The sequence below is a fragment of the Lutibaculum baratangense AMV1 genome, assembly GCF_000496075.1.
GTDB classification, from domain to species: Bacteria; Pseudomonadota; Alphaproteobacteria; order Rhizobiales; family Tepidamorphaceae; genus Lutibaculum; species Lutibaculum baratangense.
Map to the genome: position 1 here is coordinate 57,672 of NZ_AWXZ01000039.1, position 57,671 is coordinate 115,342.

General features: G+C 67.6%; 44 protein-coding genes (1 of these 44 only partly in view). 22 read left to right on the top strand and 22 right to left on the bottom strand.

Annotated features, from left to right (window positions below; genetic code table 11):
* The 4 genes in view from N177_RS14920 to N177_RS14935 are tightly spaced (at most 4 nt apart) and all read right to left on the bottom strand, a layout consistent with a single transcriptional unit that may run on beyond the window.
* A protein-coding gene (locus N177_RS14920) for an LVIVD repeat-containing protein (RefSeq protein WP_023433208.1) crosses the window boundary here: on the bottom strand, positions 1 to 1,267 show its 5' portion. The gene continues 5 nt to the left of window position 1, outside the view; 1,267 of the gene's 1,272 nt are visible here — the first part of the coding sequence; its start codon is at positions 1,265 to 1,267; its stop codon lies beyond the left edge, outside the window.
* 1 nt (position 1,268) lies between these two features.
* On the bottom strand, positions 1,269 to 2,777 hold the full coding sequence (locus N177_RS14925) for a tripartite tricarboxylate transporter permease (protein WP_023433209.1): 1,509 nt from the start codon (positions 2,775 to 2,777) through the stop codon (positions 1,269 to 1,271).
* Position 2,778: 1 nt separating this feature from the next.
* Complete coding sequence (locus N177_RS14930; protein WP_023433210.1) at positions 2,779 to 3,270, bottom strand: tripartite tricarboxylate transporter TctB family protein; 492 nt, start codon at positions 3,268 to 3,270, stop codon at positions 2,779 to 2,781.
* A 4-nt stretch (positions 3,271 to 3,274) separates the two neighbouring features.
* Entirely contained in the window at positions 3,275 to 4,099 is an 825-nt protein-coding gene (locus tag N177_RS14935; RefSeq protein WP_023433211.1) for a fumarylacetoacetate hydrolase family protein, read from the bottom strand.
* A gap of 338 nt (positions 4,100 to 4,437) precedes the next feature.
* Between N177_RS14935 and N177_RS20700 the strand changes: the two genes are divergently transcribed.
* Entirely contained in the window at positions 4,438 to 9,132 is a 4,695-nt protein-coding gene (locus N177_RS20700; RefSeq protein WP_023433213.1) for an alpha/beta fold hydrolase, read from the top strand.
* Here N177_RS20700 and N177_RS21720 read toward each other — a convergent pair.
* Positions 9,068 to 9,358: a YjiS-like domain-containing protein gene (locus N177_RS21720; RefSeq protein ID WP_040485920.1), complete on the bottom strand. Its 291-nt coding sequence runs from the start codon at positions 9,356 to 9,358 to the stop codon at positions 9,068 to 9,070. The two genes, N177_RS20700 and N177_RS21720, sit on opposite strands and share 65 nt — an antisense overlap.
* A gap of 387 nt (positions 9,359 to 9,745) precedes the next feature.
* Here N177_RS21720 and N177_RS14950 point away from each other — a divergent pair, with 387 nt between their 5' ends.
* A complete protein-coding gene (locus tag N177_RS14950; protein WP_023433215.1) occupies positions 9,746 to 9,970 on the top strand; it encodes a hypothetical protein in 225 nt (74 codons plus the stop codon).
* A 120-nt stretch (positions 9,971 to 10,090) separates the two neighbouring features.
* Here N177_RS14950 and N177_RS14955 read toward each other — a convergent pair whose 3' ends face one another.
* Positions 10,091 to 10,849: a response regulator gene (locus tag N177_RS14955; RefSeq protein ID WP_244444301.1), complete on the bottom strand. Its 759-nt coding sequence runs from the start codon at positions 10,847 to 10,849 to the stop codon at positions 10,091 to 10,093.
* A gap of 226 nt (positions 10,850 to 11,075) precedes the next feature.
* Positions 11,076 to 12,143, bottom strand: coding sequence for a class I SAM-dependent methyltransferase (locus N177_RS14960; RefSeq protein ID WP_023433217.1), 1,068 nt, complete (start codon positions 12,141 to 12,143; stop codon positions 11,076 to 11,078).
* A 281-nt stretch (positions 12,144 to 12,424) separates the two neighbouring features.
* Here N177_RS14960 and N177_RS14965 point away from each other — a divergent pair, with 281 nt between their 5' ends.
* The gene (locus tag N177_RS14965) at positions 12,425 to 12,709 is read left to right on the top strand and encodes a hypothetical protein (protein ID WP_040485922.1); all 285 of its coding nucleotides are present in this window, start codon (positions 12,425 to 12,427) and stop codon (positions 12,707 to 12,709) included.
* A 118-nt stretch (positions 12,710 to 12,827) separates the two neighbouring features.
* On the opposite strand, the gene N177_RS14970 is transcribed toward N177_RS14965, so the two are convergent.
* From N177_RS14970 to N177_RS14980, 3 genes are all read right to left on the bottom strand, one after another.
* Positions 12,828 to 13,190: a hypothetical protein gene (locus N177_RS14970; protein WP_023433218.1), complete on the bottom strand. Its 363-nt coding sequence runs from the start codon at positions 13,188 to 13,190 to the stop codon at positions 12,828 to 12,830.
* A 335-nt stretch (positions 13,191 to 13,525) separates the two neighbouring features.
* Positions 13,526 to 14,173 (bottom strand): SOS response-associated peptidase, encoded by a 648-nt coding sequence (locus N177_RS14975; RefSeq protein ID WP_040485923.1) that lies wholly within the window; start codon positions 14,171 to 14,173, stop codon positions 13,526 to 13,528.
* 177 nt (positions 14,174 to 14,350) lie between these two features.
* Positions 14,351 to 14,599 carry a hypothetical protein gene (locus N177_RS14980; protein ID WP_040485924.1) on the bottom strand — a complete coding sequence of 83 codons (249 nt, stop codon included), beginning with the start codon at positions 14,597 to 14,599 and terminating at the stop codon, positions 14,351 to 14,353.
* 262 nt (positions 14,600 to 14,861) lie between these two features.
* On the opposite strand from N177_RS14980, the gene N177_RS14985 reads away from it, so the two are divergent.
* The 6 genes from N177_RS14985 to N177_RS15010 all read left to right on the top strand — a co-directional run bounded on the left by N177_RS14985 (position 14,862) and on the right by N177_RS15010 (position 27,409).
* Entirely contained in the window at positions 14,862 to 20,681 is a 5,820-nt protein-coding gene (locus N177_RS14985; RefSeq protein ID WP_023433221.1) for a DUF4082 domain-containing protein, read from the top strand.
* A 110-nt stretch (positions 20,682 to 20,791) separates the two neighbouring features.
* Entirely contained in the window at positions 20,792 to 22,078 is a 1,287-nt protein-coding gene (locus tag N177_RS14990) for a GTP-binding protein (RefSeq protein WP_023433222.1), read from the top strand.
* Positions 22,075 to 22,398 carry a hypothetical protein gene (locus N177_RS14995; RefSeq protein WP_023433223.1) on the top strand — a complete coding sequence of 108 codons (324 nt, stop codon included), beginning with the start codon at positions 22,075 to 22,077 and terminating at the stop codon, positions 22,396 to 22,398. The genes N177_RS14990 and N177_RS14995 overlap by 4 nt, the downstream gene beginning before the upstream one ends.
* 12 nt (positions 22,399 to 22,410) lie before the next feature.
* Positions 22,411 to 24,582 carry a peptidase domain-containing ABC transporter gene (locus N177_RS15000; protein ID WP_023433224.1) on the top strand — a complete coding sequence of 724 codons (2,172 nt, stop codon included), beginning with the start codon at positions 22,411 to 22,413 and terminating at the stop codon, positions 24,580 to 24,582.
* Entirely contained in the window at positions 24,579 to 25,940 is a 1,362-nt protein-coding gene (locus N177_RS15005; RefSeq protein ID WP_040485925.1) for an HlyD family type I secretion periplasmic adaptor subunit, read from the top strand. The genes N177_RS15000 and N177_RS15005 overlap by 4 nt, the downstream gene beginning before the upstream one ends.
* Entirely contained in the window at positions 25,940 to 27,409 is a 1,470-nt protein-coding gene (locus N177_RS15010; protein ID WP_023433226.1) for an O-antigen ligase family protein, read from the top strand. The genes N177_RS15005 and N177_RS15010 overlap by 1 nt, the downstream gene beginning before the upstream one ends.
* A 61-nt stretch (positions 27,410 to 27,470) precedes the next feature.
* On the opposite strand, the gene N177_RS15015 is transcribed toward N177_RS15010, so the two are convergent.
* Together N177_RS15015 and N177_RS15020 are read right to left on the bottom strand one after the other, a co-directional pair.
* Positions 27,471 to 28,757 carry a glycosyltransferase family 4 protein gene (locus N177_RS15015; protein ID WP_023433227.1) on the bottom strand — a complete coding sequence of 429 codons (1,287 nt, stop codon included), beginning with the start codon at positions 28,755 to 28,757 and terminating at the stop codon, positions 27,471 to 27,473.
* A gap of 5 nt (positions 28,758 to 28,762) precedes the next feature.
* A complete protein-coding gene (locus N177_RS15020) occupies positions 28,763 to 29,722 on the bottom strand; it encodes a glycosyltransferase (protein ID WP_023433228.1) in 960 nt (319 codons plus the stop codon).
* A gap of 656 nt (positions 29,723 to 30,378) precedes the next feature.
* Between N177_RS15020 and N177_RS21725 the strand changes: the two genes are divergently transcribed.
* The 7 genes from N177_RS21725 (at position 30,379) to N177_RS15055 (ending at position 36,848) form a co-directional block, all read left to right on the top strand.
* Complete coding sequence (locus N177_RS21725; protein WP_023433230.1) at positions 30,379 to 31,122, top strand: helix-turn-helix transcriptional regulator; 744 nt, start codon at positions 30,379 to 30,381, stop codon at positions 31,120 to 31,122.
* A 218-nt stretch (positions 31,123 to 31,340) separates the two neighbouring features.
* The gene (locus N177_RS15030; protein ID WP_051402446.1) at positions 31,341 to 31,844 is read left to right on the top strand and encodes an acyltransferase; all 504 of its coding nucleotides are present in this window, start codon (positions 31,341 to 31,343) and stop codon (positions 31,842 to 31,844) included.
* Positions 31,841 to 32,878: a Gfo/Idh/MocA family protein gene (locus N177_RS15035; RefSeq protein ID WP_023433232.1), complete on the top strand. Its 1,038-nt coding sequence runs from the start codon at positions 31,841 to 31,843 to the stop codon at positions 32,876 to 32,878. The genes N177_RS15030 and N177_RS15035 overlap by 4 nt, the downstream gene beginning before the upstream one ends.
* Positions 32,875 to 33,978 (top strand): DegT/DnrJ/EryC1/StrS family aminotransferase, encoded by a 1,104-nt coding sequence (locus N177_RS15040; RefSeq protein WP_023433233.1) that lies wholly within the window; start codon positions 32,875 to 32,877, stop codon positions 33,976 to 33,978. Before N177_RS15035 ends, N177_RS15040 begins: the two co-directional genes overlap by 4 nt.
* A complete protein-coding gene (locus N177_RS15045) occupies positions 33,971 to 34,693 on the top strand; it encodes an acyltransferase (RefSeq protein ID WP_040485926.1) in 723 nt (240 codons plus the stop codon). The genes N177_RS15040 and N177_RS15045 overlap by 8 nt, the downstream gene beginning before the upstream one ends.
* Positions 34,693 to 35,667, top strand: coding sequence for an SDR family NAD(P)-dependent oxidoreductase (locus N177_RS15050; RefSeq protein WP_023433235.1), 975 nt, complete (start codon positions 34,693 to 34,695; stop codon positions 35,665 to 35,667). Before N177_RS15045 ends, N177_RS15050 begins: the two co-directional genes overlap by 1 nt.
* On the top strand, positions 35,664 to 36,848 hold the full coding sequence (locus N177_RS15055; protein ID WP_023433236.1) for a DegT/DnrJ/EryC1/StrS family aminotransferase: 1,185 nt from the start codon (positions 35,664 to 35,666) through the stop codon (positions 36,846 to 36,848). Before N177_RS15050 ends, N177_RS15055 begins: the two co-directional genes overlap by 4 nt.
* A 159-nt stretch (positions 36,849 to 37,007) precedes the next feature.
* On the opposite strand, the gene N177_RS15060 is transcribed toward N177_RS15055, so the two are convergent.
* Positions 37,008 to 38,585 carry an O-antigen translocase gene (locus N177_RS15060; RefSeq protein ID WP_023433237.1) on the bottom strand — a complete coding sequence of 526 codons (1,578 nt, stop codon included), beginning with the start codon at positions 38,583 to 38,585 and terminating at the stop codon, positions 37,008 to 37,010.
* Positions 38,586 to 38,801: 216 nt separating this feature from the next.
* Here N177_RS15060 and N177_RS15065 point away from each other — a divergent pair, with 216 nt between their 5' ends.
* Complete coding sequence (locus N177_RS15065) at positions 38,802 to 39,482, top strand: sugar transferase (RefSeq protein ID WP_023433238.1); 681 nt, start codon at positions 38,802 to 38,804, stop codon at positions 39,480 to 39,482.
* A gap of 682 nt (positions 39,483 to 40,164) precedes the next feature.
* Here the strand turns inward: N177_RS15065 and N177_RS15070 are convergent.
* Entirely contained in the window at positions 40,165 to 41,463 is a 1,299-nt protein-coding gene (locus N177_RS15070; protein ID WP_023433241.1) for a polysaccharide biosynthesis/export family protein, read from the bottom strand.
* Between the two features lie 296 nt (positions 41,464 to 41,759).
* Here N177_RS15070 and N177_RS15075 point away from each other — a divergent pair, with 296 nt between their 5' ends.
* The 4 genes from N177_RS15075 to N177_RS15090 are packed head-to-tail and all read left to right on the top strand — an operon-like array spanning position 41,760 to position 47,052.
* On the top strand, positions 41,760 to 43,373 hold the full coding sequence (locus tag N177_RS15075) for a GumC family protein (protein WP_210163436.1): 1,614 nt from the start codon (positions 41,760 to 41,762) through the stop codon (positions 43,371 to 43,373).
* A gap of 5 nt (positions 43,374 to 43,378) precedes the next feature.
* Positions 43,379 to 44,179: a CpsD/CapB family tyrosine-protein kinase gene (locus N177_RS15080; protein ID WP_023433243.1), complete on the top strand. Its 801-nt coding sequence runs from the start codon at positions 43,379 to 43,381 to the stop codon at positions 44,177 to 44,179.
* Positions 44,180 to 44,218: 39 nt separating this feature from the next.
* Positions 44,219 to 45,835, top strand: coding sequence for a mannose-1-phosphate guanylyltransferase/mannose-6-phosphate isomerase (locus N177_RS15085; protein ID WP_023433244.1), 1,617 nt, complete (start codon positions 44,219 to 44,221; stop codon positions 45,833 to 45,835).
* Positions 45,832 to 47,052 carry a hypothetical protein gene (locus N177_RS15090; RefSeq protein ID WP_040485928.1) on the top strand — a complete coding sequence of 407 codons (1,221 nt, stop codon included), beginning with the start codon at positions 45,832 to 45,834 and terminating at the stop codon, positions 47,050 to 47,052. The genes N177_RS15085 and N177_RS15090 overlap by 4 nt, the downstream gene beginning before the upstream one ends.
* Here the strand turns inward: N177_RS15090 and N177_RS15095 are convergent.
* From N177_RS15095 to N177_RS15105, 3 genes are all read right to left on the bottom strand, one after another.
* Positions 47,038 to 47,475 (bottom strand): hypothetical protein, encoded by a 438-nt coding sequence (locus N177_RS15095; RefSeq protein WP_152527940.1) that lies wholly within the window; start codon positions 47,473 to 47,475, stop codon positions 47,038 to 47,040. The genes N177_RS15090 and N177_RS15095 overlap by 15 nt on opposite strands.
* A complete protein-coding gene (locus N177_RS15100) occupies positions 47,387 to 48,136 on the bottom strand; it encodes a hypothetical protein (RefSeq protein WP_152527941.1) in 750 nt (249 codons plus the stop codon). The genes N177_RS15095 and N177_RS15100 overlap by 89 nt, the downstream gene beginning before the upstream one ends.
* Positions 48,137 to 48,401: 265 nt before the next feature.
* The gene (locus N177_RS15105) at positions 48,402 to 48,701 is read right to left on the bottom strand and encodes a hypothetical protein (protein WP_023433248.1); all 300 of its coding nucleotides are present in this window, start codon (positions 48,699 to 48,701) and stop codon (positions 48,402 to 48,404) included.
* A gap of 984 nt (positions 48,702 to 49,685) precedes the next feature.
* Between N177_RS15105 and N177_RS15110 the strand changes: the two genes are divergently transcribed.
* Positions 49,686 to 49,895 (top strand): helix-turn-helix domain-containing protein, encoded by a 210-nt coding sequence (locus N177_RS15110; protein ID WP_023433249.1) that lies wholly within the window; start codon positions 49,686 to 49,688, stop codon positions 49,893 to 49,895.
* Positions 49,896 to 50,052: 157 nt separating this feature from the next.
* Here the strand turns inward: N177_RS15110 and N177_RS15115 are convergent, their stop codons facing one another.
* From N177_RS15115 to asnB, 5 genes are all read right to left on the bottom strand, one after another.
* Positions 50,053 to 51,264 carry a glycosyltransferase family 4 protein gene (locus N177_RS15115; RefSeq protein WP_023433250.1) on the bottom strand — a complete coding sequence of 404 codons (1,212 nt, stop codon included), beginning with the start codon at positions 51,262 to 51,264 and terminating at the stop codon, positions 50,053 to 50,055.
* A gap of 89 nt (positions 51,265 to 51,353) precedes the next feature.
* Entirely contained in the window at positions 51,354 to 52,616 is a 1,263-nt protein-coding gene (locus tag N177_RS15120) for a nucleotide sugar dehydrogenase (RefSeq protein ID WP_023433251.1), read from the bottom strand.
* A gap of 212 nt (positions 52,617 to 52,828) precedes the next feature.
* On the bottom strand, positions 52,829 to 53,791 hold the full coding sequence (locus N177_RS20705) for a glycosyltransferase family 2 protein (protein WP_023433252.1): 963 nt from the start codon (positions 53,789 to 53,791) through the stop codon (positions 52,829 to 52,831).
* Positions 53,792 to 53,869: 78 nt separating this feature from the next.
* On the bottom strand, positions 53,870 to 54,769 hold the full coding sequence (locus N177_RS15130) for a glycosyltransferase family 2 protein (protein ID WP_023433253.1): 900 nt from the start codon (positions 54,767 to 54,769) through the stop codon (positions 53,870 to 53,872).
* Complete coding sequence (gene asnB, locus N177_RS15135; protein ID WP_081718578.1) at positions 54,763 to 56,688, bottom strand: asparagine synthase (glutamine-hydrolyzing); 1,926 nt, start codon at positions 56,686 to 56,688, stop codon at positions 54,763 to 54,765. The genes N177_RS15130 and asnB overlap by 7 nt, the downstream gene beginning before the upstream one ends.
* Positions 56,689 to 57,671 lie beyond the last annotated feature (983 nt).

Consider the following 57,671-nt stretch of genomic DNA (forward strand, 5'->3'; position numbering starts at 1 on the left):
CCGGACGGAACTCCAGAATGTCGAGACCTTCGAGGCGGTCGAGGAGGTAGACGATCCCGCGGTCGTCCACCTCCACGTCGTTGCTCTGCGGGGCGGGGTGGCCTCCGGTCGGGTGCGGGATGAAGTAACCCGTCTCAGTGGGGTCGTGCGGGTCGGAGAGGTCGATCGCCCGCAGCCCGCCCGAGAACCAGGCGCAGAAGACGGTCGTGCCGCGGAGCTTCTCGACATATTGGTGAGCGCCGAAGCGGGCGCCCGACGCCGCATAGGGCGTGTCGAGCGCGCTGACGTGGAAGCTCGAGGCGTAGCGGACGTCTGAAAGGTCGGTCACGTCGAAGACCCACAGATGCGCGGGCAACTGCCCCGTCTTGTGCGCGTGCTCCTCGTCGACCGAGACCGCGTAGCGGCGCCCGCCGATCAGCTCGGGCAGGGGCTTGACCGTGTGGGTCGGGTGCTTGCTCGGCGGGTGATAGTCGAAGCTGCCTATCGTCTTCATCGCGCCGATGTCGGTGGCGTCGATCACCCGGAAGCCCGCGTGCCAGCAGGAGGCCCAGAGCTCGTCCCCGACCCGCTGGGTGTGGTGCAGCCGGTTCTGGTAGCCCTTCCATGTCGGCCGCGCGCCGTCGAAGTTCTCCTGCTCGGGCATCCACCAGCGCCCGGCCTCGGTGGGGTGCGTGGGGTCGGCGTAGTCGTAGGCGACGAGGATGTTGCCGACGAAGCCCGGCATCTCGGTCGACATGTAGAGGTAGCGCTCGTCGGTGTCGAAGCGGTGGACACCGAAGCCGTGGGTCCGCTGGTGGCAGAGGAGCCGCGGGTTCGACCGGTCGGCGATGTCGTAGATCCGGAAGCCGCCGTCGTGATAGCCGCGCCGCGCGCTCTCGCGCAGCGTCGGGATGTCGGCGGGTGTCACGCCGAGGAACTGCGCGAGCTCCGCGTCGGTCGGATCGCGGCCTTCGCGCTTCCGGACCGTCTCGACGTGCTCGAGCAGACCCTCGCCCTTGCGGTGGAAGTGCCGCTTGTTCTGCTCGTGGTTGACGATCATCAGATCGCCCTCCACCCGAACCTTGTGGCTGTGCGACCAGGGGTCTTCCATCGCGACGCGGCCGACGATGCGGGGCGCGCGCGGGTCCGAGACGTCGATGATCGTCGTCCCGTGCGGCGCGTCCATGTGGCCGACGTAGCAGAAGCCGCCCTCGACCCGGACCTGGCCGCCGCCTGGAATGTCGAGACGGGCGAGCCGGGTGAAGTTCCTCGCGTGCGTGTCTGCCATGTCAGGCCGCCTCGACTTTCTGTTTCGCCATGTGGCTGCGGACGTAAGGCAGCACGAGAGTGATCACGAGAAACACCCACAGTATGTTGCCCAGGGTGGAGCTGAAGAGGATGTCGACCTCGCCGCGGGATATGCGGAGCGCGCGCATCAGGTACTGCTCCATGAGCGGCCCCAGGATGATGCCGATCAGCAGTGCCGTGACGTGGTAGCCGGTCTTGCGGGCGAGGTAGCCCAGGACACCGAAGGCGACGGCGAGCCCCATGTCGAACATGTAGGTCCGGGGCACGAAGGCGCCGAGAAGGGTGAAGGTCAGGATCGTCGGCACGAGGAAGAAGGCCGGGAAGGTCGTGACCCGCGACATGTACTGCGCCATCGGGAACATCAGCGGGATCATCATCAGGTAGGTGATGAAGGAGGCCGTGAAGATGCCGTAGGCGAGCTCGGGCCGGTCGATGAAGAGCCGGGGCCCGAGCGTCACGCCGTGATATTGGAGGACCACCATCATGATCGCCGCGGTGCTGCCGCCGGGAACGCCGATCGCCATCAGCGGCACCAGAGTACCTGAAGTCACGCCGTTGTTGGCGGCCTCGGGCGCGGCCACGCCTTCGGGCACGCCGGTACCGAAGAGCTCCGGCGTCTTGGAGAAGGTTCGCGCCTGCTGGTAGGCGACGAAGGCGGCGATCGACGCGCCCGCGCCGGGGATGATGCCGATGATCACGCCGATCAGCGCGGTCCACGCCATCAGGAACCAGCTGCGGAGCGACTCCTTCACGAGCAGCCAGACGTCGTAGAATTTCGAGCTCACGACGACGTCCATGAACTCGTCCTTCACGACCCGCCCGCGCTCGATGAGCATGAAGACCTCGGAGATGGCGAAGAGGCCGATCAGCGCCGGCACGAGCGGCACCCCGTCGTAGAGCTCGATCATCCCGAAGGTCGCGCGCGGCTCGGAGTAGATGAAGTCCGTGCCGATCGCGCCGATCAGGAGGCCCAGCATCCCCGCCAGGAGGCCCTTCACGAGGTCCTGCGCGGCGATCACCGCGATCAGCGTGAGGCCGAACAGGATGATCACCACCATCTCGACCGAGTGGAGGTAGTTCCCGACCTGTGACAGGACCGGCAGCATGACGAGCACGAACATGGTGCCGATCAGCCCGCCGAAGATCGACGCGACGAAGCAGTAGACGAGCGCGCGCTGCGCCTGGCCCTTCTGGGCCATCGGATAGCCGTCGAGCGTCGTCGCCGCCGCGCCGCCGGTGCCCGGGATGTTCACGAGGATCGCCGGGATGCCGTTGCCGAGCTGCGAGGCGCTGTAGAGCGCCATCATGAAGATCAGCGCCGCCTCCACGTCGACCGACAGGGTGAGCGGAAGCAGGATGATGATGGTGTTGGCCGCGCTGAAGCCCGGGATAGCGCCGACGATGTTGCCGAGCAGGACTGCCGGAATCATCACCCACCAGTAGGACAGCGAGTGGGCGAAGAGGCCGCCGATCATCGCGAACTGATCCATGTCAGAGCACCCAGTTTCGAATGGTGGTGTCGACGATCGACAGCGGGAAGCGGACCTTCACGAGCAGGATGAAGATGGCGAAGGCGATCACGGTCGTGGCGCTCGCGATGATCAGGGCGTGCTTCAGCCGCTCCATGCCGGCGATCATCAGGACGGTGCCGAGAACGAACAGGAACAGGGAGACCGTGAAGCCGAGGAGCGGCATGAGAGCGATGAAGAGGACGGTCATCACCAACACGCCCCAGCGCCGCACCTCCGCCGTCGGATCGGTGAAGAAGCCCCGGAAGCCGAGGCTCTTCCTGCCCGACGCGAATTCGCGCGCCAGCCGCACGAAGATGATGAGGCTCAGGATGGCGATGGCGCCGGAGACGTAGATGCCGACGACCCTCGCCTGGAAGGGCAGCGACCAGACGGTCGACAGGTAGTAGATCCCGAAGGCGATGGCGCCGATCGGGATGATGAGCTCGGGGATCAGCCCGGGGCGCTTCTCCATGGCGTCACCCGATCACCGACGAGATGCGCCCGACGCGGTCGACCTCGACGACGATCTCGTCGCCGGGCTTCATCCAGACCGGGGGCGTGCGGGCATAGCCCACGCCCGACGGGGTGCCGGTGGCGATGAGGTCGCCCGGCCGCAGCGTCATGAACTCGCTGACGATCGCGATCGAGCGCGCCACGGTGAAGATCATGTCGTCCGTGTTGGCGTCCTGCATGGTCTTGCCGTTCAGGATCGCGCGGACGCCGAGACCCGTCGCGCCGGACGGCACCTCGTCGGGCGTGACGATCTCGTCGCCGACGATGCCGGTGCCGTCGAAGTTCTTGCCGGGCGTCCACTGGCCGCCCTTCCGCTGATAGTCGCGCAGCGAGATGTCGTTGAAGACGCCGTAGCCGAACACGTGCTCGAGCGCCTTGTCCTCCGGGATCATGCGGCCGCCGCGTCCGATCACGATCAGGAGCTCGGCCTCGTAGTCGAGCTTGTCGCTGACCTCCGGAACCGGGACGCGCGCGCCGTTCGGCGCAAGCGAGGTGTCGATGCGGAAGAAGAAGGCCGGGTAGTCGGGCGGTTCGCGACCGCCCTCGCGGGCGTGCTCGGCATAGTTCAGCCCGATGCAGATGATGCGCGCGTCGGGTGCCGCCGGGATCGCGGGCTCGCGGACGCCGTCCACGGCGGCACCGGGGCGCAGCGTGCCGGCGGCGACCTCGTCCGCCAGCCGGCCGAACTCGACGGAGTCGCGGGGAAAGGCGCCGAGATCCCTCAGGCTTCCGTTCTCGACGACCCCGATGCGGGATTGCCCGTTCTTCCGATAGGCCGCCAGCCGCATCGGAGTCCTCCCCAGTTATTGTCGTTATAATCGGAAATTATCGACAGAATGGAGGGGGCGCAAGCCGTTTTGTGGCGAATACAAGTATTGCGCTGCAGCAAGTCCGGTGTTGCGTTCGCACATCCTCCATATATGTCTGTGGTATACCAGAAGATGGCCGAGACGGATCAAAGGTGTGGAGAGCATCGTCAGCCTCGCAGCTGCGGAAGGGGGGCACCATCGGATCGGGCGTGAGGTCCGGGACTCGCCGTCGCGGCATCCCTGGGCGAACGCGCAGCCGCTGACATGACGCAGCGGCATGTGCTACAGGAGGCTGTCGGGGGAACGTCGCGAGGACGATGGTGCCGCCCCAGATCCACATTCGCGTGCTCGGGGACTTCACGGTCGCGCGGTCGGGCGAGCCGCTCGCCCTGCCGCCGTCGAAGAAGACCCGCGCGCTCCTCGCCTATCTCGTCCTGCAGGACCGGCCTCAGCGGCGCGAGAGGCTGTGCGAGATCTTCTGGGACATTCCCGACGACCCGCGCGGGGCGCTCCGCTGGAGCCTCACGAAGCTGAGGCAACTCCTGGGGCCCGATCACGAGCAGATCATCGCGGCCGACCGCAACGCGGTCAGACTGCGGCGCGAGGAGCTGGACCTCGACGTCGCGCCGCTGCTCGGCCTGGCGCCGAAGGAGATCGATCTCTTCGACCCGGACGGGCTCGAGGATCTCGCCGGGCGGTTCCACGGCCCGTTCCTCGCCGACCTGTCGCTGCCCCGCTGTCCCGATTTCGAGGCATGGCGCACGGCGATGGCCGACGAGATGCAGATGCTTCACCTCCGCGTCCTGCGGCGCCTGCTCGAGCGGCTCGAGGGCGATCCGGTGCGGGCCCTTGCTCACGCGCACGCGCTGGCGGCGCTTTCGCCGGACGACGCGGAGGTGGCGGCGCAGGTCAGGCAACTGGCGGAGGCGGCACGGCTGGCGTCGCGGACGCTCGCGTCTTGGCTGCCGGCGCCCACCGAGGAGGCGGCGATCGCGCCGGGCCCGGGCGGCGCGGGCAGGGCGAGGCTCCGGCAGGAGATCCGCCGCTGCACCACCCGCGACGGCGTCGGCCTCGCCTATGCGCTCAGCGGCGAGGGGCCGCCCCTGGTCAAGGCCGCGAACTGGCTGTCCCATCTGGAGCACGAATGGGACAGCCCGGTCTGGCGCCACTGGATCGAGGGCCTCTCCGCCCGGCACACGCTCATCCGCTACGACGAGCGCGGCAACGGGCTGTCGGACTGGGACGTCGAGGATCTGGGGTTCGACGCGATGGTCGCCGACCTCGAGAGCATCGTCGATGCCGCGGGCCTCGGGCGCTTCTGGCTGCTCGGTGTCTCGCAGGGCTGCGCCATCTCGGTGGCCTACGCCGCGCGTCATCCCGAGCGCGTCGCCGGGCTCATCCTCTACGGCGGCTACGTCCGGGGCTGGCGCGCCCGCGGCGATTGCGAAGAGGTCGCCAAGCGCGAGGCGATGGCCACGCTGATGCGCCACGGCTGGGGCAGCGACGATCCGACCTTCCGCCAGATGTTCACGTCGCTCTTCGTGCCGGGCGCGACGCAGGAGCAGATGGACTGGTTCAACGAGTTGCAGCGGGCGACGGCCTCGACCGAGAATGCGCTCCGCCTGACCGACGCGTTCGGCGACATCGACGTCTCCCGGCAGCTCGCGCAGGTCGCCGCGCCGACGCTCGTCGTCCACGCCCGCGACGACCGCGTGGTGCCGGTCGGCTCGGGGCGCGCGCTCGCCGACGGCATTCCCGGCGCCCTCTTCGTCGAGCTCGAAAGCGCGAACCACATTCTCCTCGAGCACGAGCCGGCCTTCGCCAGGTTCCTCGACGAGGTGCAGCGATTTGTCGGCGAGGCACCGGTCGCCGCCGGGGAGGAGCCGCGCGGACCGCCGGCGCCGGTCCAGACGCGCCGCCAGGTGAGCGTCGTCGCGGCGGAGCTCGTCCAGACGGCGGCGGAGCTCGACGCCTCCGATCCGGAGCGCCTGATCGTGGAGGTGGAGCCGCTCCTGCACCGCGTGGCGACGGCCTTCGAGGCGCATCGCGGCAGCGTCTCGATCGGTTCGGACGGCGTCGTGACCGCCACGTTCGGCCTGAGGCCCGTCGTCGAGGAGCATGCGCACCTCGCCTGCCGGGCGGCGCTCGCCGCCGCGGCGGCCGTCGAGGCCGCGGCCGACGCCCCGCGCCTGCGGGCGGCGATCGCGACCGGCGACGTCGTCGTGCGGCGGGAGCCCGCGCGGGAGGGCGAGCCGGAGATGGTCGGTGCCCTGCCGCGCATCGCCGCGCGGCTGATGCGGGACACGGAGGATTCCGCGATCGTGCTGACCGCGCAGTGCCGCGCATCGGCGGGCGGTTACGTGCAGGCCGTGCCGATCCAGCCGTCGGGCGGGCCGCAGGGCTCCGGTCCCGCCCGCAGGCTCTACCAGCTCGTCGGGCTGAACCGCGCCCTGTCGCGATGGTATCTCAGGGCACATCAGGGACTGACGGATCTCGTGGGACGCGAGGGCGAGATGGCCCTCCTGCACACGGCCTGGCGGCGCGCCCGGGAGGGCCACGGCCAGGCGGTGGGCGTGATCGCCGATCCGGGCCTCGGAAAGTCGCGTCTCGTCCACGAGTTCATCGCGCGGCCGGAGGTCGCGCGCTTCTCCGTGATCGAGGGAGGCGCTCTGGAGTTCGAGGCGGATGTCGGCCTGAGTGTCGCGCGGAAGCTCGTGCGCTCCGCCATCGGGGTCGGCGACGAGGCGGACGAGGTGGCGGCGGAGCGCTTGCGGCGCCGGCAGCGCGAGCTCGATCTGCCGGAGACGCTGATGCCGCCCCTGCGCTATCTGCTCGGCCTGCCGGTCGCCGACCGCGGCTGGGACCGCCTGGACGCGGCCGACCGCGCCGCGCGCCTCGGCGAAGCCGTCCGCGTGCTGGTGTGCGAGATGAGCCGTCGCTCACCGCTCGTGCTCCTGATCGAGGACCTGCACTGGGTGGATGCCGGCAGCGCGGCCGTGCTCGACGCCCTCGCGCCGTCGGTCGCGCCGCACAGGATCCTCCTGCTCGCCACCTACCGGCCCGACCATCAGCCGGGGTGGAGCCGCCTCGGGCTCTTCCAGCAGCTTCGCCTCGAGCCGTTCGACACCGACGAGACGGCGGCCTTCCTCGACGTGCTGCTCGGCCGCGACGAGAGCCTCGCCCCGTTGAGGCAGCTCCTGGCCGCCCGGTCAGACCGGACGCCGCTCTTCCTCGAGGAGACGGTGCGGGCGCTAGCCGAGAGCGGGGCGATCGCGGGCACGCCGGGGCGGTACCGCGCGACGCGGGAGATCGTCGACGTCGCCGTCCCGGCGACGGTGCAGGCGATGATCGCCGCGCGCATCGCCCGCCTGCCGCGGCAGGATCAGGATCTGCTGCAGCTCGCCGCCGTCATCGGCAAGAACGTGCCCCTCGATCTGCTGCGGGCCCTGTCGCAGCTACCGGAGAGTGGCTTGCAGGACTGCATCGGACGGTTGAAGTCGCAGGAGTTCCTGTTCGAGCTGCAGAGCATCCCGACCGTCCACTACACCTTCAAGCACGCCTTCACGCACCGCGTCGCCTACGAAACGCTTCTCGCCCAGGACCGGAAGTCGCTGCATCTCGCCGTCCTGCGGGCGGTCGAACGACGCCATCGCGATGCGCCGGACGAACAGGTCGAGCGGCTCGCCGATCATGCGTTCCGTGGCGAGGCGTGGGCGGCGGCGGCGCGCTACCTTCTGGCCGCTGCCGACAGGGCGGTGGAGCGCTCGACCTACGACATCGCCGCCCGGCACCTCGACCGCGCGCAGGCGGCGCTCGAGGCGCTGCCCGAGAGCGCGGAGCGCCTGACGCTGGCGATCGACGCGAGCACGCGGCTGCGGCCGGTCTACGGGGTGATCGGCGCGCATGCCCACATTCAGGAGCCGCTGGAGAAGGCCCGCCGCTTCGCCGAGGAGCTCGGCGACCGGGAGAGGCTGTGCCAGATCCTGACGCACCAGAGTTACTTCCACTCCACCCACGGCCGCATGGAGGAGGCGATCGCGGCGGCCGCGCTGCTCCGCAGCGCCGCGCAGGCCGGCGGGCTCGACCCCCGGCACCTCTGCGAGGCCGACCTCGCCACGGCCCAGGCCCACCTGATGCGGGCGGATGCCGAGGCGGCCCTGCCGTTCCTCGAGCCGCACCGGGAGGACTTCCTGGGCGAGCGCCGGCACGAGCGCTTCGGCCAGCTCGGGACGCGCTCGGTCTGGTATTTCGGTCATCTCGCGCAGGCCCTCGCGACGCTCGGGCGGCTGAAGGAAGCCGACGTCGCCGCGGCCGAGGCCGTCGGCATCGCCGAGGAGCTTGCCCGCCCCATCGACATCCATGCCGCACACTATTTCAAGGGCCTGGTCGGAAACCTCAAAGGACCGGACGCGGAGGAGGTCGCGATCCTCCAGAGGCTCGCGAACGAGGATGCGGGCTCGGCCCGGTCCCTGCGTCCGTGGCTGCTCGCGACGCTCGGGCACGCGGAGTATGCGCTGGGCGACGACGACGCGGCCTGCCTCGCGCTCGAGGCCGCCATCGCCGCGGCCGGCCGTTTCGGCCTGCCGCAGTTCGACTGCTACGCCCGTTCCGTCCTCGGCTGTGCGCGGGCACGGAGCGGCCTGCCCGGCGCGCAGGCCGATCTGGCCCTCGCGCTCGAGCAGGCACGCGCGCTCGGCGACCGCTGGTCGGAAGTGCTGGCCCTGCGCGGTCTCGCAGATCTCGCGGACGGCGAGGCGAAGGTCGAGCTCCTGCGTGCGGCGCTGGCGATCTGCGAGCGCAGCGGCAACCTGCCCGAGACGGTCCGCACGCTGCGCGCGCTGGGCAGGGTCGAGGGCGATCTCGGGCACGAGGGCGCGGCCGACACGGCCGGCCGCGCCGAGATCCTGGGGCAACGCACCGGCATGCCGCTCGATCCGTTCCCCGCCTTCACGCCGCCTCCCGCCGCGGCACCTCGGGAAGAGCCTGCGCCTCACCCGGATCGACCGGGATGAAGCGCGGCCGCGCCCGTCCGCGCAGGACGGTGTCGGCAATCTCCTCCCGCCTGAGGCCGATGTCCCGGAGGAGGTACTCCGGCATCGATTCCAGGGCGCGCCGGTCTCGGGCGACGGCCATGCGCCAGCGCAGCCACGCGACGGCGCCGAGAAGCCCCCGGGCGTTCGTGGGGCGCCGCCTTGCCGCGACGTGCGGGGCGCGCAGCGGGTGAATCGTCGTGGTCATCTCGATGTCTCCATGTTCCGACGCGACCTGCGTCTGTCGGCCGGGAAACTGATGGGTCGACGTTGGCGCGAGCGTTTGATCCGACGAAGGAACAGTGTCAAAAAGCGGCATAACAATCCTCAAGTTGTTTAATATAGATATTTTCTGACAGGTACATTTATTTTTATATGGATTGAAATGTGAAGTAGAAATGCATGCGAAACTGGCACGAAACATTATTTCTGTTCTTGTGTGCCCATGAAACGTGTCATCCGTAACGAACAATGATTTTTCCCGTAACGGTCGTGTAGCGGGGCGAGACTAGCTTCTGCCAGCGAGGCGGTCGACTGGATGCCGCGATGAAAGGCAAGACCGCTTCGTTTCAACACGCACCACGGAGTGACCAAGATGAAGTACGTTCTCACCCTGGCGGCCGCGGTCGCCACCCTGGCCACCGCCGCTTCGGCGGAGACCGCCAGCAGCCGCTACGACGTGACGGATGCCCACCGCCTCAACTCGGTCGTGGCCATGGCGGGGGCGCCGATCCGCTCGACGACCGGCAGCGGCGACGGGATCGAGATCCTCGGTCCCGACGGCACGCCAGTCTCGGCTCCGGTCATTGACCGGTCCTGAGCCGACATCGCCCGGCACGGCCGGGCGATCCCTCGAAGCCGCGAGCCCCGGCAAGCGCCGAGGCTCGCGGCCTTGTGCGTATGGGACGCGGGCGGCGGGAGATGCGCCCGATATGTCCGCTCAGTACGGGTCGACCGACGGCGCGAAGACGTAGCCCACACCGCGCTCCGTGAGGATCACGCGCGGCTGGGCCGGATCGTCCCTGAGCTTGCGCCGGAGGCGCAGCACCTGGACGTCGATGCTGCGGTCGGCGATGTCCTCGTGGACCCGTGTCGCCTGAAGCAACTGCTCGCGCATCAACGGCCTCTGCGGCGACTGCAGGAAGGCCAGAAGCAGCGCGTATTCCCCCTTCGTGAGACCGACCGGCACCCCATCAGGATCCGTCAGGCGGCGCGTCCGCCGGTCGAGCTGCCAGCCCGAGAACCGGTAGCCGCCCCGCTCCCCCTCGCGGCGGCGCCCGGACCGCCCGAGCTCCTGCCGACGCAGGACCGCACGTCCCCTCGCCACGAGCTCGTGCAGGTTGAACGGTTTCGTCAGGTAGTCGTCGGCGCCGAGCTCGAGCCCCAGGACGCGGTCGAGATCGCCGCGGCGGTGTCCCGTCATGATGATGACGGGCACGTCCGACTGGCTGCGGATCTCCTTCAGGAGGTCGAGTCCGTTGTCGTCGCCGAGGTTGAGGTCGAGAAAGATCAGCGCGGGCTCGGGCCCCTTCAGCCGCTTGCGCAGCTCTCTCCGGCTCGACGCCACCACGGCCGGCAGGCCCTGGGTGTGCAGGAACTCCGTGAGCATCTCCCGCATGGCCTCGTCGTCTTCCACGACGAGATAGGGCGCGGTCGCTTCGACCGCGCGATCCGCCTGACCGGCGTGAGGCACGGGCATCTCCCGCATCCATCTCTCGTTCACGAGCTGGACCGATTGCATGACTGGCACTCCTCCGAATGTCCGGCGGCCGGCGCCTTCACGCTACGTGCACGCTGCCCGCCGGAACGCGGCCAGGCCGTCTCCGGACCGGGGACGGCCGTCTTCCGCGCCTCGCCCTAGAAGGGTGGCGTGGGGCTCTTCGTTGGATCGATCGTGGAAACGGCGCCGCCGGCTCTCGGCGCCGTTACGGCCTTGCCTCGAGGACCATGTTGAAGGGCGTCGCGATCGCCGTGCGCACGCGCGAGAAGCCGCCGTCCCGGAGGAGCGCGCCGAGCCGCGCGGGGCCGGCCTGTGCGCCGAGCGCGGCCCTGCCGTCCTGCCCCAGCGAGGCCGGCACGCAGACATTCGTCGACGCGGCGTAGAAGACCCGGCCGACCGGGTTCAGGTTGTCGGCCAGCCGGTCGCCGGCCTTCGGCTCGACCACCATGAGCGTTCCGTCCTCCGAGAGCGCCGCCCGGATATGGGATACGGCGCCGAGCGGGTCGCCCATGTCGTGAAGCGCATCGAAGATCGCGACGAGGTCGAAGCCCGTGCCGGGGAAGTCCTGCGCCCTGGCGACCTCGAAGCGGAGGTTCGGTGCCCGGTACTTCGCCCCGGCCTCCAGGATGGACGGCTCGTGGAAGTCGTATCCGACGAACTCGGAGTTCGGGAAGGCCTCCGCCATGATCGCCGTCGAGGCGCCGTGACCGCACCCGATATCGGCGACGCGGATGCCGCGCTCGAGCTTCTCCGTGACGCCGTCGAGCGCGGGAAGCCATTCGGCCACGAGGTGGCCCTTGTAGCCCGGGCGGAAGAAGCGCTCGGTGCCGCAGAAGAGGCAGTTGCAGTGCTCGCCCCAGCCGACGCCTTCGCCCGTCGTGAAGGCCGCCGCCAGCCGCGGCTCGCCGGCATAGACGGCGGACAGGGCCTGGAAGCCTCCCGCCAGGTAGGTGGAGCTCTCCTCGTCCGCGAAGACGGCGACCTGCTCGGGCGTCATGAAGAAGCGGTCGGTCGTCTCGTCGTAGCCGACGAAGCCCGAGGCCGCCTGGGCGCAGGCCCACTCGCGCACATAGCGCTCGTACGCGCCGGTTCGCGCCGCGAGCCCGGCCGCGCTCAGCGGCTCCCGGCTCTCCGCGAGCGCGCGGTAGAGCCCGACCTTCTCGCCGATGATCACGAGCGTGGCGTTGTGCGCCGCGCCGATCTCGTTGAGCACCGTGCCCATGAGGGCGTTCAGCCGTCCTTCGTCGAGGGAAGCCGTCGTGTGGATGTTCATGCTCGTCTCCCGTGAGAGCGATGCGCGGGAGCCCCGCGTCCCGCGCCGCTCCTTCATGTTGCTTCCGGCAGCTGCCACCATCGGCGTGCGCCCCGGAGGGGAGATCGGCCCCGGGCGTTGGCCCGAGCGTTGGTGCCTGCAGGGTAATCGCCCGCATGGATATGTGCGCCGCCCGTTCCGCTCGGCTATCATGACCACCCCCGCCTTGGGGGACCCGGCGCAGCGGCCGCGTTCGAACGGCCTGACGAAGCGGGCGACCGGCGGGCGCGAGACCCCGGGGGATGGCCATGAAGCCGGTCGCCTTCGCACTGTCGGCGTGGCTCGCCGCCATCGGGGCAGCGATGGCGGATGCGGACGATGTCGTCGGCGAACTGCTCCTGAAGATGCGGCTGTGCCGCTCCGTCGAGCGCCCCGATCAGCGGCTTGCATGTTTCGAGAAGCTCGCGGGGAGCGTTCGCGCTGGCCGGCACGCGGAGCGTCCCGTGCCCGGCGGAGACTCGGCGTCCCGAGGCGACGGCGGGACCGCCGGCGAGCGGGCGGCCGTGCCCCCCGGCGACCGCCCGTGACGGGCGTGCTTTCTCCACGCCCGCTCCGGGATGGCCGGTGGTGACCCGGATGTCGAAAGCGGGCCGAGGGCGCCGGCAGGGTGGGCCGCCCGGCGCGAGGGAACCCGTGGCAGTTCCCTCAGGGCCGGGTGGCGGACAGGCGCCGCAAGCGCGAGGCGGAGAGGTGGATGAGCTCCAGGTCCTCCGAGATCGACCGCATGAACCCGTCGTCGAGCTTTCCAGCCCCTGCCGCGACGAGGGTCGCCTCGACCTCCTCGCGCAGCCGCGGATCGGGAACGCCCGCCCGGGCGATCCGGGAGAGAAGGTCGAGGAGGGGCTCGTAGGCGTTGCACGCGGCGACGGCGAAGGCCATGTCGGCATGGCTCGTCTCGTCCTCCCCGAACCGGCCGGGATGCGCATCGATGATGCGGACGCCGGCGCCGTCGCGGATCGAGTTGCTGATCGGGGACAGATGCCACGGGGTGGGGGAGTGCAACATCATCAGCCTCGCAGAGGCCACCACGGCCTGAACAGTCGAACCTGCATCCCGCCCGGGCCCCAGACGTGCCGGCGATCGGTCTGCCGGACCCGCACCCGGTGGCGAAGGCATCATGTTCGACGGACGGTGCTCATCTCAGGGCTGCCGACGGTTCTCCGCCGCCCGCTCCCGCACAGAGCGCTTGCGGGAGCATCCGCCACTATACATCCCCCTGCCGGAAGGCGGGCCATACCTCAAAACGGTCTACCCCCTGAGGCCTGAAGACGGTCGCCGCGGCCGCCGGAGAAGGCTTCGCCGCCGGCGTCCGCAGACGGCTCTCCTGCGCGGAGGGAAGGTCGTCAGGCGGCCTTCGGGGGGTCCTGGCGGGTCCCGTGAGCCACGATGGTCAGGGCGTCCTCGGGGACCGGCCGTTGCAGCTCTCGCGCCTCCTCCCACTCGGCCCGCATCCAGACGTCCAACTCTTCGGACGTCGTGAGAATGACAGGCATCGACTCCGGATGGATGGTGGCGACGACGCCGTTCGCGCGGGTGCTGAGCACCGCGTAGAGCCGCTCGCCGCCGGGGTCGGTCCGTCCCCGGCCCAGCGGGCCGTGCCAGGTCGTCCAGATCCCGGCGAACGCGAAAATCGGCCTGCTCTCGTTCAGGGCGAACCAGTAAGATGTCCTGCGGGGCCTCGTGTTCCTGTATTCGCAGAAGGAGGTGGCGGGCACGAGGCAGCGACAGGAGGGCCCCAGCCACCGTTGCCAGTGCGGATGACGCGTATCGCGCACGTCGGTCATGGCTCTTCCGCCAAAGGCCTTCGGCCCGGGCATCCCCCACCGCATCAGCACGACCTTCCTGTCATGATCCGCATTGTGGACGACCGGTGCCTGCGACAGCCTCGATATGGACGTCAGGGGCAGGGGGATGAGCGCCACCTCGGGAACAGCCTCCGTGAAGGATAGGACTGCTCGGTAGTCCTTCGCCAGGCTATAGAGGTTTGTCATGGTTCCAGCCGTGGAACTGCGCCCGGCAGATAGTATGTATCCGTATGGGGACAGGTATCGCTCTTCCGGTCGATACAGGCGGGGTGACCAGCGCCCGGCGACGAGCCACCGGCAAAGGCAAGATGCCGTGGCGCCCAAGTGAGACGGGTAGGGGCGAACGCCCCACCCGGAGATCGGCTAGTGGTGCTCGGACAGGTCCTGCATGATCTCGCCGAATATCTTGTCGGCGAACAGGATCGCCGCGCGGGTCGTCTCGCCGGACAGTCCTGCCGTCTCGAGGCGCACCAACTCCCGCATCTGCTCCATGAGGGCGCGCGCGACCGAGCGGTCCTCATCGTCCCGCAGGCTTGCAAGATAGAGACTCAGCGAAGTCGCGGATATGACCTCGAGAGCCAGAATCCGTCCTTCGATCTCATCTGTTGTCACGTTCGTGCTCTGCCGCCTGTCTGTTCGCGCGCCCGCTGCGACGGGACTGCATGTAAACCCAGATATCATTTCAGACGACGATTTCTATATGGAATTAAGTAATAAAAGTAACACAAGATATATAGCTAACAAACACCAAGAAAAAGTATCCTTGAAATAAACATTGGTAAAATAAGTTTCAGGTTTCAGCAATAGGTCAATCGAGCGAGGGGGCGATGTAGCGCCTTCGATCTATCGGCCATCTCCTCCGGCGCAAGGTACGATGGCGACGATCGATGCCTTCCCCTTCAACGCCGAGGCCACCATGCGCCGGACACCGGAGAGTCGCGAAACCAATCTTGCCGTCAGTATCGCGCCAGGATGGGTATGGGCGGCGAACTTCATCGAGGCGGCACGTGTTTCCCATCCTGCGGAGGATGCGGCGGCATCGCCGGCGGAAGGCGATCTCGCGACATCGAAGCGAGCTTCGTCCGGGCTGCCGGACGTGCCACCGCAATCGCATCAGGCGGCAGGTCCCCTCCGTTTCGGCCCGGACGCGGCGGGGGCTCTGCTCAACGACCTGCAATCGGTCCCGGTCGCGGTGCAGTCGCCGACGAGCATCGTGCCGGGCAGGCGGGACTTGCACGAGGTTCTGCCGCAGTCGTCTTCCGCCGTCGTCGGTCCGGCCGCTGATCCGGTCACAAGCGTGACGCCGGCTGCGATGTTCACCATTCCCATGCCGGCCATCGGGGACGAGGCTATGGCGCGCGATGCCGTGGCGCCGCAGACGGAAGGCGCGGAGAGCGGCGCCGGGCCGGTGGCGGCCGCCGGACCGAACAAGATCGTGCTCGAGAACCAGAAGCAGGGAAACCCGGAAAGCGAATGGGGTCTCGTCGACGGTATCGGAAACAACAATATACAGGGCTTCGCGACGGAAGTCAGCGTCAATATCGGAGAGTCTATAGACTTCAAGATCGCGACGAATTCGACGGATTACCGCATCGACATCTACCGTCTCGGCTATTACGGCGGCGACGGCGCGCGGAAGATCGACACGATACAGCGCAATCTGTCGTCGCCGCAGGTGCAGCCTCATCCCATCGTCGACTACGACATCGGGCTGATCGACGCCGGCAACTGGGATGTGTCGGCCAGCTGGGAAGTGCCGGAGGATGCGGTGTCCGGCATCTACCTGGCGAAGCTCGTTCGTCAGGACGGGACCGAGGGCGCCAACTGGATCCCGTTCGTCGTGCGCGACGACGCCGCAGCGAGCGACATCGTCTTCCAGACCTCGGACACGACATGGCAGGCGTACAACGCATGGGGCGGGGCCAGCCTCTACTACGGCGAGGTCCCGACGAACCCCGAGGACATGATGAGCTACCTGCCGCCGAACTGCAGTTGCGGCTTGACGGCGATCGGCAGGGCGTATGCCGTCAGCTTCAACCGCCCCTACATCACGACGAGCAGTCCTTCCGGCGGCGCGTGGGACTTCATCTTCGGTGCCGAGTATCCCGCCCTCTACTGGCTCGAGCAGAACGGCTACGATATTTCCTACATCTCAGGCGTCGACACGTCCCGGTCGGGCGAGATGCTGCTCAATCACAAGGCGTTCTTGTCGGTCGGCCATGACGAGTACTGGTCTGGAGAGCAGCGGGCGAATGTCGAGGCGGCTCGCGACGCGGGGGTCAACCTGGCGTTCTGGAGCGGGAACGAGGTCTACTGGAAAGTCCGCTGGGAGACGAGCATCGACGGCAACGGGACGCCGTACCGCACCATGGTCTGCTACAAGGAGACCTGGGCTCACACGGACATCGATCCGAGCGACATCAACACGGGAACCTGGCGCGATCCGCGTTTCGCCGACCCGGGGCAGGAGCCGGAGAACTCCCTCACCGGGACGATGTTCACCGTGGACAGCTACCGGCTCGACACGATCAGCATTCCCTACGAGATGTCGCAGTTCCGGTTCTGGCGGAACACCGACGTCGCCAATCTCGCGCCGGGGCAGACCGCGACGCTCGTTCCCAACCTGCTGGGCTACGAGTGGGATTCGGACGTCGACAACGGCTTCCGCCCGGCCGGCCTGATCAACCTGTCGCTCTCGACGGTTTCGGTCGACACGTATCTTCGCGACTACGGCACGTCGATCGGGCCGAACGTCGTCGATCACAGCCTGACGATGTACCGCGCCGAGAGCGGCGCCCTCGTGTTCGGCGCGGGCACCGTCTACTGGTCGTGGGGGCTGTCGGACCGGCACGACGCCGAGCCGACGCCGACGGATCCGAACGTTCAGCAGGCCATGGTCAACATGTTCGCCGACATGGGGATCCAGCCCGAAACACTGATGGCGAGCCTGGTCCTCGCCACCGGGACCACCGACAATTCGGCCCCGACCTCGACGATCACGTCTCCCCTGGGAGGGACCAGCCTCGTCGAAGGCCAGAAGATCACGATCACCGGCACGGCTGCCGACGTCGGCGGCCTCGTGGCGGGCGTGGAGGTGTCGACGAATGGCGGCCAAACCTGGCACAAGGCGTCGGGTCGCGAGACGTGGAGCTACACCTGGGTGGCGCAGGCCGCCGGTACCTACACGATATTGTCCCGTGCCGCCGACGACAGCCTCAATCTCGAAAGTCCAACGAGCTCGGCCCAGGTGACCGTCAACCTGCCGGACACCGCGAGCCTGTGGACGCTTGCGGCACAGCCGGCCCAGTCGACCGTCCTGGATCGCGACCCGGTCTCTCTCGGCGTGCGCTTCCAGGCATCGACCTCCGGGCAGATAACGGGAATCCGGTTCTACAAGGAATTCTACAATATCGGGGCGCACGAGGTCAGCCTGTGGACCGCTGACGGCCAGCTCCTCGGAACGGCCAATTCGGTGGACGAGACCTTGCAGGGATGGCAGGTCGTCGAGTTCAGCGACCCGATAAACATCGCCTCGGGCGTCCAGTATGTCGCCGCGTATCACACGAACGGGTTCTACTCCAGCACGTCGAATTACTTCTCGACGTCGTACAGCAGCGGGCTTCTGAGCACCCCGGTGGCGGCGGGCGTCTACGGCTACGGGCCGGCGGGGACGTTCCCGACCGGCGTGTACAACAACGAGAACTACTGGGTCGACGTCGTCTTCTCCCCCGACGAGGTGCCCTCGAACACGCCGCCGGTCGCCGTCAACGACGGACCTTTCGTGGGCCAGCAGAACCAGCCGCTGACGATCCAGGGGACCGCGCTCACCGCGAACGACAGCGATCCGAACGGAGACCCCTTCTCGATCACGTCGGTCAGTGGCGCCGTGAACGGCATCGTGTCGCTGAACGTCCAGACGAACACGATCACCTTCACGCCGGCGACGGGTCACCTCGGGCCCGCCTCGTTCAACTACACGATCACCGACGCTTTCGGCGGCACGGCTACAGCTACGGTCAACCTCACCATCAACGCACCGGCTCCGAACCTCGACCCCGTTGCCGGGGACGACGATGGCTTCACCATCGCCTCGGGCAAGACCCTCGCGGTCACTTTGCCGACCCTTCTGATGAACGATGTCGACGGTGACGGCGACACGCTGTCGGTCGCCTCCGTGGGTGGCGCGGTCAACGGCACGGTGGCCATGGATGTCGCGTCGGGCACGGTGCGGTTCACGCCCACCGCAGGGTATAGCGGCGCTGCGAGCTTCACGTACAGCATCAGCGACGGCCGGGGCGGCACCGACACCGGGGCAGTCAGCCTCGTGGTCAACGAGGAGGGCGTCGGCCTCACACTGTTCGATGACGTGCAGGGGCCTTCGGGAGGCCCCAGTTCGGACGGCGTGGCGCTCGAACTCGGCGTGAAGTTCGTCGCCTCGGAGGCCGGCGCGGTGACCGGCATCCGCTACTACAAGACCGAGGGCGACACGGGACCGCATTCGGCGACGCTATGGACGTCTGCGGGCGTCGCGCTGGCCACGACCACGACGCTCGCCAACCCGGTCGCGAGTGGCTGGCAGACCTTCTCGTTCGCAGCACCGATCAGTCTGGTGCCAGGCGAAACCTACGTCGCGAGCTACCATACGCAAGGGATCTATTCAGGCTCGGCCAACTACTTCACGTCCGCGGTGACGAACGGCCCTCTCACCGCCCCCTCGAGTGGGGCATCGGGCGGCAACGGCGTCTATGCCGTGGGGGCCTCGCAGTTTCCCACGAGCACCTACCAGGCCGGCAACTACTGGGTGGATGTCGTCTTCGACCGTGCGGTGAACGGAGCGCCCGTTGCCGTGGCGGACGGGCCTTTCTCGGGTTCTCAGGACCAGCCGCTGGTCATCGCCGTCTCGACACTGATGGCGAACGACAGCGATCCGGACGGTCACGCCTTCTCGGTCACGGCCGTCGGCAACGCCCAGAACGGAACGGTCTCGCTCAACACCGCCACGGGCCAGGTCACGTTCACACCGACCGCGGGCTACGCCGGGGCGGCCGGATTCTCCTACACGATCACCGACAGCCTCGGAGCGACGGCGGTGGCCGACGTCGCGCTCACGATCAACCCCCCGGCGCCCAACGTCCCGCCGAGCGCCGTGGATGATGGCGGGTTCACGGGCCAGCAGGACCAGCCGATCGTGATCTCGGCGACGACCCTGCTGGCCAACGACACCGATGCGGACGGCGATCCCCTCGTGATCCAGAGCGTCGGCGGCGGCGTCAACGGCGTCGCGTCCTTCGATCTCCTCTCGGGCCTCGTTACCTTCACGCCCGATGCGGGACACGCGGGTCCCGCCTCCTTCTCGTACACGATCTCCGACGGGTGGGGAGGGACGGACACGGCCACCGTCAACCTCACCTTCCAGGCTTCGGACGGTGTGATCGGGCTCTTCGCTCCCGGCGCCGCGCCAGGCTCCTCGGCGTCCTCGGACCCGGGCTCGGTCGAGCTCGGCATGCGGTTCGTGTCCTCGCAGAGCGGGCAGATCACGGGGATCCGATATTACAAGAGCGTACAGGATGTCGGGACCCACACCGGTGCGCTCTGGACCAGCACCGGCACCCTTCTGGCGACCGGAACCTTCACGAACGAGACGGCCTCCGGGTGGCAGACGCTGACCTTCTCCGACCCGGTGAGCGTCACCGCCGGCACGACCTACGTGGCAAGCTACCATTCCAACGGCCGCTACTACGCCGATGCGGGATACTTCTCGACGAGCCGCTCGAACGGCCCGCTCACCGCACCGGCCGGTGCCAACGGTGTCTATCGGTATGGGACGGGCACGGTTTTCCCGAACGCCTCCTACAATTCCTCCAACTACTGGGTCGACGTCCTCTTTGCACCCAGCGTGGGCAACCTGGCTCCGGTTGCGGCCGACGACAGCGGCTTCACCACCGCGCCGGGCACCGCGCTCGTGCTGCCGGCCTCCGCCCTCCTGATCAACGACACGGATCCCGATGGGGACACTCTGACGATCATCTCCGCCGGTGGGGCCGTGAACGGCAACGTCGCGTTCGATGCGCTGTCGAATACCGTGACCTTCACGCCGACGTCGGGCTACCAGGGGCCGGCGAGCTTCACATACACGATCTCGGACGGGAACGGCGGGAGCGACACTGCCAGCGTCTCGCTTTCGGTCCAGCCGGCTGCGGAGGCACAGAGCGTCTTCGCCGCCAGCGCCACTCCGGCTGTCGTCACGGTCAACGATGCGAGCCCGGTGGAACTCGGGATGAGGTTCCAGGCCGACGTCGCGGGTTCGATCACGGGGATCAGGTTCTACAAGGGGCCGAACAACACCGGCACCCACGAGGGCCATCTCTGGACGGCGACCGGCGGCCTGCTCGGTGCCGTGACCTTCACGAACGAGACCGCCAGTGGCTGGCAGACCGCGCTCTTCGACACGCCGATCGCCATCCAGGCCGACACGACCTACGTCGTCTCGTACCACTCGAACGGCTACTATTCCGCGACGGGCAACTTCTTCCAGTCGGACGTGGAACGTGGCGATCTGCGAGGCCTCGCATCCACCGCGCAGAACGGCAACGGGGTCTACGCCTACGGAGCGAGCGGCACGTTCCCGGAGAGCAGCTTCAACAGGACCAACTACTACGTCGACGTCCTCTTCGTTCCCACATTGGCCGCCTGAGCGGGGCGGGGACCATGGGGGAACACCGGGACGGCGGGTCGGGCGTGGCGGCGCAGGGGCGGGTGGTGCCGTGGCGCGGACTGCCCGGCCGGGCGGCGAGGCCAGCGTGGATGGCGGCCGGAGCGGGCCCAGCGCGCCGCGCGCGTGAACGGCTGCTTCCCGTGACGGTGCTGACGGGCTTTCTCGGCGCCGGCAAGACCACCCTCCTCAACCACGTGCTCGGCAACCGGCAGGGCAGGCGGGTGGCGGTGATCGTCAACGACATGAGCGAGGTCAACATCGACGCCGACCTCGTGCGAAGCGGCGAGGGCCACCTGTCGCACACGGACGAAGCGCTCGTGGAACTGTCCAACGGGTGCATCTGCTGCACGCTCCGCGAGGATCTTCTCAAGGAAGTGCGACGCCTCGCGGCGGAGGGCCGGTTCGACGCGCTCCTCATCGAGGGCACGGGGATCGCCGAGCCGCTGCCGATCGCCGCGACCTTTTCCTTCAGAGACGAGGTGGGCGCGTCACTGTCCGATCTGGTCCGGCTCGACACGATGGTCACGGTGGTCGATGCCACGAGCCTCCTTTCGGACTACGCGAGCGGAGACCTGCTGGCGTCGCGGGGTGAGGTGCGGGACGACGACGACACGCGCGGGATAGCGGATCTCCTGGTGGAGCAGATCGAGTTCGCCGACGTGATCGTCGTCAACAAGGTGTCGGACGTGACGCCGGATGCTCTCGTGCGACTTCGGCAGGTCATCGCCGCGCTCAATGCGGATGCCAGGGTGGTGGAGACCGACCACGGTCGCCTGCCGCTCGAAGCCGTTCTCGAGACCGGGCTCTACGACGAGGCGAAGTCCAAGACGCACCCGCTCTGGCACAAGGAGCTCCACGGGTGGCGAGACCACGTTCCCGAAACCGAGGAATACGGGATCTCGAGCTTCGTCTATCGCAACCGGCGCCCGTTTCACCCGGCCAGGCTCGGGGAGTTCCTCGCGCGGCAATGGCCCGGGCTGATCCGGGCGAAAGGACATTTCTGGATCGCCTCCAGCCCGGACACGGCGGGGATCATGTCCGTGGCCGGCGCCCAGAGCCGGGTCGAGAAGAAGGGCTACTGGTGGGCCGCCGTTCCTCGCGAGCGCTGGCCACGCTATCCGGCCTTCCGTCAGCTCATCGACCGGCACTGGCTCGCGCCGTGGGGAGATCGCCGCCAGGAGCTCGTCTTCATCGGCGTGAACCTGCCGGAAGCAGAGATCCGCCAGGCGCTCGACCGTTGCATCCTGTCTCCGGGCGAGGAGGCACCGGCGCGCCTGTTCGAGGGACCCTTCGCCGACTGGGGCCCCGACGGGGCGCCCATCCACCGCCACGCGCATCACGATGTTCATGAACACCCACGGGAGACCACGCCATGAGAGAAGAGCTTTTCGCCGACGGCATCGGAGAGATCACCGTGACCGGAGGCATCGTGCGCCTCGACCTCGTCAGCCTTTCGCCGGACGAGCGGGACGCCAACAACAACCCGAAGGCCGTGCTTCGGCAGAGGGTGATCATGCCCGTGGACGGCTTCGCGAACGCCGTCGACCTGATGCAGAAGGCCCTGGCGGGCCTCGTCGAGGCGGGGGCGGTGAGGCGATTGGCGGATGCCCGCCAGGACGAAGGGCGGGGGCATCGGCCCGTCGCGTCCGTGCAAGCCGTGCCGAGACCGGCGAACTCCTCCCCGAACTTCAGCTGAGCCGCGCATCCGATGAACGAGCAGGGGGCAGCCCCGCGGGTTCCCACGAACCTGCAGTGCCTGGTGATGGTGGCGCGTCATCATGGCGTGGACCTGTCGGCCGAGCGCCTGATGCACGAGCACGCGGTGGACGATCGGCCCGTGCCGACGGCCCTGCTCCACACGATGGCCCGCAACGCGGGGCTGAAGTCGCGCTGCACGTTCATCTCCCCCCGCCAACTCCTGCGGCTGGGCGGCGCGCTGCCCGTCCTGGCCGAACTCGACAACGGCAACTGGATCGTCGTCGTGAGGGTGGACCCCGGTGCCGAACGAGGCGCCGGTCCCGAGACGGTGCACGTTCTCGATCCCCTGGCATCCGCGCCGGTGCCGCTCGCCCTGCCGATCGACACGTTCAGCAGCCGCTGGCGGGGCAAGGTACTGCTGGTCAAGCGCAGCTATGCGCTGTCGGACGAGAACCAGCCGTTCGGCCTGCGCTGGTTCCTTCCGGAGATCCTCCGTCAGAGGAGGCTCTTCCGTGACGTGGCCCTCGCCGCCGTGGTTCTCTACGCGCTCGGCCTCGTCACGCCCATCTTCTTCCAGCTCGTCATCGACAAGGTGCTCGTCCACCACAGCTACGCCACACTCGGCGTTCTCGCCGTCGGCATCACCGTCGCCCTCGTCTTCGACGCGATCTTCACCTTCCTCCGGCGCTATCTCCTGCTCTACGCGACGAACCGGATAGACATCCGCATCGCCACGCGCACCTTCCGCCATCTTCTCGACCTGCCCATCGCGCTGTTCGAGCACGTCCCGGCCGGGGTCCTCGTCAAGCACATGCAGCAGACGGGGCGGATCCGCGAGTTTCTGACCGGACGCCTCTTCCTGACCCTGCTGGACAGCCTCTCGCTGCTCGTCTTCCTGCCGGTCCTCCTGCTCTACAGCGTGAAGCTGACCCTGGTCGTCGTGGGATTCACCGCCTTCGTCGGCCTGACCGTCATCGCGCTGATCGGGCCGTTCCGCCGGCGGCTCCGCGAGCTCTACGAGGCCGAGAGCGCGAGGCAGGGACTTCTCGTCGAGACGGTTCACGGCATGCGGACCGTCAAGAGCCTCGCGCTCGAGCCCCGGCAGAGGAAGGCGTGGGACGGCCAGTCGGCCCTCTCGATCTCCACCCGCTTCCGGGTCGAGCAGATCTCGACGACGGCGCAGTCCCTGACGGGGCTGTTCGAGAAGCTGATGACGGTCGCCATCGTCAGCCTCGGCGCGCTCGAGGTCTTCTCCGGGGCGATGACGGTGGGGGCACTCATCGCCTTCAACATGCTCGCAGGGCGGGTCTCGGGACCGCTCGTGCAGATCGTGACGATGGTGCACGAGTACCAGGAGGTGGCGCTCTCGGTGCGGATGCTCGGGGAGGTGATGAACCAGGCCGCCGAGCAGCGGGGGCGCTCGCGGGGGCTGCAGCCCCGCATCGAGGGAGGCATCGAGTTCGAGAACGTTTCGTTCCGCTACGCGGAAGGTGGTCCGCCCGCGCTCGACGACGTCTCGTTCGGGATATCCCCGGGGACCGTGTTCGGCATCGTCGGCAAGAGCGGCTCCGGCAAGACGACGATCACGCGGCTCGTCCAGGGGCTCTACGGGGTGCAGCAGGGCATCGTCCGGATCGACGGCTTCGACAGTCGCGAGATCGACCTCGTGCACCTGAGACGAAGCATCGGCGTCGTCCTCCAGGACAATTTCCTGTTCCGCGGCACCGTCCGTGAGAACATCGCCGCGACGAAGCCGGACGCAGCGCTCGAGGAGATCGCCGAGGCCGCGCGTCTGGCGGGGGCCGACGAGTTCATCCAGCGCCTGCCGCGGGGCCTCGAAACGATGCTCGAGGAAAACGGAGCCAACCTCTCCGGCGGCCAGAAGCAGCGACTGGCGATCGCGCGGGCTCTCCTGGCCGATCCGCGTCTCCTCATACTGGACGAGGCGACGAGCGCGCTCGACCCCGACAGCGAGGCGATCGTCAGGCAGAACCTTCGGAGGATTTCGCAGGGGCGGACGGTCGTCATCGTCTCCCACCGTCTCTCCACGCTCGCGGATGCCGACGCCATCCTCGTGGTCGAGGATGGCCGGGTGGGGGATCTCGGGCGTCACGACCAGCTCCTGTCGCGCTGCGCAACCTATCGCCAGCTGTGGGGGCAGCAGATGAGGCACGTGGCATGAGTGGCCCCACCTCATCCTTGCACCGCCATCGCGAGAAGACCGCTCCCGCACCTACGGACCTTGCCGCATTCCAGCCCGATGCGGTCGTGCTGGAGGAGCAGAAGCCGCCGGCCGTCGCCCGCATCACGTTGTTCCTGATCACGCTGTTGCTGTGCAGCGCCGTGATATGGGCGTCCGTCTCGTCGACGGACCGCATCGTGGTCGCTCAGGGCAAGCTGGTGACGGTCGTTCCCACGATCGTCGTCCAGCCGCTCGAGACGTCGATCATCCGCTCGATCGACGCCGCCGTCGGTGACGTGGTCCGCGCCGGCCAGCCGCTGGTGACGCTCGACCCGACCTTCAGCAAGGCCGATGTGGACCAGCAACGCACGCGGCTCCACGCTCTCGAGGCGCAGGTGCGCCGGCTCGAGGCCGAACTCGAGGGCGGCCCCTACGACACGGCCTGGGTTTCCTCCGACAACGAGGGCCTGCAGCGACAGCTCTACCTTCAGAGGCGCGCGCTCTACGGGGCGAGCATGGAGAACTTCGACCAGCAGATCGCGAGCCGCACGGCCGCCCTGGAACGTGGGCGGATCCAGGAGGGGATCCTGCTCGACAGGCTGGACACGATGGCGCAGATCGAAACGGCCCGTTCGAAGCTCTACGAGCGAGAGACCGGCTCCCTGTTCAATCTCCTCGTGTCGCGGGACGCACGGCTGAGCGTGGACCAGGATCTGGCCGAGGCACGCGGCCTGATCATCGAGAACGGACACGAGCTGAAACGCCTGGCCGCCGAGAAGGAGGCGTTCGCCCAGGACTTTCGTCGGACGACCCTCGAGCAACTCCTCGACGCCCGCGGAGAACGGGACACCGCGCTCGACCAGCTGAAGAAGATGGACCTTCGACTCCAGATGGTCATGCTCTCGGCTCCGGCCGACAGCGTGGTCCTTCAGCTGGCGCCGCGCTCGGTCGGGTCCGTCGTCCGGGAGGCCGAGGCTCTGGTCACGCTGGTTCCCCTCGATGCGCCCCTGGAGGCCGACGTGCTCGTGGAGGCTCGCGACGTCGGGCATCTGAGCGAGGGCCAGGCGGCGCGACTGAAGTTCGATGCCTATCCGTTCCAGACCTTCGGCACGGCCGACGGAACGCTGAGGGTCGTGTCGCGCGACGCGATCTCGGCCGATGGAGGAGAGAACGAGCCGCCGGCCTTCCGCGCCCGCATCGCCCTCACGACGGGTTTGTCTCGCGAGGGGCCGGACCCGTTGAGGCTCCTGCCCGGCATGTCGGTGACGGCGGAGATCAAGGTCGGGCAGAGGAGGGTGATCTCCTACTTCCTGCACCCGCTCGTGCGGGGCCTCGATTCCAGCCTCAAGGAACCCTGATGACGTTCGCGAGACCGGCCGGAGGGGGAGGGCGGCGGCTCCGGCTCGGCGAGGGGGATGTCTGGCCGGAGGGTGCGGCGGCGGCACCGGCAACCCGTGCGCCCCGGGCGCCTGCGGCTGGCCGGCGCTGGCCTCCGCTGCCGCTCACAATCTTCGTCGTCTCGCTCCTGTTGCCGTGGCAGATCTCTCTCGGCCCCCTCTCCCTTTCGCCGACGCGGATCGTTCTCTTGATCCTCGTCGTGCCCTGCGTCGGCATCTGGCTGAGCGGCCGGGCAGGCCGTCTCCGTCTGACGGACGTCCTCCTGGTGCTGTTCTGGCTCTGGTGTTCGATCAGCCTCGTCGCGGTCCACGGGCTCGGTTTCGCGATCCAGCCCAGCGGCATCCTGTTCATCGAGACGATGGGCGCCTATCTGGTCGCGCGCTGCTTCATCCGGGATCTCGACGGTTTCCGCGCGGCGCTACGCCTTCTCTTCCTCGCCATCGCGGCGCTGTTGCCCTTTGCCGTCCTCGAGGCGGTGACGGGGCGCAACATTCTCCTCGAGGCGCTCGGCATGCTCTTGCCCACCTACGCCGACGCAGGCGAGGAGGCGCGCTTCGGGCTACGACGGGCACAGACCGTTTTCGAGCACCCGATCCTTTACGGAGCGTTCCCCGGCTCGATCCTCGCGCTCGTCCATCTCGTGCTGGGCCACCGGCGCCCGGTGGTCGTGCGGTGGAGCCGGTCGCTCGTCGTCGGAGCCGCTGCGGTCGTCTCGCTCTCCTCCGGCCCGCTGCTTGCGGTCGTGATCCAGGTCGCCCTGATGAGCTGGGAGCGCATCCTCAGAGCGATCGCGCTCAGGTGGAAGCTCCTGATCGCGCTTCTCGTGCTCACCTATGTGCCGCTCGAGCTGGTGTCGAACCGGTCGGTTCCGGAGCTCTACATCTCTTACTTCACGTTCAGCCAGCACACGTCGTGGTACCGGATCCTGATCTGGCAGTACGGCATCGCCTCGGTTCTTGCCCACCCGCTGTTCGGCATCGGTTTCCATGAATGGGCGCGTGCGAGCTTCATGACGAGCAGCATCGACGCATTCTGGCTCGTCCCAGCCGTGCGTCATGGGGCGCCGGCGGCGCTGCTTCTTCTGGGAGCCCTCGCCTCGACGTTCCTGCTGTGCCGGCGGCCCATGGAGAGCGACGCCCTGCGGGCTGCACGGCTCGGGTTCGTCATCGTGATGACCTCCTTCTTCGTCGTCGGCTGCACGGTGCATTTCTGGGCGACGTCATACATGTTCTTCACCTTCCTCCTGGGAAGCGGGATCTGGCTGTTTGACGCGCGGGACGGGCAGGGGACGAGCATCGTCGACGAGCCGCGGCGCGAGAGAGGAGGCGTTGCGGCTCCGCGTCCGGTCACTGGAAGACGAAGAGGTGGCGTGGCGGCTGCCGCTCGGGAGAGCAGGCGGGATCCGCGCCTCTCCTCCGGTCGGACGTGAGTGTCGGCCAGCGGCGTGGCAGCCGCTCGCACGGAGGATCCGGCCGCGCTGCCCGCGACCCCTATGGAGTGCGAAGGAGGGAGCGCCCGCCGAGGACGAGGCCCGTTCGGACCGCGTCCATGAGGAGCGGCGCGAAGGTCCGCCTCGCGCTCGCAGCACCGGCGAGCATCTCGCCCAGCGTGCCCCCGACGACATCGAGCGCGAAATGCCGGACGACGAAGGACCGGCCGAGCCGCGAAAGCTCGTCTCTTCGCTCCGCGGGCTGAGCGAGCATGAAGCGCAGATGGCTCGCCATCAGGCCGCTGCCGTCGTGGTTGTCCCCGACGCCGTACATCCCGACCCGGTAGAACAGGTCGGCCGTTTCGTGCGTGAAGGGCATCGAGAAGCCCTTTTCGCCGGAGACGACGAGCGGCTTGCCGAAAGCGAGCGCCCGCAGCGCGGAGCCGCCCATGCCGACCACGGTATCCGCAGCGGCATAGGCCGGTCGCGGGTCGACCATCGCGCCCGTCAGGAACACCGCCTCACGGCCGAGCCCACGGTTGACCGACGCGGCGAGAGCGTCCAGCTCACGCCGGGAGGTGCCGTCGCCGACGATGGCGAAGCGGATCTTCTGGCCTTCCGCGGCCAGGGCGGCGACGGCCGAGACCGTGTCCCGCAGGCTCTCCGCCTTCATCCAGCTGACGAGGCGACTGACGGTCACCACGAGGAACTCGTCATCCCGCACACGCCACTCGCGTCTGAACGAGCGGCCGCAGACGGGATCCGGCGCGTTCTGGTCGATGTCGACCGGCGGCAGGAGCAGCCTCGCCTGCTGCCGCCCCCCGCGCTGCGCGATCTCCACGAGTTCGGGCGTGCCGAAGGTGAGGGGCAGGTGCCGGGGGAGCAGGCGCTCCACCACCATCGACATCGAGGTGACGACGGTCGGAACCTGGATCGCCAGACAGGCTATGGGACAAGCGTCGAGCCATTGCGGGGCGTCCCAGACATGCAGAACGTCGGGCTCTTCAGCCAGAAGAGCCCGCCTGAGTGCGGCGGCTCTCGCGGGTGAGGGATGAAAGTCGGCATCCGGCGCCGGGTGATATCGAAGGCCGTGCTCGTCGAGATACTCCGTCATCGGTCCCGGCGTGGCGAGGACGGCCACGTCGTAGCCTTGCCGGTCCCGGAGATGGGCTGCGAGTTCGATCGCGTTGACCTGCGTTCCCCCGATCTCGAGCCGATGCGCGAAGACAAGAACCCGCGCGGGCGGGGAGCTCCTCGTCGCTCTCGCATCTCCCGTCATGCTGCGTGGCGCGCTCCGGCCGGGAGCGGCGCGCTGCGAGCCGGTGTCTCCCAGGCGGTTCGGGAACATGGGCATCACGACCCGTTTCGGCCGTCGGTCCGCAGCACATGCACCGTCGCTGTCTCAGGCCGGAGGAGAAACGCTGCGCATGGCGATCGAAGACCGAGGAGCGTTCGGAGTGCCCGCCGATGCGTGCGGCCAGTGCCGGCGCGGATCGTCTCCTGAAGTATCAGCACGGCACGGAGCGCAGCCGCCGCGGCACTGCCGTGCCAGCGCCGGAAGTATCGGACGCGGTTCGAGACCATCAACGCGTAAAGATCGGGGTTGACGTTGGAATCTCCTCCCCGATGGCGCACCGTCGCTTCGGGCACGAAGCGGATTTGGAGGCCGCTCTCCCGGATGCGCCGCATGTAGTCCGTCTCCTCGCTGTAGAGGAAGTACCCCTCGTCCCACTCGCCCGCCCGACGGCGCGCCTCAGCCGAGATGAGCAGGGCGGCCCCAGTGGCCCAGTCCACCGAACGGCTCGCCTGGTAGGCCTCGGCGGCGGTGATCATCTCGCCCCACCCGAAGCTGCCGGCGAGCGTGCCGCCGAGGAGAGCGTCGCCGAGGGCGGTCACCAGGGAGGGTTCACGACGCAGCGAGCAGGAGAGTTCTCCACTGTCGCCGATCAACGCCGGAACCACCGCTCCGACACCAGATGCGCGGAGGACGCGCATCATCCGGAGCACGGCACCGGCCTCGATCGTGACGTCCGGGTTCAGAACGAGAAGGTCCGCCTCCGGAGGCAGCACTCTCGCCGCTGCATTTATCGCCGCCGAGTATCCCGCGTTCCGCCCCATGCGAAGCACGTTGGGCGCCAGGACGTGGCGTTCGGCGAGTGCCGGAGAACCGTCCGCGGACTGATTGTCGACGACGATCACCTTCGCATGGGGAACCGGCTCGAGAGCATCGCGAAGGCTGTCCAGAAGGGTCGGCAGCACGTCCGCACTGTTGTAGGTGACGATCGCGACACCGAGGATCTGCGGATGGATCATGAGACGTCCCTAGTGATGGGTGTGCGGGCGAGCGGTGCCACCTCCGTCGCCAGTCGAAGATCCGCGTCGGTCGTCGCGGCGGCCGGAGCACCGCTGCGTCGAGGGCAGGTGCTTCCGCCGAACCGCCGGGTCGTCGCGAGGCACGCGGAACGTTCCGCGGCGAGGAGCGAAGTCGCAGCCATGGGCAACTCCAGGCTGATATCCGCCCGTTCCGGACTGCTGCGCCGCCAGATGGCGTGATGCCTAGGGCTCGAAGCGCGGTGTGCGGCCCCTCCTCGACGGTCGAGCCGGCACCTCTTGCGAGAGTATTGCCCTACTGTGATCACGATATGAGGTTCCGATATGATCCTCGATCGGACGGATCTCCAGCTGATCCGCGCCCTCTGAGCGGAGTCTCCGGCCGCTCGCGTCGAGATCGTGCAAGTTTTCGTTGCCTTCTCGGGCAAAGGGGCAGCGGAAACACTGCGCCGCGAATTTATTTTTGGTTCGCGTGCCAAGTTCATCCCGATGCCGTGCGGGAAAGGTGCTTTGTGTCTCCCGGAATACTGTCGCAACGAATCGCAACTGGACATAGACCGAGCGGTCTATTCCCCTCGCAATACGCGTGGGGTTGTTATGATATTGTTAGTCATTCAGGGCATGGGGGGGAGAGACCCATGAAGCCGAACCGCGATTATCATGCGCCGCGTGGACTGTCGCAGCGTCAGGGCACCCGAACGATCCTCATCATCAGCGGAACCATCAGCCTGGCGGCCGAGCTCGGTCCATGCATCGAGCGCAAGTTCGAGTGGACGCGCGTTGTCGAGGTCACGAGCTTCGAGGCCGCCTTCGCGATCTTTCCGGATCCCGTCGCGCTCATCCTGATCGACGCCGAGCTTCTGGCGGACGTCACGAAGTACGGGGCGCAGCTGGCCAGAATGCATCCCCTCAGCAGGATCGCGGTTCTCGGTGGGCGCGTCGGAGAGCCGGGTGTGGATCTCGTTCAGATCGCCGACGAGGGGGTTCTGGCGGGCTGGATTCCCGACCATGCCCGCATCGATCTGACCCTTTCCATCATCCAGCTCATACTTCAGGGCGGGGAGTACTACCCGCGGGAGTTCTTCGCACGGCTCCGGCAGGCGCCGCCCCCGAAGCAGGCTGCTTCCAGCCCGTCTTCGGAGGGGCGCGTCGATGCCGGCGTCGAATGCTACAACCTCTCCAAGCGCGAGCGCGAGATTATCGCCCTGGCATCCGAGGGCCTGCAGAACAAGATTATAGCGTGTAGACTGAGTATCTCCGAGAACACGGTTAAAATTCATATGCACAACATCATAACAAAGCTCGGCGTATACAACAGGACAGGCGCTGCGGCGCGCTACCGGGAGGCGGCCTCTGCCCTAAGGGAAAGAGGTCACATATAATTCGCTTTTTCCTCCTTCAGTTTGAATTGCGAAATCTGCCAGATCTAAATTGTAACGGCCGGAAATATCCATATCCGAAGCATGACATTCGCGAATTATTCTCTCGTGGGTTGAGGGAATCGCGGCATCCTGAGATCCGTGTAAACATACTAGTCTATTTTTATTTCAATACGGACTGGTAGTTTTCCCCGACTGCACTTGTCATTGCCAGGGTGGGGATTGTGATAAAAGACACTCATATTGGTCTGGGCGCCAAAATATGGCAGCCCGATCTCGTGAACATCTACGGGTGCTCGATCGGTAGAGAGACCAGGATCGGGACCTTCGTGGAGATCCAGAAGGGCGTCGAGATCGGCGAGCGCTGCAAGATCTCCAGTCACTCATTCCTTTGCGAAGGTGTCACCGTCGAGGACGAAGTCTTCATCGGGCATGGCGTGATGTTCATAAACGATCGCGAGCCGCGGGCTGTCACCGCCGACGGACGCCTGATGACGGAGGAGGACTGGTCGGTCGAGCCGACGATCGTGAGGCGCGGCGCCTCGATCGGCAGCAACGCGACCATCATGGGAGGCGTCACGATCGGGGAGGGGGCCCTCGTCGGGGCCGGAGCGGTGGTGACGCGCGACGTGCCCGCGGGCGCCGCGGTCGCCGGGGTTCCTGCCCGGATCATGCGGGGACATCGCAGGCACTGCGGTGCCGAAATGGCGGGAGCAGGTCGATGATCGGCTTTGCGGTGATCGGATACGGGTACTGGGGCCCCAACCTCGTGCGCAACCTGTGGTCGAACCCCGAGGTGGACCTGCGCTGGGTGTGCGATGCCCGCCCCGACCGCCTGAGCGGCGTTCCGGGCCGGTTTCCGACGGTGAGGACCACCGTCGCGCTCGCGGATGTCCTGGGGGATCCGAAGGTGGACGCCGTCGCCATCGCCACGCCGGTGTCGACCCACTTCCCGCTGGCCATGGCCGCCCTGCGCGCCGGCAAGCACGTCTTCGTCGAGAAGCCCATCGCGGCCAGCAGCGACGAGGCCGCGCGGCTGGTCGAGGAGGCCCGCCGCAGGAACCTCATCCTCGCCGTCGATCACACCTTCATTCACACGGGCGCCGTCCGCAAGATGCACGCGCTGGTCAACGAGGTGCTCGGCGACGTGTATTACTACGACTCCGTCAGGGTGAACCTCGGACTGTTCCAGAAGGACGTGAGCGTCATCTGGGATCTCGCCGTGCATGATCTCTCGATCATGGACTACGTCCTGCCCGAACAGCCTGTTGCGGTCGCTGCGACCGGCATGAGCCACGTACCGGGCCAGCCGGCGAACATCGCCTATCTCACGCTCTTCTTCGACAGTCCCCTCATCGCCCACATTCACGTGAACTGGCTCGCTCCGGTCAAGGTCAGGCGGACCCTGGTCGGAGGCAGCCGCAAGATGATCGTCTATGACGACCTGGAGCCGAGCGAGAAGATCAAGGTCTACGACAAGGGGATAACCCTCAACGACGACGCCTCGTCCGACGGCGACCGTGTGCGCCAGATGCTGGTCGGCTACCGCGCGGGCGACATGATGGCTCCCCATATCGACCTGACCGAGGCGCTCGATCTCGAGCTGCGTGAATTCATCGAGTGCGTGGTGAACATGGCCACCCCGACGGCGGACGGGGAGGCGGGGCTGCGTGTGGTCCGGATTCTGGAAGCGGCGACGCAGTCGCTCGGCCAGCGCGGCCAGGTTGTTGAACTCTCATCAGGGATGGTGCCGGCATGATCCCCCTCCTAGACCTCAAGGCGCACTACGCGGCCCTCCGGCCGGAGATCGAGCCTGCCGTTCTGTCGGTGCTGGCCTCCGGCAACTACGTGCTCGGCGAGCAGGTCCAGCAGTTCGAGCGGGATTTCGCCGCCTACTGCGGCACGCGCCACGCGATCGCCGTCAACAGCGGCACGAGCGCGCTCCACCTCGCCCTCCTCGCCGCCGGTGTTGGCCCGGGAGACGAAGTCATAACGAGCCCCCTGACCTTCGTCGCGACCGCCTCCGCGATCGTCTATGCCGGCGCGCAGCCGGTCTTCGTGGACGTCGATCCGGAGACCCTGACGCTCGATCCGAAGCGTCTGGAGGAAGCGGTCACGCGGCGAACGAAGGCGATCATTCCCGTGCACCTGCACGGGCAGATGGCGGACATGGGACCGATACTCGACCGTGCGTCGCACAGCCACCTGCACGTGATCGAAGACGCCTGCCAGGCGCATGGGGCCGAGTACGGTGGGCAAAGGGCGGGCAGCATGGGCGTATCCGGCTGCTTCAGCTTCTATCCCGGCAAGAACCTCGGGGCCTGCGGGGAAGGCGGCCTCGTCGTCACGAATGACGACCGTCAGATGGAGATCATGCGCATGCTCCGCGATTGGGGGCAGGAGCAGCGCTATCACCACGCGTTGAAAGGCTTCAACTACCGGATGGACGCCGTTCAAGGCGCGATCCTGCGCGTGAAGCTGGCACATCTGGAGGAGTGGATCGCAGCCCGTCGCGCGCGTGCCGCCGACTACGATCGCCTGCTGTCCGGCATCCCGCATCTTCGCCTTCCCGTCGAGGCGCCGGGGCGCCGACACGTCTACCACGTCTACGCCGTCCGCACGCCGGAGCGTGACGATCTGCGGCGTCATCTGGAGCGGGAGGGCATCCAGACGGGCCTGCACTATCCGATCCCCGTGCACCTGCAGAAGGCCTTCCGCGACCTCGGCTACGCCGAAGGGGATTTCCCCGTCGCCGAGGCGGCGTGTCGCGAAGTTCTGTCGCTGCCGATCTACCCGGAGCTCGCGGCCGACCAGGTGGAGAACGTGGCCGAAGCGATCATGCGAGATGTCTATGCCTGACAGATTGCTCACCCCGGGCCGTGTGACCCCCGCGGTGCACGGGAAGAGGAAGCTGGCTTCCGATCCGGTGCATATGAGGGAACTCGCGGCGCAGATCCGCGAGTCCTACGGCAGGGAAGGCCTCGTCGATCTCTATGGCCGCTTCGCGGTCGGGGAAGGCCTGGTCGACCGCCTCATGCGTCAGGTGATCTTCATGGCGGGTGCCGCGAGCTGCGGCTCGGGGCTGCAGGTCGCGAGTGGCGTCGCGTTCCGGCACCTCGAGACGTTCCGCATCTCCGACGGCGTCTTCATCGGGGGCGGGGCCTTCATCCAGGGACGCCACGACGGCACCTGCGTCATCGGGCGGAACGTGTGGATCGGCCCGCAGGCCTATTTCGACGCGCGCGACCTGGTCCTCGGGGATCATGTGGGATGGGGCCCCGGAGCGAAGGTGCTCGGGTCCGAGCACATCGCCACGTCGATCGACGTGCCCGTGATCGAAAGCGACCTGATGATCCGGCCGGTGAGGATCGAGGCCTGGGCCGACGTCGGCACGAATGCGGTCATCCTCCCCGGCGTGACCGTCGGCAAGGGGGCGGTGGTGGGTGCCGGGGCCGTCGTGACGGCCAATGTCCCGCCTTTCGCCGTCGTCGCCGGCGTGCCCGCACGCGTCATCAGGTGGCGCGGCGAGGAGGAGGTCGGTACGGCGCGAACACAGTTGGAAAGGGCAGGCTGATGAAGGGAAAGCGCGTCCTCATCACGGGAGGAGCGGGGCTGATCGGCTCGCATATCGCCGATCTCTGTGCTGCCGAGGGAGCGGCCGAGATCGTCATTCTCGACAATTTCGACCGCGGTCGTCCCGAAAACCTGATCCAGGCGGCCGCTCTCCGGCCGCTGAACGTGGTCGACGGCGATATCCGGAACCGGGAGCTCCTCGGCAGCCTGATGAGAGGCATCGACGTCGTGTTTCATCAGGCGGCGATCCGCATCACGCAGTGCGCGGAGCAGCCGAGGCTGGCGGTGGACGTCCTCGTCAACGGCACGTTCAACGTCCTCGAGGCGGCCGTGGAAGCCGGCGTCGGCAAGGTCGTGGCGGCGTCGTCCGCCTCGGTGCTCGGCCTGGCCGAGCGGTTTCCCACGGCGGAAGACCATCATCCCTACAACAACCGCACGATCTACGGTGCGGCCAAGACCTTCAATGAAGGGCTTCTGCGAAGCTTCGCCGAAATGTACGGCCTGAAATACGTCGCGTTGCGCTACTTCAACGTCTACGGGCCGCGCATGGACGTGTTCGGCGTATACACCGAGGTTCTGATCCGCTGGATGGAGCGGATCGAAGCCGGAGAGGCGCCGATCATCTACGGCGACGGCAAGCAGACGATGGATTTCGTGCATGTCCAGGACATCGCGAGGGCCAACATGCTGGCGGCCAAGTCCGATGTGACGGACGAGGTGTTCAACGTGGCGTCGGGCGAGGAAATCGACCTGACCCAGCTCGCGGCGATGCTGTGTCGCGTGATGGGGCGGCCGATGAGCCCCGTTCACGTCGAGGCGCGCAAGGTGAATGCGGTGAGCCGCCGGCTCGCGGACACCCGGAAGGCGCGGGAGATGCTGAACTTCACCACGACCATCACCATGGAAGAGGGTTTGCGGGGCCTCGTCGACTGGTGGCGGCGCGAGCGCCTCGCAGCAGCGGAGTGTGCGGCATGAGCCATTCGGATGTTATCCCGCTCACCAAGCCGGTGCTCGATGAGCGGGAGGTGGACGCCGTCAGCCGCGTCGTGCTGTCGGGATGGGTCACGCAGGGCCCGGAGGTTGCCGCCTTCGAACGCGAATTCGCGGCCACGGTCGGCGCGGCGCATGCTTGCGCCGTCTCCAACTGCACGACCGCGCTCCATCTCGCCCTCCGGGGCGTGGGGGTGAAGGAGGGGCACGAGGTCATCACCGTCAGCCACAGCTTCATCGCCACGGCGAACGCGGTCCGCTACCTCGGCGCCACGCCCGTCTTCGTCGACATCGGGAGCTGCGGCTTCAACATCGATCCCGATCTCGTCGAGCAGGCGATCACGCCGCGCACGCGGGCAATACTCTGCGTGCACCAGCTCGGCATGCCCTGCGACATGTCGAGGATCCTCGAGATCGCGCAGCGCCGGGGCCTCGCGGTCGTGGAGGATGCGGCATGCGCGATCGGCAGCGAGATCAGGTGGCACGGGCGGTGGGAGCGCATCGGCAAGCCCCACGGACACGTCGCCTGCTTCTCGTTCCATCCGAGAAAGGTGATCACCACCGGCGACGGCGGCATGTTGACCACGGCGGACCCGGAGCTCGACGCCAAGTTCAGGCTGTGGCGACAGCATGGGATGAGCGTCCCCGACACGGTGCGGCACGGGTCGCGTTCCGTGATCTGCGAGACCTATGGCGAGTTCGGCTACAACTATCGGATGACCGACCTCCAGGCGGCGATCGGCCGGGTGCAGCTGGGCCGCTTGAAGGAGATCGTCGCGGAGAGGCGGCGCCTGGCACGGCTCTACGCTGCGCGGCTGTCCGCCCTCGGCCGCCTTCTTCCGCCAGCGGAGCCCGACTGGGCGCGCAGCAACTGGCAGAGCTACTGCGTGATGCTTCCATCAGGCGCCGACCAGCTCTGGCTCATGCAACTGATGTTGGACAGGGGCATCTCGACCCGGCGGGGCGTGATGAACACTCACCTCGAGCCTGCCTACGCGCCCCCGGGCTGTTGCCGCATCGCGACCCGTCTGGACCGCTCCGAAGCGGCCCAGGCGCGCGGCCTCATATTGCCGATGTTCCCGGGCATGACGGAGGACGACGTGACGCGCGTGACGGATCTGCTGGCGGATCTCCTCCTCGACAGTCCGATGCTGGTCGCCAGCTGACGCCGACCGCCGCACCGGCACAGAGAAAGGGGCGCCCTCGAGGGCGCCCCTTTCTCTGTGCCCACACCGCCGGCCTGCCTGGTGCGGGGGCGGACGAGACATGTCGGCAAGATCCGCGACGCGAAGATGTGGCCCGCTCCGCCGGAGGCCTCGGCGCCATCAGGAGGGCTGTGACCAGCCGATCAGGCGTGGCAGCCAGGGCAGGGCCCAGCCGGGGAGCGGGGGCGGCGAGAAGAGCTGGCCGAGCGACCTCAGCGAGAAGATGCCGCTGGCCGCCGCCAGGGGCAGGACGAGCCCCACGGTCGGCCACGGGGGAAGAACCTGGCTGATCGCGAAGGCCAGGAGGGCGGCCCCCACGGAGGCGACGGCCAGCGTGCGGTTTCTCGTGCTCCACCGGAAGTTCGACAGGCGCCGCACCACGACGTAGATCAGCGCGCCGTGCCAGGCGTAGAGAATGAAGAAGGCTGCGCCGGCGCCGTCCGGCCCCATCACCGGCACCAGAAGCGCCGCCATGCCGACATGCACCGCCGTAGCGGCCACCTCCGTCCAGAAGAAGGCGCGTTGTGCGCCCTTGGCGAGAACGATGAAGCCCATCGGCCAGGCGACGACCCTGAGGATCATTCCGAGGCATAGCCAGCGGAGCAGCGTCACCGCGCCGACGAATTCCGTCGAGTAGAAGATGGTTATGACGAGGGGAGCCAATGCGATCGTGGCAAGCACGCCCGGGGTGGCGAGCAAGATGCTGATCTCGGCCTGCTCGTTCACGAGGCGGTTGCACGCGGCGTTGTCCCCGGCGACCGTGGTCAGGCGCGGGTAGAAGTCGGCGCTCATCGCCTGCAGCACGAACGTGGTGTAGAGCGAGGCGACCGCCCATGCCGCCTGGTAGAGGCCGGCGGCTTGGACACCCGAAGCATGCAGGACGATGATGCGGATCACGTAGGCCGCCCCCATGGTCAGTGCACCGCTGATCATGAAGACGGCGCCCAGCCGCAAGAGCGCTGCGGCAGCTCGTCGGGCCTCCGGCGACAGGGGGGAGGGCGCAGGGGTCGGCGCTGGAGCCACTCTCTGCCGGTAGTGCATCGACACGAGGAAGGCCGACAGCGCCATCGCAACGAGGGCCGGGGCGAGCCCTTCCATACCGAAGATCCAGACGAGAACGACGGCCGCCAGCGAGCCGATTGCGGCGCCGAGGACGTTGACGTGCGCAAGGATGCGGATCTGACGGAGACCCTGAATGAGGGCGAGCTCGGCGCCGAGCATGATCCTGACCAGCACGGCCGCTCCGAGAACCGCGACGGCCGCGGCCCGCTCGGCGTCGCCGAACGTGACGAACGCAAGCGGTGCGGCCGCCACGAGCAGAACGAGGCCGCCGAGAACGCCGAGAGCGACCGAACCCCATCGCAGGGCGGTCACGATGGCGGCCATGCGCCCGGGCTCATCGTTGCCCGTGGCGTGGGCGACCTCCCGCACGCCGCTTGACTGGACACCCATGCCCGCGATCGCGACGCACATATCCACGAGCGCGTTGTAGAGGCCGAAGAGGCCGACCCCGCTCGGCCCGACCAGCACGGCCAGCGCCTTCATCCGGAAGAGGGAGAGGGCGAGCACGAGCATGGAGGAGCCGCCGATCCAGGCGGTCGAGTGGAGGATCTGCCTGAACGTCGCGGAAGACGAAGGGTGGCCGCGACCGGAGGCTCCGTCGCCTCTCCCGGAGGTCGGTACGTTCAGCGAGGACATGCCTGCTCGCTCGCATTCTCGTGGGCGCGCAGGGGAAAGCAGCGCGACTGGTGTAGATCTTACTATCTAACCTTCACGAGCAATATAAAGAACGCCGTTCCGGGCGAGAATAGTTATTAAATATTAATGAACAACGTGGCCGCCGGCGGATAATTTCTCCTCTCACTTACGGCAGCGGGTGCGTAGCCGCCGTCTTAGACGAGCAGGAGAATGTCCATGAACGACATCAAGGAAGCAGTTCTCGCGCAGGATGGCGGCGGAAGTCCGGTTCTGGCCGCGGCTGCGGGCTTCAATCCCGGCTACCTCTCCGTGAAGCGGAGCATCGATCTGGCGGGGGCGCTGCTCATCGGCCTGGCCCTGTTGCCGCTGATGCTGGTTCTGGCCGTCCTGGTGGCGATGGACGGCGGGAGCCCGTTCTACACCCAGGAGAGGCTCGGGCAGCATGGCCGGACCTTCAGGATCTGGAAGTTCCGGACGATGGTCCTGGACGCGGAGACCCGCCTGGCCGACCTGCTCGCCAGGGATCCCGAGGCGCGGAGGGAATGGACGCACACGCAGAAGCTGAAGAAGGATCCGCGCATCACGCCGGTTGGAGGTTTCCTCCGCCGCTACTCCCTCGACGAGCTGCCGCAGCTCTGGAACGTGCTGATCGGCGACATGAGCCTGGTCGGACCCCGGCCGATGTTCGAGGAGCAGCGCGTCCTCTACCCCGGCACCGCCTATTTCGCGCTTCGCCCCGGAATGACCGGCATGTGGCAGGTCAGCAAGCGCAACGCCTCGGCCTTCGCCGAGCGCAGCCGGTTCGACAACGAGTATGCGCAACTCCTCTCGTTCCGCACCGACTTCACCATCCTGATGAAGACGGTGGGGGTCGTGTTCCGGGGAACCGGCTACTAGCGGGAGCTCCCGTTCAGATCGGCCGACCCGGCCGAAAGGGACCTGCTCCCGGAGCCCTCAACGCCATCTCGTCGTCGCTCGAATGCATCCCCGGCGCGTCGGTGCCGGGGATGTCGGCGTCTCGGATCCCGGGTGCGGCTTCTCCGGTCGCGAGGAGGTCCTGCCGGAGGTTCCCGGAACGTGGCTCACCCTGGGCCCGCCGGTGTGGCGGGGCCTGAGGTCTCGCTGATCACACAGGCGTTCCGGCGGCGAAGCGGCCGACGTGGCGCGCTTCGCGCGAGCCACAGGGACAACGAGGAACCGGCTCGCGATGCGGAGCAGGAGACGCAGGGCTCTCCACGCGGAGCGAAGGAAGAACCGGCTCCGGGCTCGTCACCGGGAGCGCCCCGGGGGACGCCGGCTCCGATCGCGGAAAGCGCAAGAAGAGGATGAGAGGACCGGGGGAGAAGGTCGCGAGCGGATCACCGGATCCTGCGCGAGGCACCTCACCGGTCCGACAGGATCAGGCGAAGGCGATCTGAGGCACATCTCGCCCCGCTCCGGCTGTCTTTAGCGTGATATGGGCCTCTCACGCGCGAGTATCGTGCGGGGCTGCCCGGCATCGACGCCGGTGGCCGCGGAGCCCGATGTTGCGGACGATCGGCGTGCAGGCGCCCACGCCGTCAGAAGGATGATGCGCCCCTCACTCGACCGAGCTGGGGGTGCGATCTTCACGCGCAGCGGCGTCCTGCCGCCAGCTCACGGGCCCGACCGGCCCGGCGTCCGATGCGGCTGCCGATGGACCGGCCGTGACGAGCCGGGCCCGCACGACGTCGCCGGGGCGCAAGCGCGTGGTCTCGTCGGCGATCAGTTCGCGGGGGCCGGCGGCATCCTCCCGGACGATCGTGAAGGTCAGCGTCGGTCGTTCGGCCGGACCAGCGCCGAGGGCCGACATGCGGCGACCCAACTGGGCCAGCAACTCGAGCTTCAGTTTCTCGTCCAGCCGCAGGTCGACCAGGCGGGCCTGCTCCTCCTGCAGCTGCTCGGCGGCCTTGGTGCGTTGCTCGTCCACGAGCGCCACCTTGTTGCGCTCGGCCTCGCTGATGCCCTGGCGGGCGCGCATGATCGCGGTCTGCTGATCGAGGCGGTTGGCGCGAAGGTCGGAGACGAGCCGCTCGAGGTCCGATCGTCGGGAGGTCGTGGCCAGGCCCTTCTCCACCAGGGCCCGAATGTCTTCGAGCTCCTTCGATCTGAACGCGAGGGCGCTGTCGAGGTCGGAAATCTTCGATTCGAGGACCGATATCTCGCCCTTGAAGAGCGCGATCAGCTCTTCCAGTGCCTCGTACTGCCTCTCCTGCGCCTTGTTCCTTGCAGCGAAGATGATCCGTTCCTGCTCGAGGACAGCGTCGATCCCGTCCTGCGCGCCCCCGTCGGCGATCTCCGGTGGGAAGGTGATCTGCGCGTCGCCCTCGAGTTCGGCCTTGAGGCGCGCCGCCCGGCTCATCGTGCGGGCGATGTCCTCCCGAAGCGCGCGCAGCTGAGACAGAAGCTGGGAACGGTCGCGCTCGTCTTCGGCGTCCTTGCCGCGGGGCACGCCGCCGCTCAAGGCGACCGCCTGTAGGATGGTCATCGTGGGGCGGTAGGGGAACGAGCCGGGCCTGTCCACGTCGCCGGTCACGTAGATCGGCGGGTAGCCGATGACCTCGACGATCACGTCCGGGGGGGCGAGCAGTCCCATCGAGGTCTTGAGCCGCTCGACCATGTGGTCCGCCAGCTCCGCAGGCGTGTGGTTCGCCGCGTCGACGGAGCCGAGAACGGGGAAGCTGACCCTGCCCTCGGGCCCCACGACGAAGTCGCCACTCAGCGCTTCGAGCCGCCGATACTGCCCGTCGCCGGGGAGCCACTGGGACACCGTCACGCGCAGCTGCGTGTCGGGCTGCAGGCTCCACTCGTCCGCGAGGGCGGCCGTGCCCGCGGCAACGAAGGCCGCCGCACACACCATCGACGCCAGCCATCGTGCGCCCGCGACGGGAAGCGGAGGGACCCTGCGGGAGGCCGCTACGAGATCATCCTGTCGGACGAAAGGGCCGACCACCCGGCGATACAGGAGTTTCACTTCGGGGACCCACCGACGGTCTCGAGAACACTGCGGAATATTAGAGTGGGACGCTCGGATCCTCCTATAGATAGCACTGTCTATTGTGACCTGATGCGGTGTCTGCGTTCGTGGTCGAAGCCGGGGCCGCCCGCCGTGTGGCGGCATTCCGATGGGTCCGGGGCGGAGACTCCATGCAGGGCATGATCGACTTGAGGTTCTACGTCTGGCTGTTCCTGCGTCGGCTGCCGGTGATCATCGTCATCACTTCGACTTTCGCCGCGGTGGGTGTCATGACCGCCCTGTCGCTGCCCGAGGTCTACCGCGCCGGCGGTCAGATCCTGCTCGAGCCGGCGTTGGTGTCGACCGAGCCCGGCACCGCAACCGCGCCGGCGAACAGCGTGGCGCAACTGCAGGTCATCCTCCAGGCCGTCACCGGACGCGAAGCGCTTCTCGATCTGGCCGACCGGTTCGACATCTACGCGGAGGAGGACGACCTGGAGGATGTCGACAAGGTCGACGACATGCGGGGGCGGGTCGGGATCGACCAGATCCGCTTCGACACGGGCGATTCCGGCGCCGGTGCCATCGCCTTCGGGATCTCCTTCGACGCCGAGGACCCGGAACTCGCGGCGAGTGTCGCCAACGAGATCATCAGTGACATCCTCGACGAGGATCTCGCGCGCCGCCGCGCGCGGGTGCAGGAGGCATTGGCCTTCTTCCGCGAGGATGTGGATCGGCTCGCGGGGCGGATGCAGCAGAACTCGTCCCAGATACGGGCGTTCAAGGACGCGAATGTCGAGGCCCTGCCCGAGAATCTGAAGACGTATCTGGAGCAGCGTCAAAGCCAGCGGACGCGCCTTGCCGCGGTGCAGCGCGAGGAGGCGGCGCTGCGCGGTCAGCGGGCCGGGCTGCAGGAGCTGCTCAGGACGCGAGGCTTCGTCGCGAGCGAGACGGCTCCCTCGCCGCAGGAGCGGCTGCTCGCTCAGCTCCAGTCGGATCTCGTGAAGCAGCGCCTCGTCTTCGCGGACGACAGTCCCACGATCGTGGCCATCAGGAAGCAGATAGAACATCTGCAGGCTGTTCTGGCGGGAGACCCGTCGGGCGCCGCGGACGATGCTGTTCCCGCGCGGCCCCTGGCGCCGGCGGATCTGCAGCTCGTGGAGCTCGATGCCGAGCTCACGAAAGTCTCGCAGGAGAAGGAGGGGCTGGCCGACTCCTTGCGCGCCATCGAAGCGCAGATCGAGGCCATGCCGGCGAACGAGGTCTTGCTGGGGGACCTCGAGCGGGAGGCCCGGACCCTCGAAGCCGAATACGCGGCCGCGGTGTCCAGGCTGGCCCAGGCGTCGACCGCCGAGCAGATGGAACTTCAGCTGAAGGGTGAGAGGCTTTCCCTTCTCGAAGCGGCGATACCTCCGGAGAAGCGCCTGAGCCCGAAGCGGACGTTGATCGTCCTGGGAGCTGCCGCGGTCGGCGGTCTTCTCGCGGTGATGATGGTCGCGGCTGCGGAACTCGCCAACAGCCGCATCCGCACGCCGAGCGAGTTGCGCCGGATGCTCGACATCGAGCCGATCGTCGCCATCCCCCGGCTGAGAACGTCCGCCGAGCTCGGGCGCACGCGCCTTCTCTGGCTGGGCCTCGTGGCGGTGACGGTGGCGCTGCCGATCTTCGCCGAGCCTCAGCGCCGAGAGGCCGCGCAGGCCGTGGGCGGCCTCCTGGAGGCGATGTTCGCCGGACGTGTCCCCATCTCCGGGACGGACAGCGGCGGGTCCGGCGATCCGGAAGCCGACGTCATCGGCGAGAACCGGGAGGGATGAGACAGGTGGATCAGCTCAGCTCGCTCCTCAACCCCTCGACGCCACAGCTCGAGACCTCGGCCAGCGCCGCGCTCCCGCTGCCCAACGCAGCGCGCGCCGCGATGGAGAACGCGCATCAGGCATGGTCCGAGCTTCCCGAGATGGCGATCGTGAAGCGTCGCCTGCACCGAGAGCGGGTCTTTGCCGCTTCCGACGACCAGGACACCCGCCAGCCGCTTGATCTGATGCGGACGAAGGTCGGCCGCGTCATGAAGGAACGGAGCTGGGTCACCATCGGCGTGACGGCTCCCACCGCCAAGTGCGGCACCACGACGATAGCGCTCAACCTTGCCATGGGCCTCGCGCGGCTGAGCGCGCAGCGGGTCATCATGCTGGACCTGAACTTCCGCAATCCCCGGATCGGGTCCATCCTGGGCGCCGAGCCGAAATATCCTCTTCAGGAGCTGCTTGCGGGTCGCCGGCCCTTGTCGCAATGCCTCCTGCGCCACGGCACGAACCTCGCTGTCGGCATCACGACCGGGGCGGTCTGCAACGGCGCGGATCTGCTCATGGAAGGCTCGACCCGGGAGGCCATGAGCCTGCTGAAGCGCAGGCTCATGGCGGACGTGATCGTCTGCGACCTCGGGCCGATGCTGGCGGGTGACGACGTCCTGGCGTTCCTGCCACTCAGCGACTGCACGCTGCTGGTCGTGTCCGCGGGACGGAGCCGGAAGAGCGAGGTCGATGTCTGCGAGCGCGACCTCGACGCCTATGGAAACCTGCTGGGGGTGGTCATGAACCGGGTCCCGCACCGGTTCCTGCGCTGAAGCCCGGGACACCCACTGATCGCACATCCGGAGAGAGAGATGGTAAGGCAGGCTGATCAGACCCTCTTCAACGCCGGCTTCGGAGGCGCAAGTCGCGCGGCTTCGGCAGCCGCCCCCGCTCCGGCCGGCATCGCGGAAGATCCCGGCCTCGGAGGAGGCCCGTGGAGCCCCGGCGAGGTCGTGCCGGTGATTCTCTCCGGTGGCTGCGGCAGCCGCCTCTGGCCTCTGTCCAGGACACTGTTTCCCAAGCAGTTCCTGTCCCTGCACGGCGAGCATCCGATGTTCGCCGCGACCGTGAACCGCTGCCGGGATGCGATCTTCGCCCCGCCCCTCGTGATCTGCCACGAGGAGCACCGCTTCATCGTGGCGGAACAGCTTGCAGAGAAGGACATCGCCGCCACCGACGTCATGCTCGAGCCGACCAGTCGAGGCACGGCCTTCGCGATAGCCGCGGCGGCATGGCGGCTCGTGTCGGACGAGGGCGATCCACTCATGCTCGTCCTTCCCTCAGATCACGTGATCGCGAACGGCGACGCCTTCGCAACGGCTCTCCAGGCGGCCGTGCCGGCAGCCAGGGACGGGAGGCTCGTGCTGTTCGGCATCGAGCCCGACCATGCCGACACCGGGTTCGGATACATCACCTTCGGGGCCCCCGTATCCGGGTGTCCGGGAGCGTGCGACGTGGACGGTTTCACCGAGAAGCCTTCGAGGTCACGCGTCGACGAGCTCCTCGCGGCCGGCCACTGCTTGTGGAACAGCGGCATGTTCCTGTTCCGTGCCGGCGCCGTGCTGGAGGAACTCGGGCGCATCCAGCCGGACATCTCGCGGGCAGCGGAGCACGCCGTCGGCACGGGGCGCCGTGACGGCAAGTTCCTGCGCCTCGACAGGTCCCACGTCGCAGAGTGCCCCACGATTTCGATCGACCATGCCCTGATGGAGCACTCGCGGCGCTCGGTCGTCGTGCCGATTTCCGCAGGCTGGAACGACGTCGGCACCTGGTCGGGCCTTTGGGCACTGGCTGCGAAGGACGAAGGCGGGAACGCGGCGGTCGGAGATGTGATTCTGGAGGAATCCCGCAACTGCTACATACGCTCGGAGGATCCGTTGGTGGCGGTGGCCGGTGTCGAGGACGTGGTGGTCGTCGCCACGGACGACGCAGTGCTCGTGGCCGACCGGACGAAGCCCGAACTCGTGAAGTCCGTCGTGCAGCGCCTGAAGCGGGCCAGGCGAGGCGAGGCGGAGGCCCATTCCACCGTCTTTCGTCCCTGGGGCAACTATCGATGCATCGACCGGGGCGAGCGGTTCCAGGTCAAGCGCATCGTGGTGCAGCCGGGCGAACGGCTCTCCCTGCAAATGCACCATCATCGGGCCGAGCACTGGGTGGTCGTGACGGGAACCGCGACCGTGACCTGTGGCGATAGGCAGTTTCTCCTGTACGAGAACGAATCCACCTACATCTCTCCCGGCCAGGTGCACAGGCTGGAAAATCAGGGCAAGATCCCGCTCCATCTGATCGAGGTCCAGACGGGGTCCTATCTCGACGAGGACGACATCGTCCGCTTCGAGGACCGATATGGCCGCGTGGCTTCGGACCTGGAAGGGGAAGTGGCGGGCGGCAGCGCGACAGTGCCGAGGGCGCAGGGCGTTCCCGCATGACCCCGACCTGCCGCGGCAGGCCCCTCTTGCTGGCGTGGCTCGTGGCACTGCAGCTCGCGACGCCGCCGGCGGCTCACGCCGACGGATCGCAGGCGGTGGTAGCGCGAGCTCCCGACGCGCCGCGCGTGCTCGCCACGATGCGCGGGCCGACCTTCTTCGTTCTGGGTGTCTGGGTCGCCCCTCCGCAGGAAATGGAGAAATGGCGGGCGAGGGGCGTCAACACGATCGTCGGCGTGGGGGAGGGCGTCGACGACGCCGTGCATCACGAGCGGGCAAAGGAACTCGGCCTGGCGCAGATCCGCGCCCCAAGACCCTCACACCTTCTGGAGGATCTGGCGGATCCCACGGTGATCGCGTTCGCAACGGGGGACGAACCCACGAACTTCGTGGACGGCGCGCCTCGGGAGAGCCCGGACGACGTGCTGGCGGAACAGGCGCCCTGGCGGGACGCGGCGGCGTCTCTCCAGATGCAGAAGCCTATCTTCACCAATCATGTCGGCAATCACATCTGGCACGAGAATTCGAGGATCGGACTGAAGCTCGGGGACTACCACGCCAGGGCGGACTGGCTTGGCGCAGACACCTACCAGATCGCCGACGGGCGTCCGAACGTTCTCGTGCAGGATGGCTTCGCTTCGACGTATCAGGGGCACATACTCAACCACCAGAGGCTGATGGCCCCCGGCGCGCCACTGATGAGCTTCGTACAGAGCGTCGCCTTCGAGCCGGGGCGCCCGGTGCCGACGCCGGGCGAACTGAAGACCCAGATCTGGTCGTCGGTCGTCAACGGCGCGAGCATGCTGTGCGTGTTCTCCGTCCGGTTGCCGCCGGACTTTGCCTGGGACGGCACGCCTGAGCCCCTGGCCCAGACGATCACCGAAGCGTTCCACGAGATCTCGAGGCTCGAGGACATACTGATCGATCCCGCGATCGGGGGAGCGCGCGATGGGGAGATCTGGCGTGCCGCACCGCCGGGCTCGGCCGCGGGCGCACGACAACTGCCCTGGCCGTTCGAGGCGCGGCGTATTCCGTACCGGGGCAGGGTCTTCCGGATCGTGGTCAATCTGTCGGAGGATCCCGCGTATCTCGCGCATGCAGAGTGGGACGCGGCGGCCACCCTCTTCGCGGGCCATGAGGTCCGCTACGGCTTCGAGAGGGCAGGCGAAGAACTGCCCCGCGTCGCGGACGAGCCGGAGCCTCCTTCAGGGGGATCTTAGGAGCTGCGCCAGGTGCCGGACCTTCGACGCGTCGATCCGGCACTCCGGCGGCCAGAGAAGCACCCACACTCTCGGCAGAGGCGATCCGGTGAAGTAGCCGGTAGCGCGGTAGAGCACGTAATCCCGACGTGTCTGCGGGGTCGGCTGCTCGGGGAAGACGCTCCCCTCGTAGAGGTAAACCAGCCCGCCACCGGCCGACTGCAGCTTGACGGCATCCTGGTGCCATCCGAGGAGCGAGACGTCGATCAACTCGACGGTGCAGTCCGAGGGGGCGGGCCGAGCGTGACCGTCGCCCGCGATACCGACCGGCAGCTCGGCGAGGTAGGCTGCTGCGTCAGCGGGAGGTGGTCGGCCAACCATCTCCAGCGGCGGGGGTGGAGCGGACGCCTTGAGCCAGAGCGAGGCCAGCAGCAAGCCCGCCATTGCGCTCCACAGAACGGGTGCGCGCATCGAGATGAACTCCCATCAGGCACATCGCCAGCACGAACATCGTCGTCGCCCACGCGGCGATCGTCGCCCCCACCTCGCCGTGGATGAGGTCGAACTGGTCGGGAAGGAACCCGATCATGCTGATCCGGGCGACATTGATCGCGACGACACCCACCGATGTCGCAAGGCCCAGGGCGAGAAGGGGCCACGACCAGCCACGCCCCAGCCCCTTCACGAGGAGGACAGTGCTGAGAAAGGCGAGTGAGAGGTTCGTGAAGGAGGAGCAGCCGGGCGCGATGAACATCGATCCGCTTCCGTCCGCGAACGCCACCAGATTGCCCTCACGCGCGGTGCCGAGAACGGATGAGACGAGCGTTGCGTCGATCCGCAGGATCGGATCGGTGAAGATGCTCATGGCAAGGCGCGCCCAGAACATAGGGATCGTGAGGGCGAGGGTGATCGCGGCTGCGCGGGCCAGCCTGCTCTGCCTTCCCGAGGTGAGCAGCAGGTGCAGCGAGACGACGAAAACGGCGACCCAACTCATCGGGCTCGCCGGGAGCAGGAACAAGGCCGAAGCCGCGGCGGCCACGACACTGTCGCGAAGAGTGATGGCGCCGCTGCGCTCCTGCAGAATGAGCCCGACGCTCGCCGCCATGGCTATCCACACGACAGCGCTGACATCGAAGGTGCCGAAGACGGCTCCGACGGCGCCGCTGGAGGAGATCGAAGTGCCGATCCGTTCCGCCAGGCCATTGGCGAAGCCGATGACGAGGAGGATCGCGAACAGGTGGTTTCGATCGAGGCCCTGCGGCCTCGCGCAAACAACCACCTCCTCGCTGTCTGCCTCACGCGGCTGAACTCGCTTGGGCACCTGCCTTCTCCTGCCGGCCCCCGATGCTCTCGGCGCGATGCCGACGGCTTCAGCCGCGTCTGTGGCGACGGATATAGACATAGCCGCCGAGCGCCGCGATCAGCAGCGGCAGGCCGACGCCGGCGACGGGTCCAGGCGCACCCACCGGCTTCTTGCCCGGCTTCTTGAGCTTGACCTTCTTTTCGACCTTCACGGCCACGACGAGCCCGCCGGTCCCCGCCGTCCCGGCCGCGGTGGGGGTGAATGTGCTGGCCGTCACCATCGGAATGGCGACGGCGGTCGTGGCGATGCCTCCGGCGACCAGTCCGACGACCACCAGTGCGGCCAGTGACGAGGTGTGGCTGAACATCTCGGGTGCCTCATGAGGTACTCTCCTGAGGGCAATCTGGCGCTTCCCGCGCGACCCCGACAGTCGCCCTTCCGGGCTAGCGGGCCCCCCTATCGCAGGGTTGTGAGGGCAAAGAAGTCCGTCATCCTCTGGCGAAAGGATCCACGAGTCCGTGCCCGCTCTCGTGAGGCGACATTGGTATCGAAGCCCCTGGGGAGGTTGGTGTCGACACAATACCTGCAGTTAATATTCATGTTTTGAGGCGGCTTCACCGACCGTTGTTTTGCGGGAGTGTGGAACGAGCGCTAGGTTTCTGTGGTGACGCGACTCGGGGCGGCGAGGGACTGATCTGAGTCAAAGCGTCGTTCGGGAGAGATGGTCTATAGGGGGGGGGAGCTTACTTTACGTCAGAATTAGAAGTATACTGTTATCAGTGGTGACGGCGAAGTCAGATGAGTGGCCGAGGTGACGGCACACGCGCGCGCGGTTGCGCGCGCGATGCCACGGAGGCGGGGCGGGCGGTTCTTCTTGTCGACCCGTCCCCCGAGCACGCGACGCGATTGAAGGAGATGCTGGAGCAGCGATTTGGATGGCTGATCGTCTACGACGTGGCTTCGGTCACGGAAGCGTGCCGCTCCTTTCCCGAGGGCGTGGCGCTCATTCTGATCGAGGCGCGCCACGTGCCGGAGCTGGCGAGTGCCGAGGAGGTCCTCGGCCGGCTCCATCCGCTCGCTGCCGTGGCGGTGATGACGGACCGTTACAGCCCCCCTCTCGATCTGCAGCCGCTTCTCAACTCGCGCATGATACATGCGGTGGTGTCGCTGGACGAGCGGATCGAGATGATCGTCCCCATACTGGATCTGGTGATGCGGGGCGGGGACTATTTCCCTCGCGCGCTACTGACCGCTCTCCCCGAGCCGGGCCGACGCGCGAGCACCCGTTCACGATCCCGGCGAGACGCCGCAGGCACCCGCCGAGCCGCGGCGCCCGTGGCGGAACCTGACGATGAGGGAAACCGAGATACTCGCCCTTGCGGCTTCCGGCTTGCCGAACAAGGCCATCGCTCTCAAGCTCAAGATCGCGGAGAACACGGTCAAGATCCATATGCACAACATCATCTCCAAGCTCGGCGTCTTCAACCGGACCGGTGCTGCGGCAAAGTACCGGGGCGAGGCCGACGATCGGAGCGACGACCGGGAGACGTTCGAGCGCTGAGCGGCGGCGGGTGGACCGGGCTGTCTGTGACCCTGCCCGATGCCGCTCGACCGCTTCGCGCCCCCCGGCGATGACCTATCGCCCGAGACGAATGAACGTGCGGCTGGCAGCGGTCTCGAGAGGAGACGGGCCCGTGCGCGGCGCGCGGGAAGGCGGATCAGGCCTTCATCTTCAGGCCGGCTTGCGCTGCGGAGAGTTCCTGGTCGAGAGCCATCGATCGCGCATAAGCCTCCAGGAGCGAGGGGATCTGATGTTCCCAGCTCAGAGCCGTCTCCACCCGCTGCCGGCCCAGGGCGCCCATCACGGCTCTCTGCTCCGGATCGTCGATCAGGACCAACAGCTTCTCCGCCATGTCGATCGGGTCGTTCGGCCTGGCGTAGAGCGAGGCGTCCTCCGCCGAGACGCGCCCCTCGGTGACGTCGAACTGCACGATGGGCTTCCCTGCGGCCATGTATTCGATGATCTTGTTCATGGTCGACTTGTCGTTCATCGCGTTCACCCGGTCCGGGTTGACGCATACGTCGGCTGTCGCGAGCACCTCGAAGAGTTCGTCGTCGGAAAGACGGCCCGCGAAGGTGACGAAGGGCGACACGCCCTTCGACCGCGCCAGCTCCTGCAGGTCGTCGACCACCGGCCCGGTGCCCACGAGGCAGAACTGGACATCGGTCCGCCCGCGGGCAAACACCAGGTGGCGAACCGCCTCGACGAGCAGGTCTAGCCCCTCCTGCTGCCCCATGACGCCGACATACGCCACGAGATGGCGCCGCCCGTTCCGCCACACGGCGTTGGGCGCGCAAGGCCGTATGCGGGAAATGTCGGGCCCCGAGCGCACCACGAAGACCCGGCTCGGGTTCATGCCGCCGCGTTCGATCGCGATGCGTCGATAGCTCGCGTTCGTCGCGATCGAAACGTCGGCGACCCGGAACGTGATCCTCTCCAGCATGGTGAGAATCCTGAAGAACATGTCACGTCGCCCGAACTTCGCTTCATAAAGCTCGGGGTTGAGGTCGTGATGATCGAAAATGTAGCGGACGCCGAAGATCCTGAAGGGGAGGGCGACGAGAAATATCAGGTCTGGCGGGTTGCATCCCTGAATGACGTCGAACCCGCGCGTGAGGAAGATTCTCCACGCGAGCATCGTCTCGAAGAACAGGGCGACCAGATACTCCCACGCAAACGAGAGCGGCGTCGTGCCGTCCCGGGGCAGGATGTGGCGATGAACGTGGATTCCCTCGAGGATCTCGTAGCTCTCGTCGCATCCCCGCCCCTTGGGGCAGATGATCTCCACGTGGGCGCCGGCCGCCCGCAGGGTCCGTGCCTCCTGCCACACCCGGCGGTCGAACGGGACCGGCAGGTTTTCCACGATCATGAGGACGCGTCGCCCCGCGAGGGGCCGACCCTCGATGCAGTCGGCGATGGACCTCGGAGCGGATCCGGCGGAGCGACCCTGACTGTCCATCAGATGACCCCCGCATGCACGATCGGCGTGCCGTTCGTGTTGAGGTGCGGCATCTTGCGGTTCGCGGCGACGATCAAGTCGTAGTGCTGCTCTTCCGCCGCCGCCTTGTCGACCAGAAGACCCTCGAGGGCCGGAAGCTGCGTGTACGCGTAGCCGAGATTGTGCCCGATCAGCTTTTCCGGCGTCACCCAGGGATCGTAGATGTTCAGCTGATACCCGTTGTTGAGGAGCTTCCTCGCGAGATCGACGGACGGGCTCTCGCGCAGATCGTCGGTGCCGTCCTTGAAGGCCAGCCCCACCAGCAGGATCTTCGAACCCTTCGGCAGGCCGTTGGCGATGCGCGTGTATTGGAAGTTCTTGTGGGCGTCGTTGCTGCGCATCACGGCGTCGATGAGCGGCGTGTTGGCGTCGATGTCGCTCGCGATGTACTGGAGCGCGCGGACATCCTTGGGCAGGCAGGAGCCGCCAAAAGCGTCGCCCGGACGGAGGTAATACGGGGAGATGTTGAGTTTGGTGTCCGACACGAAGATCTGGTACATGCTGCCCGCCGAGACGCCGAGCCGCTGGCAGAGGCGGCCGATCTCGTTGGCGAAGGTCACCTTCACCGCATGCCAGGTGTTGTCTACGAACTTGGTGAGCTCCGCCTCCGCGATCGGCACGTTGAACAGGGGCGCCTGGATGCCGCTGTGCAGGGCCGTCATCACGGGGGACGGCTCGCCGTCCATCGTGCCGATCACGATCTTCGGCGGATGGAAGTAGTCTTCGACGGCCGTCGTCTCGCGAAGAAACTCCGGATTGTAGATCAACTCCACCCGATCCTCGAACCCGGCGCCAAGGCGCGTCCGGAGAATCGGGGCGATCAGCGTCTGGGTGGTGCCCGGCCGCATGGTGGAGCGGTAGGCGATGGTGATCGGCCGCTCGTGCCCGGCCGACAGAGCGGTCGCGATCTGGCTCGTCACCTGGACCACGTAGCTCATGTTGTGCGACCCGTCAGGCGCGCTCGGCGTCCCGACGCACACGATCGCGACGTCGGCGTCGCGGAGCTCCGCGCCGACCTCCGTCGTGGCACGGATGCGGCCCGCCTGATGAGCTTCTGCCATGAGGCGGTCGACATGCGGCTCCACGATCGGCGCGCGCCCCTGGTTGATGGCGTCGACCTTTTCCGGACTGATGTCGATGCCCACGACCCGGTGGCCCTGCGACGCGATGCAGGCGGCTGCGGTGGAGCCGACATAGCCCAGACCGAAGATGCAGACCTTCATCGCGCCGCCTCTGATCTTGATTGTACGGTATCTCTATCAATAGAACGGCTCGCACGAGCTCTGCATCGCTCGAAATATCTGACTCTTTAGCTAGTATGTATTACTTCGCGGTCAGGGTCGGGGGTGGGTCATCCGGCCGCGATGCGAGCTCGGCCGGAGCCCGCTTCCATCGCCCGATGAACGAGAACGCAAGCCTAGGAGGAGGCTGGAATTCAGGCGCGTCTTGCCGCCGATGCCAGCGGCTCGCGCTGCCCCGTCGCGTGGCGCCGATCGCGCCGGGCGACCCCCGCCCGAAGCCCACGCAGAAGCGATGTCGCCAGCGCGAGACTCAAGGCCGGTTTCGACCGCAGGGCACGGGCCATGAACGCGCGGGCGCGCTTCGTGTGACCGCACTTCCAGAGCAGGCGCGCGAGGTCGAACTCGAGCCGCCCTCGCACGTCGCCGTCGGCCTCGATCACGTCGCGGTTCTTCCGCATGATCCTCAGGAGGCCGCTACACTCCCGCCGGGGGTCCGAGGAGATGCTGTCGGTCGAGATGAAGCCCACCACCACCGGCCGGTCGTCTTCGTAGATCAGCGTGTGCCGGCACAGTCGGACGGCGAAGTCCCAGTCCTCGTTCGCCCGGGCCAGCGGGTCGAACCAGGTCGAGGTCGGGTGGCAGTCGCGCCGGAAGAGCGTGTTCTGCAGGCTGATCCGGTTCTCGACCAGCATCCGTCTCACCTGGTCGTCGCCGAGATGCAGTCGGTTCTCCAGGGCGGGGGCATAAGCCACCAGCCCCTTGCCGTACCGGAAGGACGGGCTGCGTCCGTAGAGCAGCTTGCCGCCGGTCACGGCACCGACGCGGGCCGGCAACTGCGTGAAGAGATGCATCTGCCGCTCCAGCTTGCCCGGCAACCAGAGGTCGTCGCTGTCCTGGAAGGCGATGAACCGTCCCCGGGCGATCTCCAACCCGCTGTTTCGGGCCGCGCCGGCACCGCCGTTCCTCGCCCGTCGGTGATAGATCACGCGATGATCGCCTATCCCCGCCACCGCAGCCCGCACGTCCTGGGGCGAACCGTCGTCCACGACGATCAACTCGATATCCCGGAAGGACTGCGACAGCACGCTCTCCATGGCGGCAGCAAGGGAGTCCAGTCGATTGTAGGTCGGCAGGATCACCGAAACCGCGGGTTCCACGAGACGCCCCTCCGCTGCGCTGTTCGCAAGCCGGGCAGCCGCCAGGCGGATGCGCACCGCCTGCCGCCCTGCGCCGTGTCATGATCGCTTCCAGGCCTTCTCGGCCTGGGGCGGGCCCCCGTCGAGGGCGACCCTGAGCATCGCTCTCGCGCGGTGGAGCCGGATGCAGACGAGGCAGGCCATGGCGAGGACGCGCGGCCGCATTCCCTGGATGCGGGGCGACGTCAGCACCGTCCTCAGCTCCAGGATGGGAGACAGCGCGACCGCAACCGTCCGCAGAAGCCAGAGAGACAGTCCGAAGGGCTTGCCCGTGAACTCGTGGTAGTCGTGGGCCACGTGCCTGTCCCACTTCCGGGTCAGCGCCGCGAGGTTCTCGCGAGCCGGGTGGAAGACGATCATCTCCGGCACGTAGTGGATGCGATGTCCCCGTGCTCCGGCGCGCAGACCCCACTCGCGATCCTCGGCGACCTCTATGCCGGCGAACGGGCCGACCTCCTCCAGCGTCTGGCGACGGACCGCGAGGTTGCCCGTTCCCGAGAATCCCGCGGCGATGTGCTCCTTGTTCCGGTAGGAGTAGACCGCCTCGTAGGGCTCGATGAAGCTGGGCTCTCCGGGCACGGCATATGCCACCTGGACGTCGCCGCCGACGATCTCGACCGCGGGATCCGCGAATGCTCGTTCGATGGCGGACAGCCAGCCCGGATGGGCCCGACAGTCGGCGTCGATGAAGGCGAGGACACTGCCCTTCGCGAGGCTGCTGCCGCGATTCCGGGCAGGCCCGGGCCCCGGGGTGGGCTCGCTCGCCAGCATCACGTCCGGCCACCGTCGACAGATCTCGTCGGGCAGGCGCCGTGAGCCGTTGTCCACCACGATGATCTCGACCGCCGCGGTCACTCCGTCCTGCTCGTGAAGGGTCCGCAGACCCTCCGCGAGATACTCTTCCTGGTTGAAGTGGGGGATGATCACCGAGATCAGCATGCGATGGCGACCCTTGATGGTTGATCGTCCACGCGCGCGTCGCGGCCGCCGGAAAACGCGCGGAGGAATGTCTCGAGCGCGAAGAGCGACCACAGCGTCTTGTCGTGATCGCGCCTGCCGTCGCGGTGCTCCGACAGGATTGCCCGGAGGACGGCCTGATCCAGATAGTCCCGGCTCACGGCGTCCTGTCCCAGCAGAGTGTCCGAGAAAGCGTCGCGCAGCGGGCCGCGGAACCACGCGCCGACCGGCAGGCGGAAACCGTTCTTGGGGCGCTCGAGCGCGCCGTGCGGCAGGCGGTGGGCCAGGGCGACGCGCACGATCCGCTTCGTGGTGCGTCCCCGGATCCGCCAGGAATCGGGCAGGGTGCTCGCGAATTCGGCCAGACGCGTGTCCATGAAGGGCGCTCGCGCCTCGATGGAGGCCGCCATCGTCATCATGTCCATGCGCTCGAGCAGGTTGTCTGGAAGCCACGACGTCTGGTCGAAATGCAAGACGCGCCGGAGCGGGGACGCGTTCGGGGCGCAGCGGAACGGCACGGTCCAGACGGGCCGCTGCGGCGCGCCGTGCTTCCAGACCCGCTGGCGCTCCGACGGCGTGAGCGCACCGAACCAGCGGACCATTCGCTGCTCGAAGTCGGACTCCGCCATGGCTCTCGCCGCAATGCCGACGCGGCGTGAGCGCCCGGGGAGCGCGGAGGTCGCCGCCAGGAGGGCCCGACTGCCGACCGAGACGAGACCTCTCGGCCTCACGCGGCCCAGGTGCATCTCGGCGAGGTGCTTGGGGTAGCCGCCGAACATCTCGTCCGAGCCCTCGCCCGAGAGCACCACCTTCACGTGGCGCGCCGCCTCGAGGGACATGAGGTGGATCGGCAGGTCGGCGGGCTCGGCGATCGGAGCGCCCCTATGCGCGCTCAGCTTCGGCAGCAACGACAGCGCCTCGATGCCGAATTCGACCGGGGTGTGGATGCTCCCGAAATGCCGAGCACTGTCCTCGGCGGCCGCGAGCTCGGAAGATGGATCTCCGCGGAAGCCGACGGAGAAGGTCCGGATGGAGGAGACGCCGAGATGCGCCAGCGTCGCGACGATCGCCGCCGAATCGAGGCCACCGGAGAGGAAGGCTCCGACCGGCACGTCCGCGCGCAGCCGGATCCGCACCGCCTCGTCGAAGACCTCCAGGAAGTTCCCCACGATGTCGGCCGTGGCGACCGACTGTGGAGTGGCCCGTTCCTCGGGCGGCAGCCAGTAGCGGCTCTCTTTGATCCGGCCGTCCCTCCAGACGAGCATCCCGCCCGGCATCAGCTTTCGCACCCCCCGGAAGAAGGTGTGGGGGGAGGGGACATAGCGCCAGCAGAGATAGTCGTGGATGGAGGCGGGATCGATCTCGGCCCGGATGCCGGGATGTGTGAGAAGCGCGGCGATCTCCGATGCGAAGACCAGCTGGGTGCCCCCGGATGCGCCGGGAAGCTCGTGCACGAAGAGGGGCTTCTTGCCGAACGGGTCCCTCGCGAGAACGACCATCCGCTCTGCCTCGTCGTAGAGAGCGAAGGCGAACATGCCGCGGAGGCGGGCGAGCCCCGCGGCGCCCCACTGCCGCCAGGCCTCCATGATCACTTCCGTGTCCGAGCGGGTGGTGAAGCGCGCGCCCAGATCCAGCAACTCCCTGCGGAGCTCGAGGTAGTTGTAGATCTCGCCGTTGAAGGTGATGACAAACCGACCGTCATGGCTCTTCATCGGCTGTGCGCCGGTGCTCAGGTCGATGATCGCGAGCCTGCGGTGGCCGAGCCCCGCCGAGTCGACGTCCGTGAGCGGGAGTATCTCGTGCCCCTCGCCATCCGGCCCCCGGTGCCACAGCGCCCGCGTCATCCGATGCAGCACCGCGGGGTCGTGGCGCCCCCCTATCCACCCGGCGATCCCGCACATCGAACCGATCGTCCTCCTTGGCCGCGGCGGCGAGTTCGCGCGGCAGTCGTGCCAGCCTTGATGCGTCGCAGATGGAAGAAAACCCGTATAGTTGGCTGTACTTTTGAGTTTTACTGGGTATTACTTGATGATATGGCACGATCCTAATGAACTCATGGCGCCGATGAATAGATAAATAAGGCTAAAGGCCGTGCAAGGGGCTTCGTGGACGCCTGGTCTTCCGCTGCGCGGCGGCGGGGATCGGGACTGCCTGCCGGGCCGGTGCCTCGCTCCGCCGGGGCGTCCCGGCGGCCCCGAGGCCAGCGCGCCACCGCAGCCGGCGGGACCGGGTCCGATGGAGGGGAGGCCGCCTTGCTCGCTCGTGGCGGAGATCGAGAGACGCCTCCCCGGGGGGCGAATGGGCGATTCGAGGGCGGGCGGGACCTTCTGGCGTCCCATACCTCCGATTTCCGGCCCGCTGGATCCTGAATGGCAGCGACAGCCGCCGCGGAAGCGGAGTGTCCGCCCATAACGCCGTCATTTGCGCGTGTTCGGGCCGCGGGCGGCGATTACGGCAGAATTGAGGCCATCGCTCTTTCCGGCCATTTTGCCTCCCGCAGCGCAACTCCGCGCGAGACGGGACCGGAAGAAATTGTCCGCCGAGCGGCCTCTTCCGCCTCGATGGCCGCCCCCGATACAGCGCCGCTGCCGCCGAATCGGCTTGCAAAAAAGCATCCGTGGCAGGGTCCTAGCGCCGCAGTCAGTGAATTAGGAACGTAATCCTGCGTGGCATAATTGTCGCACGCAATGGAGATCCGGGCGGCCCCCTCCGTGTCAGCCGCACTGTCGAATTGCTGCCTCACTGGCCCCTATCGTGAGGGCGTCCTGAAGAAAAAGGAGACATCAGGGATGCCAACCTTCCCATACGCCAACAACACAGGGGTAAAGGATGGAGTGACACTCACTCCATCTCAGGGTTTAACTATAAACGAGTCTGGCGTAAC

Coding starts and splice junctions, on each gene's coding strand:
- N177_RS14925 (WP_023433209.1), bottom strand. CDS start 2,777: ATGGATCAGTTCGCGATGATCGGCGGCCTCTTCGCCCACTCGCTGTCC.
- N177_RS14930 (WP_023433210.1), bottom strand. CDS start 3,270: ATGGAGAAGCGCCCCGGGCTGATCCCCGAGCTCATCATCCCGATCGGC.
- N177_RS14935 (WP_023433211.1), bottom strand. CDS start 4,099: ATGCGGCTGGCGGCCTATCGGAAGAACGGGCAATCCCGCATCGGGGTC.
- N177_RS20700 (WP_023433213.1), top strand. CDS start 4,438: ATGGTGCCGCCCCAGATCCACATTCGCGTGCTCGGGGACTTCACGGTC.
- N177_RS21720 (WP_040485920.1), bottom strand. CDS start 9,358: ATGACCACGACGATTCACCCGCTGCGCGCCCCGCACGTCGCGGCAAGG.
- N177_RS14950 (WP_023433215.1), top strand. CDS start 9,746: ATGAAGTACGTTCTCACCCTGGCGGCCGCGGTCGCCACCCTGGCCACC.
- N177_RS14955 (WP_244444301.1), bottom strand. CDS start 10,849: ATGCCCGTGCCTCACGCCGGTCAGGCGGATCGCGCGGTCGAAGCGACC.
- N177_RS14960 (WP_023433217.1), bottom strand. CDS start 12,143: ATGAACATCCACACGACGGCTTCCCTCGACGAAGGACGGCTGAACGCC.
- N177_RS14965 (WP_040485922.1), top strand. CDS start 12,425: ATGGCCATGAAGCCGGTCGCCTTCGCACTGTCGGCGTGGCTCGCCGCC.
- N177_RS14970 (WP_023433218.1), bottom strand. CDS start 13,190: ATGATGTTGCACTCCCCCACCCCGTGGCATCTGTCCCCGATCAGCAAC.
- N177_RS14975 (WP_040485923.1), bottom strand. CDS start 14,173: ATGACAAACCTCTATAGCCTGGCGAAGGACTACCGAGCAGTCCTATCC.
- N177_RS14985 (WP_023433221.1), top strand. CDS start 14,862: ATGGCGACGATCGATGCCTTCCCCTTCAACGCCGAGGCCACCATGCGC.
- N177_RS14990 (WP_023433222.1), top strand. CDS start 20,792: ATGGCGGCCGGAGCGGGCCCAGCGCGCCGCGCGCGTGAACGGCTGCTT.
- N177_RS14995 (WP_023433223.1), top strand. CDS start 22,075: ATGAGAGAAGAGCTTTTCGCCGACGGCATCGGAGAGATCACCGTGACC.
- N177_RS15000 (WP_023433224.1), top strand. CDS start 22,411: ATGAACGAGCAGGGGGCAGCCCCGCGGGTTCCCACGAACCTGCAGTGC.
- N177_RS15005 (WP_040485925.1), top strand. CDS start 24,579: ATGAGTGGCCCCACCTCATCCTTGCACCGCCATCGCGAGAAGACCGCT.
- N177_RS15010 (WP_023433226.1), top strand. CDS start 25,940: ATGACGTTCGCGAGACCGGCCGGAGGGGGAGGGCGGCGGCTCCGGCTC.
- N177_RS15015 (WP_023433227.1), bottom strand. CDS start 28,757: ATGTTCCCGAACCGCCTGGGAGACACCGGCTCGCAGCGCGCCGCTCCC.
- N177_RS15020 (WP_023433228.1), bottom strand. CDS start 29,722: ATGATCCATCCGCAGATCCTCGGTGTCGCGATCGTCACCTACAACAGT.
- N177_RS21725 (WP_023433230.1), top strand. CDS start 30,379: ATGAAGCCGAACCGCGATTATCATGCGCCGCGTGGACTGTCGCAGCGT.
- N177_RS15035 (WP_023433232.1), top strand. CDS start 31,841: ATGATCGGCTTTGCGGTGATCGGATACGGGTACTGGGGCCCCAACCTC.
- N177_RS15040 (WP_023433233.1), top strand. CDS start 32,875: ATGATCCCCCTCCTAGACCTCAAGGCGCACTACGCGGCCCTCCGGCCG.
- N177_RS15045 (WP_040485926.1), top strand. CDS start 33,971: ATGCCTGACAGATTGCTCACCCCGGGCCGTGTGACCCCCGCGGTGCAC.
- N177_RS15050 (WP_023433235.1), top strand. CDS start 34,693: ATGAAGGGAAAGCGCGTCCTCATCACGGGAGGAGCGGGGCTGATCGGC.
- N177_RS15055 (WP_023433236.1), top strand. CDS start 35,664: ATGAGCCATTCGGATGTTATCCCGCTCACCAAGCCGGTGCTCGATGAG.
- N177_RS15060 (WP_023433237.1), bottom strand. CDS start 38,585: ATGTCCTCGCTGAACGTACCGACCTCCGGGAGAGGCGACGGAGCCTCC.
- N177_RS15065 (WP_023433238.1), top strand. CDS start 38,802: ATGAACGACATCAAGGAAGCAGTTCTCGCGCAGGATGGCGGCGGAAGT.
- N177_RS15070 (WP_023433241.1), bottom strand. CDS start 41,463: ATGGTGTGTGCGGCGGCCTTCGTTGCCGCGGGCACGGCCGCCCTCGCG.
- N177_RS15075 (WP_210163436.1), top strand. CDS start 41,760: ATGATCGACTTGAGGTTCTACGTCTGGCTGTTCCTGCGTCGGCTGCCG.
- N177_RS15085 (WP_023433244.1), top strand. CDS start 44,219: ATGGTAAGGCAGGCTGATCAGACCCTCTTCAACGCCGGCTTCGGAGGC.
- N177_RS15090 (WP_040485928.1), top strand. CDS start 45,832: ATGACCCCGACCTGCCGCGGCAGGCCCCTCTTGCTGGCGTGGCTCGTG.
- N177_RS15095 (WP_152527940.1), bottom strand. CDS start 47,475: ATGGCGGGCTTGCTGCTGGCCTCGCTCTGGCTCAAGGCGTCCGCTCCA.
- N177_RS15100 (WP_152527941.1), bottom strand. CDS start 48,136: ATGGCGGCGAGCGTCGGGCTCATTCTGCAGGAGCGCAGCGGCGCCATC.
- N177_RS15105 (WP_023433248.1), bottom strand. CDS start 48,701: ATGTTCAGCCACACCTCGTCACTGGCCGCACTGGTGGTCGTCGGACTG.
- N177_RS15110 (WP_023433249.1), top strand. CDS start 49,686: ATGAGGGAAACCGAGATACTCGCCCTTGCGGCTTCCGGCTTGCCGAAC.
- N177_RS15115 (WP_023433250.1), bottom strand. CDS start 51,264: ATGATCGTGGAAAACCTGCCGGTCCCGTTCGACCGCCGGGTGTGGCAG.
- N177_RS15120 (WP_023433251.1), bottom strand. CDS start 52,616: ATGAAGGTCTGCATCTTCGGTCTGGGCTATGTCGGCTCCACCGCAGCC.
- N177_RS15130 (WP_023433253.1), bottom strand. CDS start 54,769: ATGCTGATCTCGGTGATCATCCCCCACTTCAACCAGGAAGAGTATCTC.
- asnB (WP_081718578.1), bottom strand. CDS start 56,688: ATGTGCGGGATCGCCGGGTGGATAGGGGGGCGCCACGACCCCGCGGTG.